This is a genomic window from Segetibacter sp. (assembly GCF_025963695.1).
Classification (GTDB): domain Bacteria; phylum Bacteroidota; class Bacteroidia; order Chitinophagales; family Chitinophagaceae; genus Segetibacter.
In genome coordinates this window covers 1-57,671 of the sequence record NZ_JAOQAH010000063.1, presented here as the reverse complement: position 1 = coordinate 57,671, position 57,671 = coordinate 1, and the positions used below count along the sequence as shown (strand labels likewise).

The 57,671-nt window shown below is 40.0% G+C and carries 51 protein-coding genes (1 of these 51 running past the window's edge); 34 read left to right on the top strand and 17 right to left on the bottom strand.

Translation table 11 applies throughout. From position 1 onward, the window contains the following. On the bottom strand, window positions 1-1,055 hold the 5' portion of the coding sequence (locus tag JWR87_RS10710) for a ThuA domain-containing protein (protein WP_297819514.1). The gene continues 2,386 nt to the left of window position 1, outside the view; the window shows 1,055 of its 3,441 coding nt (coding positions 1-1,055); it begins with the start codon at window positions 1,053-1,055; its stop codon lies beyond the left edge, outside the window. A 324-nt stretch (window positions 1,056-1,379) separates the two neighbouring features. Further along, window positions 1,380-2,135 carry a ZIP family zinc transporter gene (locus JWR87_RS10705; protein ID WP_297819511.1) on the bottom strand — a complete coding sequence of 252 codons (756 nt, stop codon included), beginning with the start codon at window positions 2,133-2,135 and terminating at the stop codon, window positions 1,380-1,382. A gap of 248 nt (window positions 2,136-2,383) precedes the next feature. Here JWR87_RS10705 and JWR87_RS10700 point away from each other — a divergent pair, with 248 nt between their 5' ends. Then, window positions 2,384-3,115, top strand: coding sequence for a DNA-formamidopyrimidine glycosylase family protein (locus tag JWR87_RS10700; RefSeq protein ID WP_297819508.1), 732 nt, complete (start codon window positions 2,384-2,386; stop codon window positions 3,113-3,115). A gap of 346 nt (window positions 3,116-3,461) precedes the next feature. Here JWR87_RS10700 and JWR87_RS10695 read toward each other — a convergent pair whose 3' ends face one another. Then, a complete protein-coding gene (locus JWR87_RS10695; protein ID WP_297819505.1) occupies window positions 3,462-3,740 on the bottom strand; it encodes a hypothetical protein in 279 nt (92 codons plus the stop codon). A gap of 361 nt (window positions 3,741-4,101) precedes the next feature. Here JWR87_RS10695 and recA point away from each other — a divergent pair, with 361 nt between their 5' ends. Beyond that, a complete protein-coding gene (gene recA / locus JWR87_RS10690; protein WP_297819502.1) occupies window positions 4,102-5,106 on the top strand; it encodes a recombinase RecA in 1,005 nt (334 codons plus the stop codon). A 69-nt stretch (window positions 5,107-5,175) separates the two neighbouring features. Here the strand turns inward: recA and JWR87_RS10685 are convergent, their stop codons facing one another. Further along, on the bottom strand, window positions 5,176-6,000 hold the full coding sequence (locus JWR87_RS10685) for a purine-nucleoside phosphorylase (RefSeq protein WP_297819499.1): 825 nt from the start codon (window positions 5,998-6,000) through the stop codon (window positions 5,176-5,178). Window positions 6,001-6,106: 106 nt separating this feature from the next. On the opposite strand from JWR87_RS10685, the gene JWR87_RS10680 reads away from it, so the two are divergent. From JWR87_RS10680 to JWR87_RS10670, 3 genes are all read left to right on the top strand, one after another. Continuing rightward, window positions 6,107-6,442 (top strand): arsenosugar biosynthesis-associated peroxidase-like protein, encoded by a 336-nt coding sequence (locus JWR87_RS10680; RefSeq protein ID WP_297819496.1) that lies wholly within the window; start codon window positions 6,107-6,109, stop codon window positions 6,440-6,442. A 203-nt stretch (window positions 6,443-6,645) separates the two neighbouring features. Further along, window positions 6,646-7,266, top strand: a complete 621-nt coding sequence (locus tag JWR87_RS10675; RefSeq protein ID WP_297819493.1) for a TIGR04282 family arsenosugar biosynthesis glycosyltransferase — start codon at window positions 6,646-6,648, stop codon at window positions 7,264-7,266. Between the two features lie 24 nt (window positions 7,267-7,290). Further along, window positions 7,291-7,761 (top strand): GNAT family N-acetyltransferase, encoded by a 471-nt coding sequence (locus JWR87_RS10670; RefSeq protein ID WP_297819491.1) that lies wholly within the window; start codon window positions 7,291-7,293, stop codon window positions 7,759-7,761. A gap of 52 nt (window positions 7,762-7,813) precedes the next feature. On the opposite strand, the gene purN is transcribed toward JWR87_RS10670, so the two are convergent. Then, window positions 7,814-8,422: a phosphoribosylglycinamide formyltransferase gene (gene purN / locus JWR87_RS10665; RefSeq protein ID WP_297819485.1), complete on the bottom strand. Its 609-nt coding sequence runs from the start codon at window positions 8,420-8,422 to the stop codon at window positions 7,814-7,816. A gap of 240 nt (window positions 8,423-8,662) precedes the next feature. Here purN and JWR87_RS10660 point away from each other — a divergent pair, with 240 nt between their 5' ends. The 14 genes from JWR87_RS10660 (at window position 8,663) to JWR87_RS10595 (ending at window position 24,960) form a co-directional block, all read left to right on the top strand. Beyond that, window positions 8,663-9,928, top strand: a complete 1,266-nt coding sequence (locus JWR87_RS10660; protein ID WP_297819483.1) for a c-type cytochrome — start codon at window positions 8,663-8,665, stop codon at window positions 9,926-9,928. 96 nt (window positions 9,929-10,024) lie between these two features. Continuing rightward, a complete protein-coding gene (locus JWR87_RS10655; RefSeq protein ID WP_297819480.1) occupies window positions 10,025-13,345 on the top strand; it encodes a TAT-variant-translocated molybdopterin oxidoreductase in 3,321 nt (1,106 codons plus the stop codon). A 118-nt stretch (window positions 13,346-13,463) separates the two neighbouring features. Continuing rightward, window positions 13,464-14,903, top strand: a complete 1,440-nt coding sequence (nrfD, locus tag JWR87_RS10650) for an NrfD/PsrC family molybdoenzyme membrane anchor subunit (RefSeq protein ID WP_297819478.1) — start codon at window positions 13,464-13,466, stop codon at window positions 14,901-14,903. Window positions 14,904-14,974: 71 nt separating this feature from the next. Further along, on the top strand, window positions 14,975-15,565 hold the full coding sequence (locus tag JWR87_RS10645) for a DUF3341 domain-containing protein (RefSeq protein WP_297819475.1): 591 nt from the start codon (window positions 14,975-14,977) through the stop codon (window positions 15,563-15,565). A gap of 24 nt (window positions 15,566-15,589) precedes the next feature. Then, window positions 15,590-16,243, top strand: a complete 654-nt coding sequence (locus tag JWR87_RS10640; RefSeq protein ID WP_297819472.1) for a cytochrome c — start codon at window positions 15,590-15,592, stop codon at window positions 16,241-16,243. Window positions 16,244-16,281: 38 nt separating this feature from the next. Further along, a complete protein-coding gene (locus JWR87_RS10635) occupies window positions 16,282-17,517 on the top strand; it encodes a quinol:cytochrome C oxidoreductase (RefSeq protein WP_297819469.1) in 1,236 nt (411 codons plus the stop codon). A gap of 46 nt (window positions 17,518-17,563) precedes the next feature. Further along, window positions 17,564-18,691, top strand: a complete 1,128-nt coding sequence (locus tag JWR87_RS10630; protein WP_297819466.1) for a cytochrome c oxidase subunit II — start codon at window positions 17,564-17,566, stop codon at window positions 18,689-18,691. Between the two features lie 51 nt (window positions 18,692-18,742). Further along, window positions 18,743-20,569 carry a cbb3-type cytochrome c oxidase subunit I gene (locus tag JWR87_RS10625; RefSeq protein WP_297819463.1) on the top strand — a complete coding sequence of 609 codons (1,827 nt, stop codon included), beginning with the start codon at window positions 18,743-18,745 and terminating at the stop codon, window positions 20,567-20,569. A 92-nt stretch (window positions 20,570-20,661) separates the two neighbouring features. Continuing rightward, window positions 20,662-21,564, top strand: a complete 903-nt coding sequence (gene cyoE / locus JWR87_RS10620) for a heme o synthase (protein ID WP_297819460.1) — start codon at window positions 20,662-20,664, stop codon at window positions 21,562-21,564. A 91-nt stretch (window positions 21,565-21,655) separates the two neighbouring features. Further along, window positions 21,656-22,240 (top strand): cytochrome c oxidase subunit 3, encoded by a 585-nt coding sequence (locus tag JWR87_RS10615; RefSeq protein ID WP_297819457.1) that lies wholly within the window; start codon window positions 21,656-21,658, stop codon window positions 22,238-22,240. A gap of 142 nt (window positions 22,241-22,382) precedes the next feature. Next, complete coding sequence (locus JWR87_RS10610; protein WP_297819454.1) at window positions 22,383-23,063, top strand: cytochrome c oxidase subunit 3; 681 nt, start codon at window positions 22,383-22,385, stop codon at window positions 23,061-23,063. Window positions 23,064-23,090: 27 nt separating this feature from the next. After that, the gene (locus JWR87_RS10605; RefSeq protein ID WP_297819451.1) at window positions 23,091-23,543 is read left to right on the top strand and encodes a cytochrome C oxidase subunit IV family protein; all 453 of its coding nucleotides are present in this window, start codon (window positions 23,091-23,093) and stop codon (window positions 23,541-23,543) included. 75 nt (window positions 23,544-23,618) lie between these two features. Then, window positions 23,619-24,353, top strand: coding sequence for an SCO family protein (locus tag JWR87_RS10600; protein WP_297819448.1), 735 nt, complete (start codon window positions 23,619-23,621; stop codon window positions 24,351-24,353). A gap of 22 nt (window positions 24,354-24,375) precedes the next feature. Then, window positions 24,376-24,960 carry a DUF420 domain-containing protein gene (locus JWR87_RS10595; RefSeq protein ID WP_297819446.1) on the top strand — a complete coding sequence of 195 codons (585 nt, stop codon included), beginning with the start codon at window positions 24,376-24,378 and terminating at the stop codon, window positions 24,958-24,960. A 206-nt stretch (window positions 24,961-25,166) separates the two neighbouring features. Here JWR87_RS10595 and JWR87_RS10590 read toward each other — a convergent pair whose 3' ends face one another. Genes JWR87_RS10590 through ligA form a run of 3 tightly spaced genes read right to left on the bottom strand, consistent with a single transcriptional unit; the run spans window position 25,167 to window position 28,348 of the window. After that, window positions 25,167-25,544 carry an MGMT family protein gene (locus JWR87_RS10590; RefSeq protein WP_297819443.1) on the bottom strand — a complete coding sequence of 126 codons (378 nt, stop codon included), beginning with the start codon at window positions 25,542-25,544 and terminating at the stop codon, window positions 25,167-25,169. 11 nt (window positions 25,545-25,555) lie between these two features. Then, window positions 25,556-26,221 (bottom strand): DUF2461 domain-containing protein, encoded by a 666-nt coding sequence (locus JWR87_RS10585; protein WP_297819441.1) that lies wholly within the window; start codon window positions 26,219-26,221, stop codon window positions 25,556-25,558. 9 nt (window positions 26,222-26,230) lie between these two features. Further along, window positions 26,231-28,348: an NAD-dependent DNA ligase LigA gene (gene ligA, locus JWR87_RS10580; protein WP_297819438.1), complete on the bottom strand. Its 2,118-nt coding sequence runs from the start codon at window positions 28,346-28,348 to the stop codon at window positions 26,231-26,233. A 395-nt stretch (window positions 28,349-28,743) separates the two neighbouring features. On the opposite strand from ligA, the gene JWR87_RS10575 reads away from it, so the two are divergent. The 8 genes from JWR87_RS10575 (at window position 28,744) to nhaA (ending at window position 35,758) form a co-directional block, all read left to right on the top strand. Next, window positions 28,744-28,992 (top strand): hypothetical protein, encoded by a 249-nt coding sequence (locus JWR87_RS10575; RefSeq protein ID WP_297819435.1) that lies wholly within the window; start codon window positions 28,744-28,746, stop codon window positions 28,990-28,992. Between the two features lie 42 nt (window positions 28,993-29,034). After that, the gene (locus JWR87_RS10570; RefSeq protein WP_297819432.1) at window positions 29,035-29,745 is read left to right on the top strand and encodes a pirin family protein; all 711 of its coding nucleotides are present in this window, start codon (window positions 29,035-29,037) and stop codon (window positions 29,743-29,745) included. A gap of 44 nt (window positions 29,746-29,789) precedes the next feature. Then, the gene (locus tag JWR87_RS10565) at window positions 29,790-30,317 is read left to right on the top strand and encodes a YceI family protein (RefSeq protein ID WP_297819429.1); all 528 of its coding nucleotides are present in this window, start codon (window positions 29,790-29,792) and stop codon (window positions 30,315-30,317) included. Window positions 30,318-30,633: 316 nt separating this feature from the next. Then, window positions 30,634-31,191 carry an NAD(P)H-dependent oxidoreductase gene (locus JWR87_RS10560; protein WP_297819426.1) on the top strand — a complete coding sequence of 186 codons (558 nt, stop codon included), beginning with the start codon at window positions 30,634-30,636 and terminating at the stop codon, window positions 31,189-31,191. Between the two features lie 50 nt (window positions 31,192-31,241). After that, window positions 31,242-33,089, top strand: coding sequence for an amidophosphoribosyltransferase (locus JWR87_RS10555; RefSeq protein WP_297819423.1), 1,848 nt, complete (start codon window positions 31,242-31,244; stop codon window positions 33,087-33,089). A gap of 74 nt (window positions 33,090-33,163) precedes the next feature. Further along, window positions 33,164-33,961 carry a DUF4422 domain-containing protein gene (locus JWR87_RS10550; protein ID WP_297819420.1) on the top strand — a complete coding sequence of 266 codons (798 nt, stop codon included), beginning with the start codon at window positions 33,164-33,166 and terminating at the stop codon, window positions 33,959-33,961. Window positions 33,962-33,963: 2 nt separating this feature from the next. Further along, on the top strand, window positions 33,964-34,455 hold the full coding sequence (locus JWR87_RS10545) for a phosphoglycerate mutase family protein (protein WP_297819418.1): 492 nt from the start codon (window positions 33,964-33,966) through the stop codon (window positions 34,453-34,455). A 139-nt stretch (window positions 34,456-34,594) separates the two neighbouring features. Next, window positions 34,595-35,758, top strand: coding sequence for a Na+/H+ antiporter NhaA (nhaA, locus tag JWR87_RS10540; protein WP_297819416.1), 1,164 nt, complete (start codon window positions 34,595-34,597; stop codon window positions 35,756-35,758). Between the two features lie 212 nt (window positions 35,759-35,970). Here the strand turns inward: nhaA and JWR87_RS10535 are convergent, their stop codons facing one another. The 6 genes from JWR87_RS10535 to JWR87_RS10510 form a co-directional block, all read right to left on the bottom strand. Beyond that, entirely contained in the window at window positions 35,971-37,119 is a 1,149-nt protein-coding gene (locus tag JWR87_RS10535; RefSeq protein ID WP_297819413.1) for a methionine aminotransferase, read from the bottom strand. A gap of 90 nt (window positions 37,120-37,209) precedes the next feature. Continuing rightward, window positions 37,210-39,303, bottom strand: a complete 2,094-nt coding sequence (locus JWR87_RS10530) for a hypothetical protein (RefSeq protein ID WP_297819410.1) — start codon at window positions 39,301-39,303, stop codon at window positions 37,210-37,212. A 215-nt stretch (window positions 39,304-39,518) separates the two neighbouring features. Then, a complete protein-coding gene (locus tag JWR87_RS10525; RefSeq protein WP_297819407.1) occupies window positions 39,519-39,698 on the bottom strand; it encodes a hypothetical protein in 180 nt (59 codons plus the stop codon). A 261-nt stretch (window positions 39,699-39,959) separates the two neighbouring features. Continuing rightward, entirely contained in the window at window positions 39,960-41,255 is a 1,296-nt protein-coding gene (locus tag JWR87_RS10520) for a TolC family protein (protein WP_297819404.1), read from the bottom strand. A 3-nt stretch (window positions 41,256-41,258) separates the two neighbouring features. Beyond that, window positions 41,259-44,534, bottom strand: coding sequence for an efflux RND transporter permease subunit (locus JWR87_RS10515; protein ID WP_297819401.1), 3,276 nt, complete (start codon window positions 44,532-44,534; stop codon window positions 41,259-41,261). A 118-nt stretch (window positions 44,535-44,652) separates the two neighbouring features. Next, the gene (locus JWR87_RS10510) at window positions 44,653-45,699 is read right to left on the bottom strand and encodes an efflux RND transporter periplasmic adaptor subunit (RefSeq protein ID WP_297819398.1); all 1,047 of its coding nucleotides are present in this window, start codon (window positions 45,697-45,699) and stop codon (window positions 44,653-44,655) included. Between the two features lie 264 nt (window positions 45,700-45,963). Between JWR87_RS10510 and JWR87_RS10505 the strand changes: the two genes are divergently transcribed. Continuing rightward, window positions 45,964-47,307, top strand: a complete 1,344-nt coding sequence (locus tag JWR87_RS10505; protein WP_297819395.1) for a M23 family metallopeptidase — start codon at window positions 45,964-45,966, stop codon at window positions 47,305-47,307. 181 nt (window positions 47,308-47,488) lie between these two features. On the opposite strand, the gene JWR87_RS10500 is transcribed toward JWR87_RS10505, so the two are convergent. Beyond that, window positions 47,489-48,535, bottom strand: coding sequence for a nucleoid-associated protein (locus JWR87_RS10500; RefSeq protein ID WP_297819392.1), 1,047 nt, complete (start codon window positions 48,533-48,535; stop codon window positions 47,489-47,491). 329 nt (window positions 48,536-48,864) lie between these two features. On the opposite strand from JWR87_RS10500, the gene JWR87_RS10495 reads away from it, so the two are divergent. Continuing rightward, window positions 48,865-49,074, top strand: coding sequence for a hypothetical protein (locus JWR87_RS10495; protein WP_297819390.1), 210 nt, complete (start codon window positions 48,865-48,867; stop codon window positions 49,072-49,074). 446 nt (window positions 49,075-49,520) lie between these two features. Here the strand turns inward: JWR87_RS10495 and mqnC are convergent, their stop codons facing one another. After that, entirely contained in the window at window positions 49,521-50,645 is a 1,125-nt protein-coding gene (gene mqnC / locus JWR87_RS10490; RefSeq protein WP_297819387.1) for a cyclic dehypoxanthinyl futalosine synthase, read from the bottom strand. Window positions 50,646-50,814: 169 nt separating this feature from the next. Here mqnC and JWR87_RS10485 point away from each other — a divergent pair, with 169 nt between their 5' ends. From JWR87_RS10485 to mgrA, 3 genes are all read left to right on the top strand, one after another. Beyond that, entirely contained in the window at window positions 50,815-52,056 is a 1,242-nt protein-coding gene (locus JWR87_RS10485) for an aspartyl protease family protein (RefSeq protein WP_297819384.1), read from the top strand. A 336-nt stretch (window positions 52,057-52,392) separates the two neighbouring features. Further along, on the top strand, window positions 52,393-53,322 hold the full coding sequence (locus JWR87_RS10480) for a sugar phosphate isomerase/epimerase family protein (protein ID WP_297819381.1): 930 nt from the start codon (window positions 52,393-52,395) through the stop codon (window positions 53,320-53,322). 87 nt (window positions 53,323-53,409) lie between these two features. Beyond that, window positions 53,410-54,405: an L-glyceraldehyde 3-phosphate reductase gene (mgrA, locus tag JWR87_RS10475; protein ID WP_297819378.1), complete on the top strand. Its 996-nt coding sequence runs from the start codon at window positions 53,410-53,412 to the stop codon at window positions 54,403-54,405. Between the two features lie 124 nt (window positions 54,406-54,529). Here the strand turns inward: mgrA and JWR87_RS10470 are convergent, their stop codons facing one another. Beyond that, window positions 54,530-54,967, bottom strand: a complete 438-nt coding sequence (locus JWR87_RS10470; protein WP_297819375.1) for a methylglyoxal synthase — start codon at window positions 54,965-54,967, stop codon at window positions 54,530-54,532. A 174-nt stretch (window positions 54,968-55,141) separates the two neighbouring features. On the opposite strand from JWR87_RS10470, the gene JWR87_RS10465 reads away from it, so the two are divergent. Both JWR87_RS10465 and JWR87_RS10460 read left to right on the top strand, forming a co-directional pair. Beyond that, complete coding sequence (locus JWR87_RS10465) at window positions 55,142-56,434, top strand: MFS transporter (protein WP_297819372.1); 1,293 nt, start codon at window positions 55,142-55,144, stop codon at window positions 56,432-56,434. Between the two features lie 110 nt (window positions 56,435-56,544). Further along, the coding region (locus JWR87_RS10460) for a VCBS repeat-containing protein (RefSeq protein ID WP_297819369.1) at window positions 56,545-57,671 on the top strand (1,127 nt) is incomplete at its 3' end.

Sequence of the window (57,671 nt, the reverse complement as noted above, 5' to 3'; positions counted from 1 at the left end):
TCCTTATTAAGCCCAAGCACGCCCTCTTCCGCATTCACGCCTGGTATGTTCGTTTTCCAGTAAACATTCAAAAATCCAACTTGTTTTACATTTTTTGTATTGTTGTCATACATCATAATCTCACCTCTCCGTTGGGCGATCAGGATGTTGAAATTTGGAAGGATAGTCATTTCTGTCGGCTCAAAGAAAACACCTTCTGCAAGCGTAGTCTTTGCAAACCTGTCTTCTTCCGGCGCATATTGCGACGTTGCTTTTGAGTAAGACAAACTCACGTTGTCTCCAATTGCATACTGAAGGCCTCCAAGCAAATGCTTTAGGTATAATGGATCTGTGTAAGACTCTTCAGTGTGGCCAAGCGCAGTGTAAAAAGCGCGTCCTCCGTCAAAATCATGGTACCAGGCCATTGGGTGGGTGCCCATTTTTTTACCACCATTATAAGTGCTCTCATCCAAAGTCATCAGCACTTTTGTATCTGGCGCTAACTTTTTAAAGCTGTAAAACTCATCAGTCCGTTTCCACTGCGTTGGCAGGTGTTTAGTAGAAATGTGACTTTGATCCACCACATTAAACACACCTTCCTGCACATTACGGGCCGTATCAAATATACCGGGATGGTCATAAAAAAAACCACCTACAAGGCGGCCGTACCATCCCCAGTCATACTCCGTGTCCGTTGCAGAATGTACCCCCACATATCCTCCACCTGCCTGGATATATCTTTCAAAAGCAACTTGCTGCCGGCTGTTTAAAACATCACCGGTAGTACTCATGAAAACGATTGTAGCGTAATTTTTTAAATTTTCCTCCTCGAATTTTGACCCATCCGTAGTTGTATCTACATCAAAATTATTTTCTGTACCCAGCTTTTTAATGGCGGCAATTCCATTAGGTATCGAGCTATGGTGCCATCCCATTGTTTTACTAAAAACCAATACTCTTGGCTTATTCGCCCTCTTACCAAATGAAATCAAAATCATTGTAATAACTAAAAAAGGTATAATTAAAGAATACCTTAACCTTGAGAATACACCAGAAGCTTGTCTTAATCTTTTCATTGCAAAACAGCGTTTTTTTAAATATAGAAGGAAAAAAACTAAAGTTAAGAGAACTTATGATGCGACTTTTAAATTTTCAAATAATTGTTATATCGTGCTGCTTTTTATGGCGACTTTCCCCTATTTGTCTGTTTTCTTTATGTTTTATACCAGCTAAGGTTCGCTATTTTACATCCTTGCGTCGCATTTCTTTCATCTTAACATCGTTGGGCAACTTCAGTTTCTATTACCAATACGCGTAAAAAAACGGACCGTTTCCATTTCAGCTGTCGACGACAAGCCCAGGGGAAGACCATCTCAAAAAATTTTTCTTGGGGCAACGTTTTAGGCCAGTTTGGTGAGTATGAAGGCGGATAGAAAACCTAAAACAGTGATAAGGCCAGCATAGTTATGTACTTCTTCAAACGCTTCAGGTATCATTGTATCAGCCAGCATCGAAAGTATTGCACCTGCAGCTACTGCAGTTGTAGCTGCAATAACTTCCTTGCCAAACCCGTCGAAAAGTACGTAGCCACAAGCTGCTGCTATACCTGATACGATCGCTATTGCAGACCAGAGCATGAAAACATATTGAGAAGATCGCCCGGCCTTTTTCATTCCGGATGCACTTGATAAACCTTCGGGAACATTGGAAAGGAAGATGGCCACTACTGCAACCATACTTACGGCCCCACCGCCTATCATGCTAACACCAATTACAATTGATTCCGGTATCCCGTCAAGTAAGGCGCCTAATGCAATGGCATTCCCGCTTCCTTCCTTTTCGCTTTCAGTTTTCTGCTGATTACCTGACCTCTTCCTATGTTTAGCACCTTTCTTTGATATGAGAATATTAGCTATTGTGTAAATCAATGAGCCCCCCACAAATCCTATAGATGTAGAGTCGAACCCACCACTTTTATAAGCTTCATCCATTAAATCAAAAGACAAGGCAGATATAAGGACTCCACTGCCAAAAGCCATAATCGCTGCAATGAGTCTTTGAGGAATTTGTAAGAAATAGCCGAAGCCTGCACCAATTACTAAAGCTGATCCTGAAAGCAGTCCCCACAATCCGGCTTTTAGCCACATTGGTAGCATATAAGGGTTTTATAGAAATGCTTCAAAAAACCATTCCAATAGAAACTATGGAAGCTTTAAATTGAAGATCGTGGGCCGATGAAATTATAAGCAATGATTCTCTGTATTTGGAATTGAAACACTTGTTCCAGTCATTAGCTAGGGCCATTATATAATGTAAAAAATAATTAGGAGCATGTTACACGCAATCGTAACAATTAAAAGGCTAATGGCTTGGGTTTTGAATACCTCAAAGCAAAGTATTTACTATGCCTGAAGGCCCTTCGATTGTGATATTAAAGGAATTGGTTCAACCTTTTAAAGGCAAAAAAATTATATCGGTTGAAGGTAATAGTAAGCAAGATATTCAAAGACTTGCCGGCCAGAAAGTAATAGATTTTACAAGCTGGGGTAAACATTTTTTGATCTGTTTTAAAGGCTTTGCAGTCCGCATACATTTTATGCTTTTTGGTTCTTATCGTATAAATGAACAAAAAGAAAGTAAGGCCAGGTTATCGCTTCAATTTAAAAAGGGTGAAATTAACTTCTACGCCTGCTCGGTTCAATTTGTGGAAGATGACATCGACTTGGTGTACAATTGGACCAGCGATGTAATGAATGATAATTGGGATGCGACGGCGGCAAAGCAAAAGTTGATTGAGCAACCTTCTATGCTGGCTTGTGACGCGTTGCTTGATCAACAAATTTTTTCGGGGGTTGGTAATATTATTAAGAACGAAGTGCTGTTTAGGATTCGGGTCCATCCGGAAAGTGAAGTAGGTAGGTTGCCGATACAACAAATGGAAGAATTAATATCCGAAGCAAGAAATTATAGCTTCGATTTTTTAGAATGGAAGAAGAATTACGTTTTGAAAAAGCATTGGCTTGCTTATACAAAAAAAACCTGCCCTCGCTGTAATATTCCACTCATCAAAAAATTAGCTGGCAAAACAAAACGACGAACGTTTTTCTGTACCAACTGTCAGGAACTTTATAAATAACTCAACAGAATCTCTATTAAAAATTGAATGAAAAGTTGGTACAAAATTTTCTATTGGTTGCTTATACACTAAAAATTGCTAATATGATAATGGGAGTCTTATTTGCCGTGGTGGTGATAATAATAGTTATCGTTTACGTTGCCAAAAATGTGAAAAAGAAAGACCAGGGAAATAGACCCGGTGCTTGAGGCAGGCTGTCTTGTTTTTTTATTCTTTGCTGGAATAGTAACAAACTAACACATCGAAACATAAATAACATATTACCATGAAACCGGGTGATGAATGGATCTATCACTCATCGTCACCCTGTTATTATTATCTCAGCCCCGGTATCTTAGTAAGATTATTACTGTTTACTCTTACTACTATCTCCACCGGCTTTATAGCTTCTGTTAGTTCCCTCAGTTGCAGAATTTACATTTTGTTTTGAAGTAGACGGGCTTGAAGATGTGTCACTCATATTTGCGCTTGCCTGGCCCTGGGGATCGTCATTCGAGTTATTTAGGTTCGTTTCGTTACCAGACTGATTAAAGGTTGTTGAGTCAGCATCGCCGGTCGCCCTGTCTTCAGGGTTTGCACAAGAAGTCACATACATTAAAAAGGCCATCACGATTAGCTTTTTCATAAAGTCTGTTTACAGGATTATAATAATTCTTAGATCTTTAAAAACTGCAATAGTTCTGCCATCCCTGGTTTACAAGCTTTATATAATACTGCTTTGATTACTTTTCTCTACAGACAACTAAATCGTGCCTATTCATCTTATTAATTAGCGGTAATTACGCCTATAGTAAAGTTTTTTAAAAATGAGACAGATGACGAAGCAAGCAATGTGGTACAAGGGAGTGACACAACAATGGTTAATATTGAACCAATGCTTGTTTAATAAAACCAAAAATATTAGTTCTATTACTAAAATAATTAGTGTTAATAACTTAATTACTATACCTTTACCTATTCAATAATTTTGACAAAAATATAGCTGCATGAGTAATTCGGATAAGTTGAAGGCCCTGAAGCTGACAATGGACAAGATTGATAAAGATTATGGGAAGGGTAGTGTAATGATGATGAATGAGAGGCCTAACGAGCCTCATGAAGTGATTTCTACAGGATCAATAGGACTGGATGTAGCACTCGGAATCGGCGGTTTACCTAAAGGAAGAATAGTAGAGATATACGGGCCAGAGAGCAGCGGTAAAACAACTATAGCTATTCATGTAATTGCAGAGGCTCAAAAGAAGGGTGGAATGTGCGCGATAATAGATGCGGAACACGCTTTTGACAGTGCTTATGCGCAAAAACTAGGTGTTGATGTAGATAATCTTTTAATCTCGCAACCTGATTATGGAGAACAGGCTTTGGAGATTGCTGATCGTTTAATTTTATCAGGTGCACTTGATGTAGTGGTAATTGACTCCGTTGCAGCATTGGTGCCAAAGAGTGAATTGGAAGGTGAAATGGGAGATAGTAAAATGGGGCTGCATGCCCGATTAATGAGCCAGGCTTTAAGAAAATTAACAGGTACTATTAATAAAACAAACACAATTTGTATTTTCATCAACCAGTTGCGTGAAAAGATTGGGGTAATGTTCGGCAATCCTGAAACTACAACCGGTGGTAATGCTTTAAAGTTTTATGCATCTGTTCGTTTAGACATCCGTCGAAGCGCTCAATTGAAGGATGGAGATGAGGCAATTGGTAACCATGTGAAAGTGAAAGTCGTTAAGAACAAAGTTGCGCCTCCCTTTCGTTCTGCTGAGTTTGACATCATCTTTGGAGAAGGCATCAGCAAAATGGGCGAAATAATAGACATGGGTGTAGAGCTTGGTATTATACAAAAAAGCGGAAGCTGGTTTAGTTATGATGGTAATAAACTTGGACAAGGCCGCGACACAGTAAAACAATTGATAACAGACAATCCTGAACTGGCTACCGAACTGGAAGCTAAAATAAGGGCTAAAATAGCTGAAGCACAAGTGGTTGCATAAACCTTGTACTTCTTGGCGATTAATAAGGTATATAAGCCGTCTCTTTATAGGGATGGCTTTTTTTGGCTGTTAACTTAATTCTGCTATGACAGCAGCAAACAACTCACTCAACTTTTTGTCCGCTTTTCCTGCAACAGCAATTATTTCCCTTATATCAACCGGCTTCAAATTATCAGGGTCGCATTCATCAGTAATTACAGATACACATGCACATGGAAGCTGAAGCTGGTTGGCAACAATTACTTCGGGTACCGTACTCATGCCCACCAGGTCAGCGCCTATAGATCGTATGTAACGATATTCTGCCCGCGTTTCCAGGTTAGGCCCAACTACAGAGGCATAAGTCCCTTCGTGTATAAATAAATTTTTCTCCCGTGCTTTTTGTAGTATTAAGTTATTTAAGTTCTTATTGTATGGCTGGCTCATATCCGGAAATCTATTGCCGAACTCGGGCAAATTCAATCCCCTTAATGGGTTCTCTGGTTGCAGGTTAATGTGATCGTCTAGCAAAACCAGGTGGCCTTTTTTAAAATTAGTATTAATTCCGCCCGCGGCATTACTTAGTAATAAATGTTTAACTCCAATTGCCTTCATCACCCTTATTGGAAAAGTGATTTGTTGCATCGAATAACCTTCATAGTAGTGAAACCTTCCCTGCATCGCCACAACTGCTACCCCGTTAATTTTTCCATATACCAGGTTGCCTTTATGAAACTCGACTGTTGACAAAGGGAAATTTGGAATGGCTTCATAAGCAAGGCTTTCCTTAATTTCAATGTGGTTCACCAGTTCAGACAACCCTGTTCCCAACACAATTCCAACAACCGGCTCTTTAAAACCACTTTCAATCAAAAAAGTTGCTGTTTCTTTTATCTGCTGCAGGTACTCGATCATCAGGTTTTATTTTTTGGATGGCAAACTAAACAAAATATTTTCCGGTATGTTTATACTCACTACTAAACATCTAAAAAAAGCGATAGTTTCATCCAAATACACAATTATGGCAAATTCGTATTACGACGCTACAGACCTTTCGAAATTTGGAAATATTACCGAATACCAGAAAACGATGGGTGATAAATTTTTCGGATGGTATGGTGAGGTTTTTAAAGACAGTGCGTTGACTGCTAAAGAAAAATCTCTAATTGCACTGGCGGTAGCACATGCAGTTCAATGTCCGTATTGTATAGATGCGTACAGTAGCGACGCTTATGAAAAAGGCTATAGTCAAGAGCAAATGATGGAAGCGGTACATGTAGCTGCAGCCATTCGCGGAGGCGCTTCATTGGTTCATGGTGTACAAATGATGAATAAGGTAAAGGAGATTGCGATGTGATTTAAAATAACGGCAAAGAAGAGTTGGTGGCCAACATTTGTTCATTGTTATTTCTGCCGTTGCGTCGCACCTTTGTACTTTTAGAGTACTATTGATCAATTAAACAATCCGGCTAAAGAAACGGTCCTCACAGACACACCGTATTTCATTTCTTTGTGCACCTTATTTCCTTCGTGTCTTAGCGGTTCGGTAAAAATATTCGAATGGAAAACGCACTAATCATATTTGTTCGCAACACAGAAAAAGGGAAAGTGAAAAGTCGTCTTGCCAAAGACCTTGGCGATGATAAAACCCTTGACATTTATAAGTTCCTCTTACGGCATACAAGAGACGTAGCCATTTCGTGTAATTGCAGTCACTTTGTTTTTTATTCATCGTATGTACACATTAACGATATTTTCGATGATGACCTTTTTACAAAATTTGTACAGGAAGGTGAAAACCTTGGGGAGAGAATGATAAATGCTTTTAAAAAGGTATTTGATTTAGGCTGTAAAAAAGTTTGTATTATCGGAAGCGATTGTTACGAGCTGCAAACCGAAATTTTAGTTGAAGCTTTTAAAAAACTGCAGATAGATGATGTAGTAATCGGACCTGCATCAGATGGAGGATATTATTTGTTGGGAGTAAAACAGCTGAATGAAGATTTACTGGCTCAGAAACAATGGGGAACATCAAGCGTGTTAGATGATACAATGGCTTCAATTAAGGAAGCCGGATTATCATATGCAGAACTTGCAGTTTTAAATGATATTGATACGATAGACGACTTGCTTCAAACAAACATCTTAACTTGGTTGAAAGAGGACACCTCCGGCCAATAATCTTTCTAAAGAAACGAATATTAAATGCTGCATATTCGAAAAATAATTTCTGACACCAACGAACTAAATATTGTAAGGGAATTATTCAAAGAGTACTCAAAAAGCCTCAATGAAAATTTATGCTTTCAAAGCTTTGATGAGGAATTAGAGAATCCTTTAAAAAAATACGGTGAGCCTAAAGGCTGCTTGCTGTTAGCGTACTTACATAACGAACCTGTTGGTTGTATTGCACTTCAACCTTTACCCGAAGAAGGAGTTTGTGAAATGAAACGTTTATACGTTCGTGATCAAATTCGGCGCCAGGGAGTGGGAGACGAATTGGTAAAAGGTGTTCTAAACGAGGCCGCAAAAAAAGGTTACAGAAAAATGGTTCTTGACACACTAGAAAGATTGCAGCCAGCTTTGAAACTATATACCAAATATGGGTTTGTAAATACTTCAGCTTACTATGAAAATCCTCTAGCTGGTGCGATATATATGGAGAAGGAGTTGTAATTCTGCTAACTTACTATCACAACTTTCAGCTTCCCTTGTCAATGTGCTCATGCTATATTTTGCTTACACATTCCTCTATTACTCTCGCAAAATTCTCATGTTCAAGTTGATGAATTTTTTCTGCTAAGGTTTCAGCAGTATCATTGGGTTCAATGTTACATTTCGCCTGGAAGATGATATCACCATTATCATAATGTTCATCAACATAATGAATAGTGATGCCGCTTTCAGTTTCACCGGCAGCAATAATAGCGTCATGCACTTTTGATCCATACATCCCTTTACCGCCATACTTTGGTAATAATGCCGGGTGGATATTAATGATTTTGTTTCTAAAATTTTGAATAAGCGTTTCGGGTATCTTCCAAAGGAAACCCGCGAGTACTATAAAGTTAATTGATGAATGTTGCAATTCTTGCAAATAACTATCGCCATTGAAAAAACGCTCTTTCTCAATTATCAAAACAGGGATTTGGGAATCTGCTGCAATTTGAATAACGCCTGCACCCTGTCTGTTACAAACAATCAGGTTAATTGATGCCTCTTTACTACCACGAAAATATTCAATAATCTTTTTCGCATTGCTTCCTGCACCTGACGCAAATATGGCTATTTGCAATAGGGAACGATTCTTTTGTTCGTGTAAAATATCTGTCGACATTATGTAAATATCACCCAATTTTTCGAGCAAGAAAAAGAGCTTAAAATCTTTAATAATTAGAACCGATTTTGCTTACAATTCAATGACAATCAAAATTTATTTTTTTTAGAAATCCTTTGAAACCCGCATGAACACTAGAAAAAATTTTTTTTACTATGTTGATAATATGTGAAGATCGTAACCTATTTTTGCACCCGTTCCCGGAGATTTTTCCACATCAAAGCACAACTTTTTGTGTATATGATTCAGCTTAGACGAGCAGTAAAAGCATTAGTAAGTTTAGTATTTATCATTTCTTGTTTATTTAGTAATAAAATTTTTGCGCAAGCCAATGGCCAGGCTTTATTTTCTGCAAATTGTGCAGCTTGTCATGCCCCTTATAAGGAGTTGACCGGCCCTGCTTTAGCGGGAGTGGAAGAGCGTTGGGGAGACAAAAAAAGGTTGTATGCCTGGATACGAAATAACCAAGCTCTTTTAAAGACAGGGGATAAGTATGCTAATGAGTTGTATTTAAAATACAACAAAACCCCGATGAACTTGTTTCCAAACCTTACAGATCCTGAAATTGATGCAATCCTTGCATATATAAAGTCTGTTCCTGATCCGAAAGCTGCTGCCCCTACAACGGATGGCCAAGGTGCAACTGCAACATCAGGAGAGGATAATTCTTTGTTATATGGTATTCTTACACTTGTACTCGCGGTAGTAGTTTTAATCTTGTTACAGGTTAATAGCAACCTGAAAAAACTATCAGATGAGAAAGAGGGACAGCCCGCTTTAGAGCCCGTACCTTTTTGGAGAAATAAAGTTTATATAGCAGTTATCGCAATTCTATTGTTCTGTGTTGGAGGTTACTTAACAGTAAAAGGTGCGATAGGGTTAGGGCGTACAAAGAACTACCAGCCTAGCCAGCCTATATACTATTCTCATAAAGTACACGCGGGTACTAACCAGATTAGTTGTTTGTATTGCCATGGTGGAGCCCAGGATAGTAAGCATGCTAATATCCCTTCTGTAAATATTTGTATGAATTGCCACATGGCTATTAATGAATACACGGGTAAGGATAAGATTTATAAAGAGGATGGAACAGAGGTCGACGGTACCGCTGAAATAAAAAAATTGTATGAATACGCCGGCTTTGATCCTAGTGTTTCCAAGGTTTGGGATCCTAATAAAGCAAAGCCAGTTGAATGGAACAAGGTTCACAGCCTGCCTGATCATGTTTATTTTAACCACTCCCAACACGTTAAAGCGGGCAAGGTTCAGTGCCAGACTTGCCATGGTGAAGTTCAAGAAATGGGTGTTGCATATCAAGCTGCTGAATTAAGTATGGGATGGTGTATCAATTGTCACCGTACTACCCAGGTACAGTTTAAAGACAACGGTTTTTATAGCATCTATCAGAAGTTTCATGACGATTTGAAGAACGGTAAGATTGATAGCACAAAAGGAATTACCGTAGAAAAAATTGGTGGAACGGAGTGTCAGAAATGTCATTATTGATTTGTCTGAAAAAGTTAGAATAATAGAATTAAGTTTAAAATAACAATAGAAAGGCTGCTGGTGACAACTGTCACTGTCAACGTCAACTAGTATATTATGGAGCAAAAAAGGTATTGGCAAAGTTTTGGAGAGCTAAATAAGTCTAACGCTTATCAATCCACTGCTAACGACGAGTTCCAGGAAGATTTGCCCTTGGTCGAAGAGGATAAAGGTGTGCTGGATGCAAGAACTCCACGGAGAGATTTTCTAAAATTTCTAGGATTTAGTACAGCTGCGGCAGCTGTTGCTGCCAGCTGTGAGATGCCGGTAAAAAAGGCAATTCCGTTTGTAAATAAGCCTGAGGATGTAATACCAGGTGTAGCTAATTTTTATGCTACAACATTTGTTCAGGACGGAGAGGTGATTCCGGCAATAGCTAAGGTTAGAGATGGCCGTCCTATAAAAATTGAAGGTAATGATCTGTCTCCTGTTACTCTTGGCGGTACATCTCCAAGAATGCAGGCTTCAGTTCTTGACTTATACGATACAAGTAGACTTAGAGTACCCTTTGCAAATGGCAAGGAAGTAAGCACGTTTGATGCGTTTGATAAAATGGTGGCAGCAGATATTGCTGGCTTGGGTGGCCGTCCGCTGGTATTGCTTACGAGCTCTATTACTTCACCTACTACAAGGCTTGTTATTTCGCAGTTTTTGGCAAAATTTCCTGGAAGCCGCCACGTTATGTACGATGCCGTTAGTTACTCAGGCATGTTACTGGCGAATGAAGCTACTTATGGCAGAAGGGCAATACCTTCTTATAATTTAGCGGCTGCTAAAGTTATCGTTGGTATAAATGCTGATTTCCTTTCTTCATGGGTTAGTCCGGTTGAATTTAATAAGCAGTATAGTCTTGGAAGAAAGTTAAATAAAAAGAAGCCGGAGATGAGTCGTCATATCCAGTTTGAAAGTTTAATGAGTATGACCGGGGCTAATGCTGATGAAAGATATCATCACAAGCCTTCTGATTCAGGTGCAATTGCCACCGCATTATATGTGGCTTTAGGTGGCGCTGCAACTGCACCTTCACTAGATCCTAAGCTTCAGCAGGCTATTCAAAAAACTGCTTCAGCATTAGCAAAAAGCAGGGGCGCGGCTGTTGTATTGGCAGGAAGCAATGATCCGAGTGTGCAAATTGTTGTTAATGGAATAAATGAATTAATTGGCGCAAACGGTACGACGATTAACTGGTCTTCTACCTACAACACTCACCAGGCTGTTGATGCAGATATTAATACATTGGTAAATGACATGAATGCCGGAGCAATAGGCGGATTAATCATTTATGAGGCAAATCCCGTTTATAATTATTTTAATAGTGACCGATTTGCTCAGGGTTTGAAGAAGGTTAAGTTTTCAGTCTCGTTTAACTCGAAGCTGGATGAGACTTCTCAATTGTGCAAATACGTTATTCCTGATCATCATTACCTTGAAAGTTGGGGTGATGCAGAGCTTCGTACAGGTAATATTTCACTGATTCAGCCTACGATAAATCCTCTATTTAAAACCCGTCAATGGCAGGATAGCTTGCTGAAGTGGAGCGGCGCGCCCACCGACTATCTTGGTTTTTACAGACAGTACTGGATAGCCCGCCTTGGAAGTGAAGCGAATTGGGATAAAGCGTTACAAGAAGGTGTTATCAACGCTGGTACAAGCATAAACACGGTCCTTACCAATATAACTTCTAATTCTCCTGATACTGCACGCAATGTTGGTGTGCCCGGTCTTGAAACAATTGCTGCGAACAGAGGTGGTGCAGCGGCGTTTAACGGAGGGGCTGTAGGAGGTGCAATAAATGCGATTGGCTCAGCGAAAAAAGGTGGAAATACAGAGCTGGTTCTATATCAGAAGGTTACTTTAGGGACGGGTCAGCAGGGCAACAATCCCTGGTTACATGAAGCACCTGATCCTATAACTAAAGCTACATGGGATAATTATGCTGTTATTTCCCCGGCAATGGCAAAAAGTTTGTTTAAAATAGATTTGGAGGACAATGGCCAGACCGACGACTACGAAGTACATCCTGAAAAGGAAGTAATGAGAGTTAGTGTAAATGGAAAAACCCTTGAACTTCCAATTATAATAGTTCCGGGTACCAATCCCAATACTGTTGGTATTGCTTTGGGTTATGGTCGTGGCACAGATGCTGCCACAACAGATGACGACGCGGATAAAAGGAAAGCATTAATTGAAAGTGCTTATACAAATATTGGTAAGGCCGGTGGGGCTGTTGGTAAAAATGCTTTTCCCTTCGTAACATTTAACGGGGTAACGAGAGATTATTTCATTCCTGCTGTGGAAGTTTCTAATGCAGGCTACCAGTATAAAGTAGCGCAAAGCCAAACTCACCAAAGTTATGAGGGCCGTACTGAAGTTATTTTAGAAACAACTTTAGCAACCCTAAGGAAGGAGCCGGAGATGTTTAGTGAGCGAAGAGAGGAGCTGCATAAAGATTACGCCCCTAAAGAAGGACAGAATTTCGAAAGAGATGCTACACTTTATCCTTTATTTCCTAAGCCCGGAATAAAGTGGGGCATGAGCATTGATTTGAATAGTTGTACAGGCTGCCAGGCATGCGTGGTAGCGTGTATGGCTGAGAATAATGTAGCTGTGGTTGGTAAGGAAGAGGTGGCAAGATATCACGATATGGCGTGGTTGAGAATTGACCGCTATTTTAGTGGAAGCCTCGACAATCCAAGTGTGGTATTTCAGCCGATGCTTTGCCAGCACTGTGACAATGCTCCTTGCGAGAACGTTTGCCCAGTGGCAGCCACTATGCATAGCAGTGAAGGAATTAACATGATGGCTTACAACCGTTGTATTGGCACGAGGTATTGTGCAAATAACTGTCCTTATAAAGTTCGTCGTTTTAACTGGTCTGATTATATGGGAGCTGATAGTTTTCCTGATAACCAGAAAGGAATTATTACGGAAGCTTCGGCTATGATGAATGATGATTTGACAAGGATGGTGTTGAACCCGGATGTTACGGTTCGAAGCCGGGGTGTGATGGAAAAATGCTCATTTTGTGTACAACGTTGCCAGGATGGTAAGCTAAAAGCTAAAAAGGAAAGCCGTCCTTTGAAATCAGGGGAGAATGGGGAGTTTGATGTGAAAAGTGCCTGTCAGCAAGCTTGTCCTACAGATGCCATTGTTTTTGGTAATGTAAATGATAAAAAAAGCGCGGTTTATCAGCATCGCGCTGATAACCATGATCGTTTGTTTTATTCTCTTGAGATGATACATACACTGCCTAATGTCAGCTACCTGGCCAAGGTTAGAAATAGTGATGCAATTGTTCATTTAGGTGAAGAGGAAGCGCAGGAGACAATAGGAGGTCAGGAAGGAAAGAAAGAGGAAAAGATGGAAGGCGTTCATTAGAGATCTGACAGTACAAGAGTGCGACGCAACAGATGTCGAATAGAGACAAGAAAGTTTGGACAATAAGAATCAATAAAATTATTTAAGATCAGCCATAGCTGGTTCTAAACCAAATCAGATGCATTTAAAGTACGAATCGCAAATTAGGGAACCTCTGGTAGACGGTAACAAAGACTATCACCAGATTACGGAAGACATTATTCGTCCTATTGAGGCAAAGCCGTCAAAATTGTGGTATATAGGATTTTCTATTTCTGTTGCTCTTTTGCTATTTGGGGTTTATAGTGTTTACAGGGATGTTACTTATGGTATTGGCCAGTGGAATTTAAATAAGACGGTTGGTTGGGGTTGGGATATTACCAACTTTGTGTGGTGGGTTGGTATTGGCCATGCGGGAACATTGATCTCCGCTATACTTCTATTATTCAGGCAAGGTTGGAGAACGGGTGTAAACAGGGCCGCTGAAGCGATGACGATTTTCGCTGTAATATGTGCGGGTCAGTTTCCTATATTTCACATGGGTCGTGTTTGGTTAGCATTCTTCATTTTTCCCTATGGAAATACACGGGGTCCGGTTTGGGTGAACTTTGACTCTCCTCTTCTGTGGGACGTGTTTGCGATATCTACTTATTTTACTGTATCGCTGTTGTTCTGGTATTCTGGTTTGTTACCTGATCTTGCAACTGTAAGGGACAGGGCTAAAACTAAGTTTCGGAAGTTGACTTACGGAATTTTAGCTTTTGGCTGGACAGGGAGTACTAAACATTGGCAAAGACATGAGGCACTGTCATTAGTACTTGCAGGTTTGAGCACGCCGCTTGTACTCTCAGTACATACCATTGTATCATTTGACTTTGCCACATCGGTAATACCGGGCTGGCATACGACTATCTTCCCTCCTTACTTTGTAGCGGGTGCAATTTTCTCGGGATTTGCCATGGTGCAAACTTTGCTGATTGTTGTGCGGAAAGTGTTGAATCTACAGGAATATATCACTCTTGGTCATATTGAAGCGATGAATAAAGTAATCGTTTTGACGGGTTCTATTGTGGGCTGTGCTTATTTAACCGAATTATTTATGGCCTGGTATAGCCAGAATGAATATGAAGCTTACGCATTCTTCTATAGCCGCGCAAATATTTTTAGTCCATACGGTTGGAGTTACTGGGGAATGATGTTTTGTAATGTTGTTTCACCACAGGTTTTTTGGTTCAAGAAGTTGCGGAGAAATGTTGTGTTCACGTTCTTTATGAGTGTTATTGTTAACATTGGAATGTGGTTCGAGAGGTTTGTAATCATTGTTACTTCTTTGTACCGCGATTACCTTCCAAGTAGCTGGAGCTATTATTACAGCCCAACGATATGGGAAATCGGCTTCTATTTAGGTACTTTCGGCTTATTCTTTACCTGTTTCTTTCTTTTCGCAAAATACTTTCCTACAATTGCTGTTGCTGAAATCAAATATGTTTTGAAGACTTCGGGCGAGAATTATAAGGAGAAGATGGATAAAGTAGAGGATCAAAAGGTGGAGGAGTTTGCGCACGATTATGCACATTAGAAGTAGTGGCGTGGTGCTACCTGGAAGTTATATTACATTTTAAGAAAGCTAACAGCTAAAAGCTAAAAAGTATGGCACTAAAAAGATATGTTGTTGGATGTTTTGATGACGAGGAAGTTTTATTTCCGGCGGTGAAAAAGGTAAGAAACGCTGGCTATAAAATTCAGGACGTGTACACTCCTTTTCCGGTTCATGGTTTAGATCATGCTTTAGGGATGAGAGAAACCAGTCTTCATACTGCCGGATTTATTTACGGTATTTTAGGAACTACTACCGCCCTTGCTGGAATGGGTTGGGTGTTTACGAAAGACTGGCCAATGAATATTGGCGGAAAGCCAAATTTTCCTTTGCCTGCATTTATTCCAATTGTTTTTGAATTAACGGTGTTATTTGCTGCGGTAGGTATGGTTATGACTTTTTGTTACCTATGCCAGTTAGCACCATTTGTACGTAAACACCATTTTCATCCCAGGGCTACAGATGATCTTTTTGTGATGGCAATAGAATGTACTGACAGAACAAATGTGGAAGATCTAAAAGGTTTTTTGCAAAGTGCAGGGGCTAAAGAGGTGAGTTACCAGGTCGCTGAGTCGGGTTGGTGGTTTGGAAGGTACGATGTGGAGCCAAAATTATACAGGGAAGAAAATCCGGTAATTGGATAACGGAATAATAAGAACAAACAAAAGATGAAGAAATTAGCAATTATATCTGTCTTTACCCTTACAGGAGTTTTGGTTATGAGTTGCGGGGATAACAGCAAGCCCGGACTTGATTATATGCCGGACATGAAACAAAGTCGTGCTTATGAGACTTATGACGATCATTCGAACTTATCTTCAAAAGGGGTAACTTTTAATAATAGGCCTGTGTCAGGTACGGTTAGTAGGGGTGAAGAACTTCCCTATCACTTAAACAATGATAGTACTGGTTATGCACAAAGTGCCGGCTATGCCAATCCGTTACCGAGGTTGAACGATACGGAAATGGTGGAGGCGGAGAGATTGTACCTAATCAATTGTGCTATTTGCCATGGAACGACACTTAACGGTAATGGCCCATTGTACAATGATGGAAAAGGCCCTTACGCTGCTAAACCCGCTATGCTGGTTGGAGATGCAAAGTACGAAGCGCTAAGTGAGGGAACACTTTATCACGTGATGACTTACGGGAAAAACCTGATGGGAAGTTATGCGTCACAGTTAAATAGGAAACAGCGCTGGATGGTGGCACAATATATAAAATCGAAGCAAGGCTCCGCTGAGTCTTCAGATGCTGCTGCTGGCACTGACAGTACTGCTAGCGCCGCAGTCGCAGGATCAACGATGACAACAGCACAATAATAACCAGACGAAACAAACTGCAATCAAAATAAATTAAGATGGCATCTATTAGCGAGCAATTTGAAGTATCGGGGAAAATGAAAACCTGGTCAATGGGATTGATGGGTGTGGGTATTCTTGCCTTTATTATTGGTTTTATTACCAAGGGACTAAGTAGTGATGAACATCAGCAAGCAATTTTCTGGGGTACTTTGTTATACAACAGCATCTTCTTTTTACTTATTTGTAATGCCAGTATGTTCTTTATATGCGTTACAACGCTCGCTCATGGAGGGTGGCAAGTGACTTTTAGAAGAGTTCCAGAGGCAATTTCTGCGGTTGTACCTATTTTCGGCCTGATAGCTATTTTTATTCTTTTCTTTATTGTATTTGGTTTAAATCATGGCGATCATAATTTAATCTATCATTGGCGTATTCCTGGAGATGATCAAATTATTCTTAAGAAGACAGGGTTCTTAAATCCTCCTTTTTTCGTGATCTGGACACTGTTGTCAATAGGGCTGTGGAGTTACCTGGGAATGAGAATGAGGAAACTATCTGAGGAAAGTGACCAGGCGGAAATGAATCAGGAACAGGGAAATAAATGGATTCACCGAAATACTGTTATAGGGTCCCTATTTTTAGTTTGGTTTGGATTAACTGTTGGTTCAACCACGCCATGGCTTTGGTTAATGAGCATCGACACTCACTGGTATAGCACAATGTACAGCTGGTACACTTTTGCAAGTTCTTTTGTAGCGGGAATGGCTTTAATAGCGTTATTTATTATTTATCTGAAGAACAGGGGATATTTGGAATATACGAACGACGAACACCTGCACGACATTGGTAAGTTTATGTTTGCTTTTTCCATTTTTTGGACATATTTATGGTTTAGTCAGTATATGCTGATATGGTACTCCAACCAGCCTGAGGAAACGACTTACTTTCAACCTCGTACTAAGGATGGGGTTTGGAAAGGAGTTTATTATCTAAATCTTGTGATTAATTTCCTTTGTCCGTTGCTAATTTTGATGACCAAAAATTCAAAGAGAAATTATACTGTGGTGGCTTTTATGGCAGTTTTAATCATTTTCGGCCACTGGATGGATTTTAATCAAATGGTTATGGCAAGCGTTTCCAGAGACCACGTCACCTTCGGATGGCTTGACTTCGGGATAGCTGCACTTTTTGTAGGCATGATGATTTTCTTTGTAGGAAAAGCCCTGTCGAGAGTACCTTTGATCCCGAAAAATCACCCGTTCCTCAAGGAGAGTATAATTCATCACACTTAACGACCGAGAAGACTTATTTATAGAAAGAAAAATATTAGAAGCAGCTATGTCAACATTTTTTATAATCGCCGTGCTCGTTTTATTGTTTGTAGTTATCTTCCAGATAGCTAAAGCAAGTGAGTATGTGGCTATACTTAAAGGGGAAGAGAAGGCAAGAAAACACGACAATAAGATCAATGGATTTTTAATGATCGCTTTCTTAGTACTCGGGTTAATAGGAGTTTATTATTGCCATGAAATTTTAAAAGGCAGAGTTCTTTCGGAAAGCGCATCAATAGAGGGGGAGAAGGTAGATGAGATGCTGAATATAACCCTTGCAGTAACCGGAATAGTATTCATCATCACGCAAGTACTTTTATTTTGGTTTGCTTATAAATACCAGGAAAGTGAAAAAAGAAAAGTTTTCTTTTTTCCACATAATAATACCATGGAAGTTGTTTGGACTGTGGTTCCAGCTATTGTTCTTTCTATACTGGTTGTTATTGGCTTGCGTAACTGGTTTATTTTTACTGGTGATGCACCTAAAGAGTCTTTAATAGTAGAAGTAACGGGAAGGCAGTTTGGTTGGATTTTCAGGTATCCGGGTAAGGATAATCAGTTTGGTAAAAGGTATTTCAGGAATATTGATCCTTCAAACAACAACCTTGGTCTCGTTTGGGCCGACAATAAGGAGCTGAATCAGAAGGCTGACCCTGCTACTTTTGATGATATTGTCAACGATAACACAATGTATGTTATAAAGGGCAGGCCTGTTAAACTTATCATTGGTTCCAGGGATGTTATTCACGATGTTGGCTTAGTTCACTTTCGTTTAAAAATGGATGCAGTTCCCGGTATACCAACTACTTTATGGTTTACTCCAAAGTATACAACTGCCGAGATGAAGACGAAAACCGGTAATTCAAATTTCCAGTACGAGATAAGTTGTAACCAGATGTGCGGAAATGGACATTATTCAATGAAAGGAATTATAGAGGTGCTGGAAGAAGACGAGTACTACGCGTGGATTGCAAAACAAAAACCATACTATTATGGTGCTTTTCCGGAGAAAGACCCGTCCGCGGCGCCACCAACTCCAGGAGGAGTCCCGTCGTCATCCCCTGACAGTGCTGCAAGCATAACTACCGCATCAGTAATCCAAGCGGGCGGAGGCCAAAATAATAAATTGAAATAAGGGAAGGAAATAATATTGTACCTGAAAGGGTGATTGAAAAAAATAAATGGTATGAGTAACGAACAGATACATGCAGCTCCGGCACAGGGCGCATCACACGGTAGTCATGATCACGGTCATGCGGAGGGAGGTCATCACCACCACGAAACATTTATAACAAAATACATTTTCAGCCAGGATCATAAAATGATCGCCAAGCAGTTTCTTGTTACTGGTATGGCGTGGGCGGTGCTAGGTGGGTTAATGTCGGTTCTTTTCCGTATTCAACTTGCTTATCCTGACCAAAATTTTCCGATACTAGAAACTTTACTCGGCCATTGGGCTAAAGGGGGGAAAATTACAGCTGAGTCCTATTATGCGTTAGTAACTATTCATGGAACCGTGATGGTGTTTTTCGTATTAACTGCGGGATTGAGTGGTACTTTTTCGAACTTCCTCATACCCTTGCAAGTGGGTGCACGAGACATGGCTTCGCCATTTATGAACATGCTGAGCTATTGGTTCTTCTTTACCTCGGCAATAATTATGTTGTCTTCTTTATTTGTAGAAACAGGTCCTTTCAGTGGCGGTTGGACAGCTTATCCGCCGTTAAGTGCACTCGGTTCTACGTCTCCAGGATCTAAAACCGGTATGGATCTTTGGTTGATAAGTATGGCTTTGTTTGTGGTCTCCCAATTATTGGGGGGCTTGAATTACATCGCTACGGTTTTGAACATGCGAACCAAGGGAATGAGCATGACGAGACTTCCGCTAACAATTTGGGCGTTTTTCTTTACCGCGGTATTAGGGGTACTGTCATTCCCTGTTTTATTGTCGGGATTTATTCTGCTGATATTTGACCGTAATTTCGGGACTAGCTTTTATCTCAGTGATATTTTTGTTAACGGAATAGGGGCGCTTCCAAATGAAGGGGGAAGCCCGATCCTATACCAACACTTATTTTGGTTTCTTGGTCATCCGGAGGTTTATATAATCATTCTTCCAGGTATGGGTATTGTATCAGAGGTGATGAGTACCAATTCGCGTAAGCCTATATTTGGTTATATGGCAATGATTGGGTCGTTGTTTGCTATTGCGATTTTATCTTTTCTTGTATGGGCGCACCATATGTTTGTGTCGGGTTTGAATCCTTTCCTTGGATCATTTTTTGTCTTGTTGACACTACTAATTGCGGTCCCTTCGGCGATAAAGGTTTTCAATTGGTTAACTACTTTATGGAGGGGAAATATTCGCTTCACACCAGGAATGCTGTATTCAATAGGCTTTGTGAGTATGTTTATTTCAGGAGGATTAACAGGTATTTGGTTAGGTAACTCGGCCTTAGATATTCACTTACATGATACCTACTTTATCATTGCGCACTTTCACTTAGTTATGGGCGTTGCAGGTATATTTGGAATGTACGCGGGGATTTATCACTGGTACCCGAAAATGTTCGGTCGTTATATGAATAATACCCTGGCTTACATTCACTTTTGGGTTACGTTTGCCGGTGCTTATCTTATTTTCTGGCCTATGCACTACGAAGGTTTGGCAGGGATGCCTCGCCGTTACTACGATTATACAAACTGGGAGAGCTTTAAGATGTTTGAAGGTTTAAATGTGTTTATAAGCATTGTTGCAATTATCGTATTTGCTGTTCAGTTATTGTTCTTGTTCAATTTCTTTTATTCTATGTACAAGGGAAGGAAAGTTACCTCGCAAAACCCGTGGGGGTCAACTACTTTAGAATGGACTACACCTATTAATCCAGGACACGGTAATTGGCCTGGTGAAATTCCTGAGGTACATCGTTGGGCATACGATTACGGTAAGGATGGTAAAGATTTTATTGCTCAGACAACACCAGTTGGTGCAGGGGAAACTACGAATCATTAATAACGTTTCTGCCTGTTTTGGTCGGCAGAAAAAATAATATAATGCCCTGAGTTATCAGGGCATTGCTTTTAAAAAGGAAAGATCGGATGGAGATGATGAGTACAACAGAAAATATATCGACGAGCTTTAAAGTAGCTGCTAAAGTGAAAGATTACTTTCAGTTGATCAAGTTTACTTTAAGCTTTACGGTGGTGTTTTCTTGTGTAATCTGTTATTTATTGGCGCCTGAAATTACTTATAACCTAAAAATGGTTGTATTGTTATTTGTTGCCGGCATGTTGGTAACGGGAAGTGCGAACGCAATAAACCAGGCTGTTGAGAAAGATACAGATGCGATGATGAAGAGAACCGGGAAAAGGCCAGTTGCTGACGGAAGAATGAGCCAGCAGGAAGCCTATACTTTTGCTTTGGTCGCTGGCGTTGTAGGGGTTTTATTAATGTGGCAATTTTTTAATCTTACTTCTGCGCTGTTATCAGCCTTCAGTCTTTTTTTATATGCATACATATATACACCTTTAAAGAAGGTAAATTCTATAGCGGTTCTGGTTGGGGCTTTTCCTGGTGCTTTGCCTTGCCTGATTGGATGGGTGGCAGGAACAGGCGAGTTCAGTGTAGGCGGCTGGATCTTATTTGGAATGCAATTTCTGTGGCAGTTTCCGCATTTTTGGGCCATTGCATGGGTCGCACATAACGATTATAGCAAAGCCGGTTTTAAGTTGTTGCCTTCAGACAAAGGTCCTACTAAGTTTACAGCGTTACAGTCAGTGGTGTATGCTTTAATAATGATTCCTGTTGGAATATTGCCTTATTATTTTAATATCAGTGGTTCCTTAAGTTTGTGGATCGTGCTAATCTGTAACTTATGTATGGTGGCGCAATGCATAAGGCTATATATAGAAATGGATGTGAAAGCAGCAAGAAGGGTAATGTTTAGCAGTTACATATACCTGCCGATTGTTTTGTTAGCATTGTTGCTTGACAAAGTAAACAGCTAATGGCTGCTAATGATAACATGTACAAGAGTGCGACGCAACATGGTAGAATTAAGACAAACTGCTTGTTACAGAAAAATATAAAAACTTAGAGATGATGGCAACCGTGAGTGATCAACAACGTAAGAAAATACACCCGCACAAATTCTCTTTGTGGGTGGCCATGGCAAGTATTTTAATGATGTTTGCAGGTTTTACCAGTGCATATATCGTAAAACGAAATGATGGAAATAATTGGCTGGAGTTTACTTTGCCGCCCGTGTTCTGGTATTCGACAGTGGTAATATTATTGAGCAGCCTTACAATTTCTCTTGCTACAAAAGCTTTTAAAGACCGTAATATGGCAAGATATAGAGCCTTGGTTACAGTGACTGCTGTATTAGGTGTTGTATTTACGATTTTGCAATGGACAGGATTTGAATATCTACAAAGTCATGGAGTGAAGTTAATTGGAAGCAATAGTAATGCGGCTGGTTCTTTTTTGGGTGTAATTACCGGCGTGCATATGTTACACGTTTTGGGTGGCGTTGTAGTATTGATGGTTTTATTTGTACGGGCTTACAGCAGCAGGAAGAAAAATTACAGTAGTGTGCCAATTGAAGTGGCTAGTACTTACTGGCATTTTGTGGATGCGATATGGATTTACCTGTTTATATTTTTTAATATTGTAAGCGGTTAAAGACTTGCGGCCAGATGGGTCGGTAATTAATCAGATTCAAAGGTTTAGCAGGCCTTTTTCTTATAATAAAAAATCTTTTTCTTTTTTTAATGTTGGTTTCAACATCGGAAATAAATTTGCATACCAAACTTAAACAGAACGCATGGAAACAACAACAGCCGGATTGGACACAAAATGGTGGAATGGAGGTAAAAGCCCTTTCAACGTAGAGTATGGGAAATTGATGATGTGGTATTTTTTAATGAGCGATAGTTTTACATTTGGCGCTTTCCTTATCGCATACGGTACCGTACGTTTTTCCAGCAATGGATGGCCTGACCCTAACGCTGTTTTTAAGTCTTACCCTGGTGCAAGCGAAACTACAAATGCACCTCTTGTGTTTGTAAGTATTATGACTTTTATCCTGATTGTCAGTTCTGTTACCATGGTACTTGCAGTACATGCTGGACATGAAAGAAATAAGAAGAAAGTTGCTACTAATTTAATCTGGACTATAATTGGGGGGCTGGCGTTTTTAGGCTGCCAGGCCTGGGAGTGGAACCATTTGCATCACGAGGGTGCATGGTGGGGAAGTAATCCTTTTGCAAATTCAGATGGGACTGAGTCAACCGACAATTTCACTAATTTCTTTTTTACCATAACCGGTTTCCACGGATTTCATGTGCTTTCTGGTGTTGTTATTAATATCGTTATGTTGGTAATGACTCTACTTGGCACTTTCGAAAAAAAGGGACATTATCTTATGATAGAAAAGGCTGGGCTGTACTGGCACTTTGTTGACCTTGTATGGGTATTTGTGTTTACTTGCTTTTATCTACTTTAAAATCTATAAATAAATTAATCGAGGGATATGGAACATTCATCAACAGTAGCAGGAAACCCGGTTCATGATAATCATGGTGGAACTAAAGAAATCTGGAGAACGTTTTGGATACTACTTGGACTTACAATCGTGGAGTTAGTTTTGGGATACATCATGATTGGCGTAGAAAGTACCGGAGGCAGGCTGGGTCTAAAGGGGGCGATTATTATACTAATGCTGGCAAAAGCTTTTTATATAGTGGCGTACTTTATGCACTTAAAAGGTGAGATCAGAAATCTGGTGATGACTATTTTGGTGCCATTGTCTCTGTTACTTTGGGCTATAATTGCTTTCCTTTACGAAGGACATTCTTACAGAAATAACCGTAATACCTACGATGCTTATACACGTGAAAGAAGTAATATTCAATCAACGGATAAAAAGGCCGACGAAAAAGGGATGCACGAAAAGAAGAGAACCGGGGCAGAAACGATGGAGTAAGTGTTAGAATTAAAAAAATAATTAACCTGAATAAACCATCGCTCATCCCGCGATGGTTTTTTTATAAAAAAAATCATGAATAAAAAAGCAGTTGTTGCATTATGTATTGCAACGTTCATACCGATAGCCAGCTACCTAATACTTAAACAGACAGGGGAAGATGCTGTAGTAATGCCGAGAAAGTATTTGATGGACTCGGTGGTAACAAAAACAGTTGACGGTAAAACTACAACCGACACAGTATGGCACAAAACCGAAAATATTAGTTTGGTTAACCAACTGGGTGATAGCGTTAGTTTGTACGACATTGAAAACCGGGTGATTGTTGCTGATTTCTTTTTTACGAGGTGTCCTTACATATGTCCTCAAATGACGAAGAACATGGCAAAATTACAACAGTCATTTTCGCACAACAACAAGAACGGAAGAAAGGTTATAGACTCTTCCATTGTTAGGTTCATCTCGTTTTCCATTGACCCCGAGCGCGACTCTGTACCGTCTCTCAGAAGGTATGCGGACAAGTTTGGGGTAGATCACGACAATTGGTGGCTACTCACTGGAAAAAAGAAAACCATCTATGATTTTGCATTGAATGAGTTGAAAGTGGGCATAACCGATGGAGAAGGAATTGATACCTCGTTTTTACACACCGAAAAATTGGTGCTGCTGGATAAAGACTTTATAGTTAGAGGGTATTATAACGGCCTTGATACAACGGCTTTGTCTAAGCTTGCAAAAGATATCGGCCTGTTAATGCTCGAAAAAGATAAAAAGAAGAAGTTCAACATTTTTGAACCGTCCGCATTATAGGTGAACTTGAAAAATAAAAAACATGTTAGAAGCTATAATCGCTAAAAACGATAAAAAAGCATATTGGTTAATAGGCATCTTTTCTGTGGTTGTTTTTGGCGCTGTCGTTGCTTTAGGCAGTTTTAAATTAAATATCAACGCTGGTTTTGATGTACACATTTTTGCTAAAATTAATGCAGCCATAAATTGCTGCGTTGCTGTATTGCTTGTAACCGCGCTGGTGGCTATTAAGAATAGCAAATACAAGCTGCACCGAAACCTCATGCTGGGAGCCATGTTTTTGTCGGTGTTTTTTTTAGTTTCTTATATCGCTCACCACCTGTTAGCGGGAGAAGCAAAGTTTGGTGATCTTAATCACGACGGAGTGTTAGACGTAGAAGAGAAGTTGCGGGTAGGTAGTTCAAGAATTTTTTACCTGTTACTATTGGCTACTCACATTGTGCTTGCTGCCATTATACTTCCGTTTATTTTATTTACAGCTTATAGGGCGCTCACTTCTGAGTGGCCAGCCCATAAGAAGTTAGCAAAGTACACGTGGCCGTTGTGGCTATATGTTGCTGTTACCGGACCTATTGTTTATTATTTAATCAGTCCTTATTATACCTGATGAAATGTTTGACGTAAATTTTGGTTGAGCCAGCGGTGTATCTCTTTTATGCGTCGGTTGCGTCGCACTCTTGTACACACTGAACATAATTGGGGGTGATGAGAAAACATAAACCGGATCAATGTAAAGAGAGAGTACAGGTGAGTGACACGACGATGTTTATTAAAGATAAAATGCTTGCTCAAAAACGGTCTTCCCTAAAAAAGTTATCCCAGTTCTGCAATCGGATCCCAAAAAACTTCTTTAAAGTTGATAATTTTATCCTCCTCAATTTGTATTCCTTCATTTACCAATAGTTCCTCCATTAGTGTCGGCGTTCCAAAATGCGCTTTTCCACTCAGCATTCCATTGCGGTTTACAACCCTTTGGGCAGGTACTTTTGGTTGTACTATAAAACTTGCATTCATTGCCCAGCCAACCATTCTTGCAGATGATTTTGTTCCCAGGTAAGTTGCTATTGCACCATAAGTGGTCACGCGCCCTTTTGGTATTTGCCTGACAACATCCCACACATTCTGAAAAAAAGAATAGTGCTTGCTGTCGTCGGCAATTGCAAGGTTATTTGAGCCATTGCTTTTTTTCATGATCGATATCCTTATTCCAGAGACCGGTTTATAAATTTTATCAAAGGCATAAGTGCAGTAAATGCAGCCAACACTTTTTTCAGTAAAGCGGTTGATACCAGTTCATCATCCGTAAGTGTTTGAATCGCTACCACGCTTTTTAATTTCAATATTTCTATGGCAGGATTTTCTTTATCATATCCTTTTGGTTCCCGGCTTAGCTTAAACGCTCCTTCTTCTAAAGCACCATATATTTTTGTAAACGCAGGTTCACTTATTATGGATGAAAACTCTTCCCAGCCGTAATCAATTTCCTGTCTTATTTTTTTTAATTGTGCAGCTTCCGGCATCCAAATGCCTCCACCCGCCATGCTTTTGTTGCCAGGCTGAATGTGTAAATAATAGCCTGCAAAACCCGATTTTTTGCCACCTCTGTCAAAACTTGCGCCCATGTGGTGCTTGTAGGGAGTTTTGTCTTTACTAAACCTTACATCGCGGTATTGCCGAAAGATGCAATTCTTCGCTTCTAAAGGAGCTATGTCCGGATCGACTTTTCCAAAAGATAAAATGATGTTTTTAACCAACGTTTCGAAGTCTGCCTTTGCCTCCTCAAACTGACGACGGTTCTCGTCAAACCAGGGCTTATTGTTATTTTTTGTAAGATCTTCTATGTAGGCTAGTGTCGCAGATTGCAGCATTCTAAAGTTTTAAGCTGTTACATTTTGTTCCAAAAGTGCTATAAAATCATCTTCACTAATTACTTTAACCGTATGGATTTTCTTTGCTTTTTCAAGCTTGCTTCCTGCGTCTTCTCCTACCACTAAATAGTTTAATTTGCTACTTACGCTTCCAAGCAGTTTGCCTCCGTGTTGCTCTACCATTTCCTCTGCCTCGCTACGTTTTAACTTATTCAGCGTTCCTGTAAATAAAAACGTTTGACCGCTTAATCCACCTTCTTCAACAACCGCATTTTTTTTGTTGCTCATTTCAATACCCAATGTTTGCAATTGGTGAAGCATCTCGATGTTTTGCTCATTCCGAAAAAAAGTATGAACACTTTTTGCCACTTTTACTCCAATGTCTTCAAGTGTTTGTAGCTTCTCTTCGGAGAAGTTTTTAAGATCTAATAGATGATTAATGGAGTTAGCTAAAACCTTCGCAGTGGTTTCGCCAACATACCGTATTCCCAATGCAAAGATTAAACGGTTAAGCGGTTGCTGTTTAGATTCGCCGATAGCCATCTGTAGGTTATCAACCGACTTTTTACCAAATCCTGCCATTTTTCCGATTGCGGCAAAGTCGAGTGTATAAATGCCTGGAATGTCTTTTAATAACCCCAGCTCATAAAATTTTCTAACGTTAGCTTCCCCAAAGCTTTTAATGTCCATTGCATCTTTACTTACAAAATGTATCATTCTTTCAATCACTTGTGCCGGGCATTCTATGTTCACGCATCGCCAGGCAGCCTCACCTTCTTCTTTATACAATTCGCTATTACAAACAGGACAAGTTTTAGGAAATAAAATCTCGGTTTCAGTACCATCTCTAACTTCTGCCAGAGATTTTACAATGTATGGAATGACATCCCCTGCACGTTCCACCAGAACCGTATCGCCTATTTTTAAATCCTTTTCTTTTATTACATCTTCATTAAACAGCGATATGGATCCTACAGTTACGCCGCTGATAAAGACGGGATCAATTTTGGCAACGGGGGTAATAGAGCCTGTTCTGCCCACCTGGAACTCAACATTTCGAAGCTTGCTGGTTGCTTGCCTGGCTTTAAACTTATAAGCAATTGCCCACCTTGGGTGGTGTGTAGTCATTCCCATCTGCTCCTGCAGATGAAGATCATCAACCTTAATTACCATTCCGTCTATTTCATACGGCAGGTTATCTCTTTCCGCTTCAAATTCATTGCAATAATCTATCACAGCCTGTATGCCTTTGAGCACTTTCATCTCTTTTAAAGGACTTCTAAAACCGACGTTCCAAAGCATCTGCAAAATTCCTGAATGCTTTTGCAGCATCGCTTCTTTACCCGGATCGACGGGCTTATTAGTGCGGGTATAATAACTGACGTTATATAAAAATGCTTCGAGTTTCCTTCGTCCAACTTCATTAGGATCTTTCATTCGTAAGCTGCCCGAGGCCGCGTTACGTGGGTTTGCAAGTGGTGGAATGTTTAGCTCAGCCAACTGATCGTTATATTGCTTAAAAGCTTTTTTCGACATCATCATTTCACCCCTGATCTCAATTTGTTGTACCCCAAATGTAGAGAACGATGCAGCAAGAGGAATTGAACGGATTTGTTTAATATTAGTAGTTATATCGTCTCCTTCCATGCCATTGCCCCTGGTTGCGCCCCTGGTTAAGTGGTCGTTTTCATAAATCAGCGATATGCTTGCCCCATCAAATTTCGGCTCAACACAATATTCCAGTTCATCTTTTTTTGCCACTTCTCTTGCTTTCCTGTCCCAATCTATCAGGTCCTCTGCGTTGTAGCTATTTTCCAAACTTAGCATTGGTACGAGGTGGCGAACAGTTTTAAACGATGCATTGAGGCTATTGCCAACTCGCTGTGTGGGAGAGCCTGTAGTTATTAGTTCGGGATTTGCTTTTTCTAATTTTTCAAGTAGCTTATACAATTGGTCGTAGTCAGCGTCAGCAATAAGTGGGTCATTTAAGATGTAGTACCTGTATTCATGAAACTGAAGCGCCTTTCTCAATTCCTCCACAATTTCAAAAGCCTTTTCTGTGTGATTTCCCTCGGCTAATTGCTTTGTAAGTTTTTGAAGCTCTATTATTTGTTCCTGTGAATACATAAAGTAAAATTATCAATAAAATTGGGCTAAAGTTAGGCACAAAAAGAGCTAGGTAAGAAATAGGAAACGGGCTGGTTCTATTAGCTTTTTAAAATCCAAACTAATCATGTAGCAGGCAAGTAGCACAAGAAAGAGGGTTTGACGGCAATAAGAAAATAATTGGAGAAATAGGTAGCTACATACATTTGCGATGTGAGATTAGAAGATGCAATAAAAACTGAAAAGTTTACGTCGCAGAAACAAAAGGCGGGATTAAATATTTAGTACACAGCTTGGTGGCTGAAAACTTTTATTAGCCAGGAACTAAGGGAGTTTGGATTGACGCATGAGCAGTACAATGTGTTACGCATTTTAAAAGGAACACATTCGGAAAAAATGTGTGTTAGGGATATTGGATGCAGAATGATAGAAACTCAAACATACCGAGAATAATAGACCGCCTTGTTGCTAAAAATTGGGTGGATAGGTCAACATCAGATGTGGATAAGAGAGAAACAGTCATAACGGTTACAGCTGATGGCATGAATGTTTTGGAAAATGCTAATCAAAAAGTGGACGTTTTGATTAATAATACTGTACGTATGAGCGACGATGAAGCACTTCAATTAAATACTCTTTTACAAAACCTGAGAGAGCAGGAGTAAAAAATTACATCAATACATGTATATACGCCTAAATAAGAAGTTATGAAAACAATACTTCATGCTGCGGATCGTAGAGGTCACGTAAGTTTTGGATGGTTGGACAGCCATCACTCTTTCAGCTTTGGTAATTATTACGATCCTGAAAAAGTACACTTTGGAATGTTAAGAGTGTTGAATGATGATGTCATTTCAGGTGGCTCAGGTTTTGGAACACATTCTCATGATAATATGGAGATTATTTCTATTCCTTTGGAAGGGGCTATAGAACATAAAGACAGTATGGGTACTCAGGCTGTAATTAATGAGAATGATGTGCAGATTATGAGTGCGGGAACGGGGATCAAACACTCTGAATACAATCACCATAAAGATAGAGAAGCCAATTTTTTACAGATCTGGATAATGCCTAAAGAACAAAACATCAAGCCCAGATACGACCAAAGAACCTTCTCTACTACAGAACGGATTAATCAATTTCAAACTGTAGTAGCTCCGGATAATGATAAAGCAGTATGGATTAACCAGGATGCATGGGTTTCTCTTGGTAGTTTGAAAGGAGGTTTTTCTACCTCATACACTATAAAAAAATCGGGCAATGGGGTATATGCTTTTGTTTTAAATGGAAGTGTAACTTTAAATGAACAAACCCTTTTTAAAAGAGATGCCATGGGCATATGGGAGGTAGATAAGATTGAAATAGAAGCAACTACGGATTCGGAATTATTATTGATTGATGTACCAATGGTAGCTTAACGCAGTAGAGAAACAATTATTAAAAATTAAAAAAACAAGCAACAATGGCAACGTACAAAATTGATCCTGATCACTCAGATGTGATGTTCAAGGTAAAGCACCTGATGATTTCAACAGTAACAGGCATTTTCAAAAAATTTGACGCAACACTGGAAGTAAACGAACAGGATTTGAGTGATGCAAAAGTAACTTTTGAAGCTGATGTTGATAGTGTAGATACAAAAAATGAGCAACGCGACACGCATCTTAAAAGCGATGACTTTTTTAATGCAGAACAATATCCGAAGTTGACTTTTAAGTCTACAAGCATAAAAAATTCGGGAGACAATGAGTTTATACTCACCGGTGATTTTACCATTCGTGATGTTACAAAAAGCATAGATTTAAAAGTAGAGTACAACGGCAGCACAAAAGATCCGTGGGGACAGGAGAGAATGGGATTTGAAGTGTCGGGTAAAATAAATCGCAAGGAATATGGTCTTAAATGGAGTGCAGTAACAGAAGCAGGTGGACTGGTAGTAGCAGATGATGTTAAGCTGGCAATGAATGTTGAAATGGTTAAGCAGGCATAAATGTAAAAAGTGATTAAGTATAAAGCAGACGACGTAAACGGGCAGTTCTGCTTTTAATTGGTTTCTCATTTTGCTTCTCCAATTATCAAAACCGGGCAATTAGGGTCTTAATAGTTGGAGAAGTATTGTCTTTTAAATAAAACCAAAACAAGAAAGCAGATTTGTTGTTATACAGGCGCAATGCACCGATAGCACCTTTTTTTGGAGTTAATATTATTAGAGTGTTGTATAATTGGTGATAGACGCGTAAAAAGTACAAGTGAGTGACACAACAATGTTGACGGAAGTTCAACTGTAGGTCGCAAAAAAAATAGCAATGAATATTGAGATCGTTTCGGGAAGTCCGCGGAAAGGAAGTACAACGTTTAGACTGGCTGTTTTCTTGCAAAAGGCTCTACAGCAAAAGACTTCTTACAGTGTTAATATACTCGATGTTCGCGAATGGAATTTTCCAACACTTCAGGAACAGGTATACTCTTCAGTTGAAAATACCCCGGAACATTATAAGCCGCTGGCAAAACGAATGTTTGATGCACATGCTTTTATAATCGTAACCCCCGAATACAACGGCAGTTACACCCCTTCGATGAAAAACCTGTTTGACCATTTTCCAAAACAATTTCATAAAGCTTTTGGTATAGTAACAGCGTCTACCGGGTCGATGGGAGGAATGAGAGCCAGCCAGCAGTTGCAGTTATTAATAGGGGCACTGTTTGGAATTCCGAGCCCATATATGCTGATTACTCCCCAGGTAGACAAGAAATTTGACGCAGCAGGCAACCTAGTTGATGAGTCATTTTATAACTCTGTACATACTTTTATAACTGAATTTCTTTGGCTTGCCGATCGCATTTGTAGTGTAAAGCCTAATTAAGTAAATATTTTGTTTCGGAGTTGTACCTTCGTTGTTCCTTTAATACTACCATGAGTGATGACATAAAACATGAATGCGGTCTTGCATTCATACGTTTACGAAAGCCTTTCTCGTATTATCTTCAGAAATACGGCACTGTTCTTTACGGCCTTAATAAGTTGTACCTGCTAATGGAAAAGCAACACAACCGCGGGCAGGACGGGGCAGGAATGGCAGCGGTAAAACTAAATGTAGAACCGGGCTATCCCTTTATGCATAGGATTAGGAGTGTGGCTCCCCAATCAATTGCCGATCTTTTTGCAACGATCGGGAAAGAAGTTGCCGAGCTTGAAAAGTTTCAGCCTACCATAAAACAACATCCCGGACTATTAAAAGGTCACCTTCCTTTTCTGGGCGAACTTCTACTAGGTCATTTACGGTATGGAACACAGGGAAAGAATAATGCCGACTTTTGCCATCCCTTTATTCGCCGAGAGGTGATACCAGCCCGCAACCTGGCGCTTGCAGGCAACTTTAACCTCGTAAATACAGAAGAATTATATAAGCACATCGGCTTCGACCCTGGAACGTTTTCTAAACAGAGTGACCTTGCTGCCATGCTTGAGGTGATTCACCATTTTCTTGTAAAAGCCGATACTGAAAACCCGGATAAACTAGACCTTGCGTCTGTTTTAAGAGAGTCTGCTTCACTTTTCGATGGCGGCTATACCATTGGAGGGTTGATTGGTAATGGTGATAGTTTTGTTTTGAGAGATGCGAACGGTATTCGCCCCGCTTATTACTATATAGATGATGAAGTTATTGTTGCGGGAAGTGAAAGAGCAGCGATCAGAACCGCTTTTAATGTAGGTGAGAATGAAGTGCATGAATTACCTCCCGGTAATGCACTAATGGTTAAGGCGCATGGAGAATACAAAGTAGAACAGGTGCTGGATGTAAAAGAAAGACGCGCCTGCAGTTTTGAGAGAATTTATTTCTCGCGGGGCAGTGATGAAAAAATTTATCGGGAAAGAATAGCCCTGGGGCATCACTTAAGCAAAGCGGTATTGGAAGCCGTAAGCTATAACTTAAAAGACACCATTTTTTCTTACATTCCTAATACGGCTGAAATTGCGTACTACGGCATGTGCAAGGGAATGGAAGATTACCTGAACCAAATAAAGGTGCAGCGTATTTTAAGTTGGGGAAATGAGGTAACCGAAGAAAAGCTGGCAACGATGATTAATCGTAAAATACGCCAGGAAAAAATCGCCATAAAAGATGTGAAGCTTCGAACCTTTATAACAGAAGATGCTAACCGGAACGAAATGGTTCAGCACGTATACGACATTACTTATGGAACGGTTCGTAAAGGAGAAGATACTTTAGTTGTTATAGACGACTCTATAGTACGTGGTACCACACTTAAAGAAAGTATTGTAAAAATGCTTTCAAGGTTAGGTCCTAGAAAAATTATAGTTGTTTCCTCCGCCCCGCAAATTCGCTATCCTGATTGTTACGGCATTGATATGAGTAAGCTAGGCGATTTTATTGCATTTAGAGCAGCCGTAGAATTGTTGAAGGAAACCGGCCAGGAAATGTTGTTACAGGATTTATATCAAAAGTGCCTCCAATTGCAACAATGCAACGAGTTACATCTGGAAAATGTGGTAAGGCAGGTATACAAGCCTTTCACTACCGAGGAAATCTCTGGAAAAATTGCCCAACTTATCACCCCTGATGATATTAACTTCCCGGTTGAAGTTATCTACCAGACTATTGAGGATTTGCATGCAAGTTGTCCTACAAATACCGGCGACTGGTACTTTACGGGCAACTATCCCACACCGGGAGGAAATAAGGTGGTAAATAAGGCTTTTATAAATTATATCGAGGGCAGCAATTCAAGGGGGTACTAAACCGGGTTGCCTGAGGTTATTCTATATAAGTAGAAGAGGTATTTCGACTAGATACGGTAAAACATGTTTTATTAATGAGTAGAAACATAGCAGGCGGACATTTGCCGTTTACTTTATTTAGTACGTATCATAAAGCATTTCCTGTTCCTGAGGTACCTTTCGTTCGACCCATACATGCAGGCAAAGCCACCTCACCCCTCGATCTTAACATAGAAACAGATAATACCGGTGATAATATTTCACACCTCAACCCATATTTTTCTGAACTCACTGTCATCTACTATATCTGGAAAAATTATTCTTCACAACAGTTGCCATATTGGGGCCTCTGTCATTACCGCAGGTATTTTTCACTGCATTCGGGCTGGTTCCCTTTTCGAAAAGTGTATTTTTTAGACAATCCTGATAAAGCCTTTAAAAAAATTTTCACCCCACGACTTCTCAGTACGATAGGGGCAGAATTGGAAAAAGGCAAGGTTATTTTACCTATCCCCTACCGCTTTATAAAGCTAAAAAGGTGGAGCGTTAAGAAGCAGTATATAAAAGATCATGGCGCAGAGTCATGGGTTGCAACTGAGAAAGCCGTAGCAAACCTTTACCCCGATTACGTGGAGAGCTTGAAGCATGTATTGGATGGAATGACCTGTTCGTGGTATAATATGCTTATTGCTAGCTGGAACTTTTGGGATGGTTATCTTACATGGCTATTCGCAATTCTTTTCGAGGTAAAAAAGAACCTCCAAAATGATGATGACGAGGCTGTTCTCAGAATATTTGGAAACCTGTCTGAGAGATTATTAAACGTTTATGTGTATCATTGGGAAAAAAGAGGGCAAAAGGTTTGTTACCTTCCCATTGCTCATATTTCCTGATTATGAAATCAATCCTTCTCATACGCCACGCTAAAAGTAGTTGGGATTTTAATGTTAAAGACTTTGATCGCCCCCTTAATCATCGTGGAGAAACAGACGCGCCGGCAATGGCCAAAAGGCTTTTAAAAAAAGACATTAAAATTGATGCTTTTGTAAGCAGTCCTGCAAAAAGAGCGATTAGTACAGCTGCTTATTTTGCAGATGTATATGATAAAAAGAAAAAGAACATTATTGTTATTCCGGCACTATATGAAGCTGGGGTAATTGATTTTTTTAATGCAATAGACGGCCTTGATGGCGATCTGAAAAATGTAGCCCTGTTTTCTCATAACCCCGGCATCACAGCTTTTGCAAATAGACTTACGTCCACTATTATCGACAATATGCCCACCTGTGCTGTTTTTGCTGTAAAGGCAGATATAAAAAAGTGGGTAGATTTTGAAGCGGCAACGAAAGAGTTCTGGTTCTTTGATTATCCCAAAGCCGATCAATAATTGTCTGTTCTTTTTTTTGGGCTCATGCATCAGTCTTCCATAGCGTCATTGTTGTGTCACTCACTTCTTCTTTCAGTTAATAATTTTACTGTATATCCAATGTATTTAATTGCAACAGCTGTAAAAGAACATTCAATTGATGAGTAACAAGTTCTTCGACCTCTTTAAAGGGTTTTTTGATAGTGAAAAAGTAGGTGGTGTGCTACTGCTTTTTTGTACTGTTATATCTCTTTCAATAGCCAATTCACCTATTGGAGAAAGTTATGTTCAGTTGATGCACACCAGAGTGGATCTCTCCTTCGCCAACGCATCTCTCAATTACAGTATTGAGCAATGGGTGAACGATGGCCTTATGGCAATCTTTTTTCTTATGGTGGGGCTTGAGGTGGAAAGGGAAATTTATGTGGGAGAACTCTCTGATATCAAAAAAGCGATTTTACCCGTTGCTGCAGCCGTCGGCGGTATGGTTGTTCCTTCCCTTATACATTTTATATTAAATAAAGGCACTCCATCCCAAGCTGGTTTTGCCATACCAATGGCCACTGATATAGCATTTGCTTTAGGTGTGCTTGCACTAGCTGGTAATAAAATTCCTACGTCTGTAAAAGTTTTCCTAGCAGCGTTAGCTATTATAGATGATATCGGGGCTATTGTTGTAATTGCTTTTTTTTATACAAAAACAATTTTTTTTATGTACCTGCTTGTTGCGCTGGCAATTTTTTGCCTGCTCTTAACTTTTAATAGAATGCGGGTAACCAATTTGGTATTTTATCTATTGCCAGGTTTATTGATGTGGTATTGTTTTTTACAATCAGGGGTTCACGCAACTTTATCGGGTGTTTTACTTGCCTTCGCAGTACCCTTTAATAAAAAGGATGAAAAGAATGTGTCGTTGCGATTACAACACTTCTTACACCGGCCGGTTGCTTTTATTATTATTCCCGTTTTTGCATTGGTTAATACGGCCATCATCTTGCCTCGTAACTTTATTGAAAGCATTGTAAATACAAACTCTGCCGGCATTATTTTGGGCTTGTTTGTAGGAAAAGTAGCAGGAATTGTTTCATTTCCGTATTTGCTTATTAAAGCAGGAAAAGCAACATTACAGGAAGGCATCAGTTTACAGTCATTGACAGGAATTGGATTTTTGGGTGGAATAGGGTTTACGATGTCTATGTTTATCAGTAACCTGGCGTTCGACAATCATGATTTGATGATTACTTCTAAATTAAGTATTTTGATCGGGTCTGCCCTATCTGCTGTTACTGGTTTACTTATAGTAAAGAGAAGTGTAAAAACTTAAACGTTCCTTAAAAGCCCTACATACTTTATAGCGAATTTAAGTCCGTTTAATTGAAGTTTAATAGTGCGCACGTCCGAAGTCTTCTACATTTGTAATGCAATTAAAAAACACAACCTTCCTTTTCTTCCTAACCTTACGGACGTTTCTTAAAACCTTTCATCTGATGACAGGTTTTTTTTATTTGTATCGCATCCTAACCTAAATACATCAGCTTAACCTTTATATCGCACAAGCTTTTCAACAGCCTTATCTAATGTTTCTTCTTTTTTGCAGAAACAAAACCTAATTACTTTATTGTCCGTTCCTGCCTGGTAAAATGCAGAAACAGGTATGGGCGTTACCCCATATTCTTTAGTTAATATAACAGCTAAATCTTTGTCACTTAATTCACTTACACCCTCGTAGCTATAACATTGAAAGTAGCTGCCATAACTTGGCAATGGCTTGAAGATAGTAGCGGTCATTAACTGCTCGAAATAGTCTCTCTTCTTTTGTACAAACGACCCCAGGTTGATATAGGAATCCTTATTTAGCAAATAGCCTGCAAGACCAACCTGCGATGGGGTGTGAACAGAAAAGCAATTAAATTGATGAACCTTTCTAAATTCTTTCATTAAGGAGGGAGATGAAATGCAATAACCAATTTTCCAACCGGTACTATGAAATGTTTTGCCAAAAGAAAAGCAAACAAAAGCCCGTTCCAGCAAGTCGGGAAAGCGTAAGATACTTTGGTGCTGTAAACCGTCAAAGATCAGGTGTTCGTACACCTCGTCGCTTAAGATAAAAATATTGGTGCCTTTTACTATTTCTCTTAATTGCTCAATATCAGCATAAGTAATTACACTGCCCGTGGGATTATGAGGGGAGTTGATCATGATCATCTTTGTCTTCTCATTGATCTTACTTTTCACAATATCCCACGGTATTGAATAGCCGGGAAACTCAAGTGGAATTAATACCGGAACAGCTCCATTTATTTCAATATTTGGGATGTAACTGTCATAGGCAGGTTCAAAAACAATGACTTCATCACCAGGCTCAAGAACAGTAGTTAGGGCTGTATAAATAGCATAGGTGCCGCCCGGGGTTATTGTTATATCTGTTATTGGATTTACCTCTACCTGGTATAGGTCTAACACTTTTTCTGATAATCGTTCAAGCAAGACAGGTAAACCAGCCATTGGTGCATATTGGTTTAGGCCATCTTTCATTGCTTTTGCTACAAGTTCGGCAAGGTCCTGGCTCATGTCAAAATCGGGGAAGCCTTGTCCAAGATTAACCGAATTGTATTGTGTGGCCAAATGGCTCATTGTTGTAAAAACAGTGGTTCCAACATTCGGCAGCTTACTATTAATCTTCACTTTTGGCTTTTGCCAAAAGTAGGATAAAAAAAGTGAGACTGCCACTTCCCAGTGACAGCCTCGTCCTATAATCCGTACCCATAAAAACCTTTAAACTTTGACGCGATATAAAGAATTCAGACCAGAAATATATAAGTCATAATTGCCTGCAACTACATTTGGAACGACTAACATTCCTGACGGTTTGCTTCTTTCATTGCTATCCTGGTCTTCCAATTCGGAAACTATTGTAGTCGTTGCCTTAACGTTGGAGCGATCGGCTACGTTAAAATTGTATTTAATGATTCTGTAGTTAAATACAGACGAATTCATGTAGTTGATGTACACTGAATTGTCTGGTCCGAGAGTCATTGAATAGATCTTTTTGTGTAATACCTCTTTCCATATGATCTGTCCTGTTACAAGATCGAATATAAACACTGTATCTCCGCAGAAGCCCACGAGTAAATCGTCAGTCAAAACACTAAGAGGAGAATACAAATCATCCCATAAGGGTATATCCCACGATTTGACAACACTATTTGTAACCGGATTGTACTTATACAACCTTTGGATCTTACCATTTTTAGGTACAGCTCCGATTAGCGCATAATTACTATCTTTTGTTAAGCACATCGATTGAAACTCGTAACGGGAGAATTCGGGCAAGTAAAGGTTACGGACTGCACCATTCTTATAGCTACCCATACTGAGTTCACGCCCGCCGGAAACCGTTATACGGTCGTTGTTACCGGCACCTGCTACATAACCGCTTTTGGTATACTTAATAGCCAGCAAGCTCATGGAGCCATTTGTACCGGAAGCATCTGCATCCTGAAAAAAGGCACTTTGCCTTGGGTTAGAGGATGGAGTGGCAAAGCCGCTGCTCGTATTTGTAAATCCAGCCAGGTTTACCGTCCAATCCTGTACAGGCGAGTATTGCAACAACGCCCCTTTAGGATAACCGGCCATAAATATTTTACCTGCGTCAGTACTTGAAGAAGGTGGCATTAACATGGTTAGAATACCCATGCTGGTACAGCCTAATTTTCTAAAACCTTCACTTTGTGCGTAAGACCCCAACAATCCCTGCTTGTAGCAGACGAGGTATAATTTATTATTAGAGTACAACATGGGACCTGTGGTAGGATAAACATCTTCCTGCAAATTGTTAACGGTGATAGTACCCGTTTGACCGTTATTTAGTTTGTACACAACTTTTTTGTCAACGTCATTCCAAAACACCTGCGGTACAGTAGCATCTGTTTCTGAATATGGAACATAAATAACCCGGTCGGTCATAGGCCTGTCATACTCTTTAAGAGCTGTAGAAGTGAAGCCCGACAGTCGAAAGTGTGTGGCCACGGAATGCGCATAAGGAGCATCGGTATGGCTGGCAATATCTATAGAAATGCTACTGCCGCCGTTGCTTTTTAAAGTTCTTTTTTCACCTGTTTCCCTGTCGATTGCATATAAGAACCAATTGTTTTTTCCGCAAACAGCATAAGTATACTTGCTGTCTCCTGAAACGCTGGTTACGTAGCGGGAGGTGTTATCGAGTGTAAGAGCGTCAACAGAAAAGCGTTTATAATCGTATCTGAAAGTTTTTACGTCGCCTTCATCACCAAAAGATCCACCATACAGCGCTCCATCGGTACCCAGGTTTAAGGTATAGATGTCGAGGGCAGATTTTCCTTTTTTAAATGGTTTGCCAAGATCTATTGCTGTTTGAGTAAAAGGATCGTATTGAATAAGATGGCCGCCACCGGTTGGAGAACCTTGCGTTGCTACATAGTACTTTTTATCCATCCCAAAAATGCCCATTATGATCCTTCCAAAAGAATAATCTGCAGGATTACCGTCGGTGCCCTTGACCGCAATAATCTTTGACGAATTTGTTTGCATATTAACAGCTACAAAACGAAAAGCATTAATAGGAGTAAGGCCATCCATCTTGCCATTGTCTATCATTAAAAGACAGTAGCCGGAGGTTTGATTCGGCAGATAAGTAAAAAGCGGAGCATTGCCGGCGTTGAGTGGGTGAATTTTCCAGGTGATGTTTGTACCGGAGAAAACGTGTCCAAGATTTTGAATAGAGGATTGGTTTTCTTCCGGTACAACTTTACCCGGAGTTGCTAATTGATCAACTTTTCTGCAAGAGCAAAACAGTAGAATTGCTAATGCAAAATGCGTTAGGTTTTTCATGAGAAAATTGGATATTGGATAGTAGGATATTGGACTTTAAAACCGCGTTACCGAAGCAACACTATTTAAACGCGGCTTACTACAGGAGATTGTAGGAAAAATTTGGTTAGCACAATTCGGGCACGGTATGAGCCGATTGGAGTTGACGCGACAAATAAAACGGGAGAATAACCGGTTGTATGAAGTATTGAAATAGGGTAAAGATTATGTGCAAACTACACGTCGTCTGTACTTGATATTTCGCGTAGGTCTTCCTGAGGCTGGTGCTGCGGAAATAGGTCGTCGTATTTTTTAATTTCAGCCTCTTTAATTTTTGAGTTTTTGTCGCTGGCTATTTGATTAGCATCTACCATCGCATCTTTGTCGTCTGTTGACTTTGGGCTCTCATTAGGCATAGTAATTCTTTTAATAGAAATAAAACAAATTGCAAGCCGCACTGGTTTGGTAGAAGATCATTGACTAAATTTTATAGCTAATGGCTGGGGAAAACAAACCTTTTTAAATCAAGAACCATATTATAGTCAATTCGGTTTCTTAAAAAGGTGGTTGAAAAACTTCGAGACATGAAGAGCCGCTATGAAAAGATAAAGTATAAGTGAGTGACACAACCGGAGTTGATTAAAGAAAGATAGTTGGCTAAAAATGAAACATCATAATTAAATTCCTAACTGGCTTGCTAAACGCTTTAATTCAATTTCTGCAAGTTTGGCCGAGTAGGATAAGTTTGTAAGTCTATAACCCGCTTCAACAAAACTTCGTTGTGCTTCCCGAACTTCTATAATTGTGGCAGCTGAAAGCTCGTAACGTTGAAGTGTGAGCTTAAGGAGGGCTGCAGCAATGCGGTTGTTTTCCTTTTCAACCTGTAGCCTTTGCAGCGTGTTTTGATATGCCTGCCACGACTTTACTGCTGATGTTTCGAGGGTATTTAATAAAATTTCCCTTGACACACCGGCATTTTTTGTCGAGATGTCTGCAACTCTTTGTTGCCTTTTTGTGAATCCGCCATTAAAAATAGGTACACCTAAGGTGAAGCCTACGTAAGGCCCCAGGTTTTGGTTTAGTAAGGTAAAACCTGCACTACTTTGACTACGTGTATAATTAAACCCGGTATTTAACGCAATAGCAGGATAACGCTGCGCTCCTATTTCTCGGGCAAGAAATTCGTTTATCCTGATTTGTTGTTGTGCCGATAATATCTCAGGATTTTTTTGAAGGTTTTCCCTGATGTTATTGTAGTTTATAGTGCTGTCAACAATTATAGTATCCCTTATTACAAAAACACTATCCGGCCGCTGCGTCATTAAAAACATAAGGTCTGCTTTGGCTTGCATGATCACCAGCTCCTGGCTCTGCAATTCCTGTTGACTTGCGGTTAAATCTAATTGAGCCTGGTAAGTATCAGCATTATTTGCAAGGCCTACGCTCTGGCGCACATCTATAATTTTCTTTCTTTGCAGGGTAGCTTCAATTGATTGTCTTAAAGTCTCGATGTAACTGTTTTGCCTTACCACATCGTAGTACTTTATCATTACATCGGAAATGATGTTTTGTATTTGAGTAGTTACAAGCTGTTCGCTTTGTTTTTGTATTGCCTCAAGTCTACTTTTTGCTGCGTGTACCCTTAATCCGTTATATAATACAAAACTACCCCCGAGACCACCGTTGAATGAACTATTGAAATTGCCATTTCGTTTAGTGGTAGTGCCGTTACTAAGGTTTTGAGTTAAATTGGTAAGAGACTGATTGTTGGTAATACTAGTTTCAACTGTTGGCAAACCGCCGGCAACACTGATGTGATTATTAATTTCGCTTGCAGCTATATTGTTCCTGGCAATTTCAATATCAAGACTATTTTTTAGTGCAATATTTATTGCCTCTTGTAATGTTAGCGTTTGTGCCTGAAGCTGTGTAATTGCACAAAGAAGAAATGCCGTAAATACTATTCGCTTCATTTTTTAATTTGTTGACATCGGTGAAGGTCTTAGCTCTTCACTTTTTATTCCATTTCCGGAGTGTAATAATTTTTCTTCCTGAAGTTTCTCCTGCCTGTGAACTTCATCATATTCGAGGTTTGCATCTTTTTTATGCTTGCCAGACATAAAAGTGTAAACAGCCGGAATAACAAACAATGTCAAAATAAGTGAAAACATTATTCCACCTACGATTACAATTCCCAGTGGAATGCGGCTGCTGGCGGCGGCACCTATACTAAGTGCAATAGGTAAAGCACCAAGTGCGGTAGCAAGGCTCGTCATTAAAATAGGTCGCAGCCGTTGTGCTGCCGCCTCCAATACTGCCTGAACTTTAGGTATACCTTGTTCACGTTTCTGGTTTGCAAACTCAACGATTAAAATACCATTTTTAGTTACTAACCCGATTAACATGATCATACCTATCTGGGAGAAAATGTTTAGGGTTTGGTTGAATGCCCAAAGACTTAATAGGGCACCACACAGCGCAAGCGGCACCGTTATCATTATAATAAAAGGATCAGTAAAGCTTCCGAATTGTGCAGCAAGCACAAGATAGATCAGTAACAATGCAAGGCCGAACGCAAAGGCAGTGTTAGAAGAACTTTCGGCATAATCTCTTGAAGGTCCGCTTAGTGAAGTCTGAAAGGTTTCATCCAGCAGTTTTGTACCGATACGCTGCATTGCCTTTACACCATCGCCAATCGTTTTTCCCTCGGCAAGCGAAGCCGACATTGTTGCAGCTTTAAAACGATTATAGTGATATAGTGTAGGAGGATTACTTGTTTCAATCATACTTACCACCGAACTTAAAGGAACTTTCTCGCCGGTGGCAGTAGAAACATAAATATTATTGATATCAACGGGCTCATTCCTGTTAGACAGTTCTACCTGCGAAATTACCTGGTACTGGCGGCCGTTCATGGTAAAGTAACCGGCTCTTCTTCCGCTAAAAGCACTTTGCACGGCACCTCCGACATCAGTAATAGAAAGTCCCAATGCTTTTGCCTTTATTCGATCTATCTGCAACTGAAGCTCCGGCTTATTAAATTTCAAGTTAACATCCACGTTGCTAAACGTAGGGTCTTTCCTTGCTTCTTCCAGAAATTTCGGGATGACATCTTTTATTTTATCAAAGTTTAGATTCTGTATTATGAATTGAACCGGCAGTGATCCCCGTCCACCGCCAACAGATATTGTCTGCTCCTCAATAGGAAAAATTCTAACATTATTGAACCTTCTTAGTTTTCCCTGCAAATCCTTTGCTATATCCGACTGGCTTCTATTTCTGTTATCCGGATCAACTAAGGCTAGCCGCAGGTTGCCCGAGTTTACACCTCCCGAACCTCTGAAACCACCCGGTATCGACCCAAACACAAAATCTCTTTCAGGTACGGAGTCGTAGAGGTAGTTTACAACGTCAAAGCCTACTTTGGTCATGTAATCATAACTGGCACCTTCGGGACCTGTTATGTTTAACCGAACATTGCTTTTATCTTCAAGAGGCGCAATTTCATTTGGAATGCCGCTACCAATTAAATAAATAATCCCTCCACATACCGCAACAAGTACCCAAGCCATCCAACGTACTTTTATAAACCTTGTTAACAGATTCTTATAGCCATTCTCCATTTTTTGGAAAAAGGGTTCTGTTCTTTCATAAAACTTGCCATGCCCGCTGTTCTTTTTGGTCATGTAAACATTTAGCACAGGAGTAATAGTGAGCGATACCAGCGCCGATACCAATACGGCGCCCGCTACCACCACACCAAATTCCCTGAATAACCTTCCAACAAATCCCTCAAGGAAAATAACAGGCAGGAATACAACAGCAAGCGTAACCGAGGTTGAAATAACTGCAAAGAAAATTTCGCGGCTACCTAGCAGGGCCGCCTTTCTTATCGACATTCCTTCTTCAAGTTTTCTAAAAATGTTCTCTGTAACCACAATTCCATCGTCAACCACTAAACCTGTAGCCAACACAATTGCAAGTAGCGTTAATACATTTATAGAAAAACCTGCTATATACATGATAAAGAAACAGGATACCAGCGAGATGGGTATATCTATTAACGGGCGAATGGCTATTAACCAATTTCTAAAGAAGAAAAAGATAACCAGAATAACCAGGCAAAGTGAAATAATCAGCGTTTCCTTAACCTCTTCCAGCGAGCGGCGAACGTTGCGGGTAGTATCTACAAGCACGTTCAATTCAACATCTGCCTTTTCCGTTTTTCTTATATCTTCCAGTCTTTTATTAAACTCATCCGAAATGTTTATATAGTTAGCCCCAGGTTGAGGGGTGATAGCCATACCAACGGCATTAACCCCGTTATATCTCCAACTTTGTTCTTCATTTTCAGGACCCAATTCCACTTTTGCAACATCACTTAACCTTATAATGCCTGCCGAGTCCTGCCGGACTATAAGGTCACTAAAATCTTTTTCAGTTGTTAGTCTTCCCAACGTTCTAATAATAAGTTCGGTGTTATTACCGGTAATTTTTCCGGCTGGCAGCTCTACGTTTTCCCTGTTTAAGGCATCTTGTACTTCAGTAAAAGAAACATTAAATGCAGAAAGTTTATCAGGTTGAAACCAAATACGCATTGCCGGCCTTTTTTGCCCAAAAATGTTTACCCCGCTTACTTCATTTATGGTTTGAAACCTTTCGAGCAGCACATTTTCTGCGTAATCGCTTAGTTCAAGCAGCCCTTTGGTGCGGCTTTGTACGGCAAGCAAAATAATAAATTCACTATTCGCATCTGCCTTACTTACTACCGGCGGTGCGTCCAAATCTTGAGGTAAACTTCTAACTGCCTGGCTTACTTTGTCACGAACATCATTTGCCGCCTCTTCCAATGATACGCTCAGGTCAAACTCCACCGTTATATTGCTCGATCCCGCACTGCTTGATGAAGTGATACTTTTTATGCCGGGTATTCCATTTACTGCCTTTTCAAGTGGCTCTGTAATCTGGGTTTCAATAATATCCGAATTCGCCCCCTGGTACGAGGTTCCAACGTTTACAATTGGCGGATCAATGGCCGGGTATTCCCGTACACTTAAAAAGCTAAAACCAACCAGTCCAAATAATATGATCAGCAGGTTTATTACTGTTGCCAGCACAGGTCGCCTTAGTGATAATTCTGAAATATTCATTTGAGTACTGCTTTCTTCTTTTTTTTTAGAATTCTTTATGTAGTCATCACTATTCTCTTCCTCAACGTTGTTGCGTCGCACTCTTGTACCTTTTCTCTTCACTCATCATGTAATTGACCGATGCTTTTACGGTAATGCCGCTACTAAAAACAGGGCGCCAGAATAAAATTGCAGGAGTTGCAATCAGCATCCATGCCTCTCAACCCATCAAATCCTAATTCTACTTAATAATATCTTCCAGTTTTTTTACGCTTCGCACTTTAACTGCTGCATTAGGCCGTGCAAACAACACTCCACTTATTACAACACTGTCTCCTGCATTCAAACCTTTTGTAACCTGCACTGCTCCTACCTGCCGTACGCCTGTTTCTATGTCAACAAACTTTGCTTTGCCGTTTTTCACAATAACTGCCTGCTTAGCCCGTGCTTCTGGTATAATGGCGTTTGCCGGTATCATCATTCCACTTTCTTTACCAGCATCTACATATACTTTTACAAAACTTCCCGGGTTAACATTTGTTGCGTCTACCAGCCTGGCTCTTACTATTACATTTCGGGTCGTAGTGCTGATTTGAGGTTCAATTGCTATAATCGTCGCCCTTCTCTTTCCAACGGGTGCACCCATTTCTACCACTACTGAATTGCCTCTCTTTAATAAATTTGCATAGTTTTCGGGAAGCGTGAAATCGATCCTTATTTTTCCCATTTGTTGTAATGTAGCAAGAACGGTTGTAGGGCTTACAATAGCTCCGTTGCTAACCTGGCGTAAACCAACAACACCTGAAAATGGAGAACGCACAACTGTCTTTGCAAGGTTGGCTTGTATTATACCTATATCTGCCCTTAAACTGTTTACCTGGTTCAATGCAACATCGTAATCGGCCCTGTTAATGCCCTGTATATCTAAAAGTTTTTTAAATCGCGCTACTGTAATTTCCGCAAGTTGTAATTGAACGTTTACCTTATTTAATTGTGCTCTTAAGTCGGCATCGTTAATTTTTGCAACCACGCTTCCTTTTGCTATACGTGACCCTTCTGCCACATTTAAGTACGTTAACCGGCCACTGATTTCTGGCCTTATTTCTACAAACTCTCCGGCTACTACCGTTCCGTTAGCTTCAACAGTATTAGGAATAGTTTGAGAGCTGGCAATAATCACATCAACTGTTGGAGGAGGAGCAGCAATTTTTTTAATTTCTTCTGTTTTACCCTTGCACGAAAAAGCCAATATATTTAAAAGCACAATTGAGAGAAAAGCATACTTCATTTGATAAGGTAAAATGTTTTATAGAGCAATAAAGATAAAGCAGAAATAACAGGGTAATTGCCGAAAGAATAAAAAGATTGAACTCTTAAATAGGACAGCGGACTTTATCGGTAAAAGTTTGTTTTAATAAGGTGAAACCACTTTGATGATAAGTAATGCTATCCAAAAAAACAATTATAACATAGAATACGTTGGAGAGTAAATCTTAACCAGTGTTATGATTAACAGAAGCTCTAATGGCTTGGATTTTGAAACATGACCAACATGAATAACGAACGATATTGTGCAGACTCTGTTTTTGTATTTGTTTCGCTCATCTTGCTTTTGGCCTCATGTACAAATTCCGGTTCACCTGGTTTGTTTAGAAAAAAAAGCCCACATGACAGCTATGGCGACAAGCTGAAAAATGCCGGGCTTTCGGGAAGTGCTTTGGGGATAAAATGGTTTACTGCTGCCGAGCACAGTCTCACATCGCCGCTGTCGGTAAATCTTCCTTACAGTGAAACAGGATATTTTGCTGCAGAAGAACCAAAGGCTGTTGGTATAATCTTCCAGGCAAAACGAGGTGAAAAACTAACAATAAGTTTAACTAAGAAACCTACGACTGCCTTTGCAATATATCTTGATCTTTGGCTTCCGGCTAGTACTAACGATGAGAAGCCAAAGTTGTTACTGTCTGCTGATAGTGCAACTTCCAAACTTCAGTACGAGGTAGACAAGGAGGGAAGTTATATTTTAAGGTTACAACCTGAGTTATTAAAGGCCGGAGAGTATACCCTTTCTATCAGTACCGGGCCGACCCTAGCTTTTCCCGTCACACCTGAAGTAAAAAGTAACATAGGAAGTTTTTGGGGAGCAGGGAGAGACGCTGGTTCACGTAAGCATGAGGGGATAGATATTTTTGCGCCGCGGGGAACGCCGCTTGTCGCAGCAGCTAACGGAGTGGTAACACGAGCGGGAGAGAACCCGCTTGGTGGCAAAGTAATTTTTTTGAGACCTGCCCGGAAGGATTATACTTTGTACTACGCCCATCTTGATAAGCAAATTGCAGCGGCAGGGCAAACGGTTACCATTGGAGATACCATAGGTTTAGTGGGAAATACAGGAAACGCACGAACGACACAGCCGCATTTACATTTTGGAATTTATACTTATCAAGGGGCTATTGATCCGCTGCCTTTTGTAAACAGGGTAATAAAAACACCAGAGAGCATAAGTGCGTCATTAAGTAATTTGGGCAAATGGGTAAGGAATAATAGAAGGGCTAAACTTTTAAGTGAACCGGCAAGCAATACAGACGAGGTAACTACGCTTGAACCAAATACACTTTTAAAAGTGGAAGCCGCAACGGCAGGATGGTATAAAGCCTTGTCGCCCCGGGGAGAAGCTGGATTTATCGCCAGCACTGTGGTGACCGCTGCTGCAACGCCCATTAATAAATTTATTCTAAAAACGCCTAAACCTTTATTAGATCAACCTGATGAGTTGGCTGCGAGAAAAACAACACTACCTGCAGGTAAGCAGGTAAACATTCTTGCTATGTATAAAGATTTCTATTTTGTAAGGCATGATAAGGAGGAAGGATGGGTTTTAAAAAGTTCTTTATAGCCTTCAGCGCTCAATTTTAAATCGCTGGCTGAAGTTAAATTAGACTTTATAAATAAGCTTGTTGAAGAAAGTAAAAAAGTATAAGTGTGCGACGCAACAACAGTTTATAGAAGCTATTGAGCCGGTACCAAAAAAATTTTCTTAAGACTGGTAGATTGCCTGGTAGTGCCTGAAAAAGCAATTAGCTCTCTTCATCGTAAAACAGTTTATAAAAATGCTTTCCGGTTAGTTCATCGTATCCTTTTTCCATCAGGTCTTTTCGGCCATGAATGTAAATGTGGAAATTTTTATCAAGCTTCAAAACCGCTTTGAAGATTTTTGCCTGCCTTTTTACTGCTGAAAGATTTATGTCAAATTCGTCTTCGATCTCAAAATTCTTGACCGACTCGTATGTTTTCTTATACTCCTTAAAGGTGTCAACAACATCGGTATGATGAATAACCTCTTCTGCAAATTCATCAAGGCTAAACTGATCTTTGGTTTTAAAGTAGTCCATCGACCGGTTTAGTAAGTCTATTTGATCACTCTTTGAGATGTCAAACTTCTCGGCGTATTCGTTGGTAATAAATTGCTTGCACAACCCAAGGTATTTATCGGTGTTGTGATAACTGTCGGCGTAAGGTTGTACCTGCAAAAAATCCGAAATCCAATATTGCGCGTCATTTTTCTTATTAGTAGAGTCAACCACACAGACGGTATAACCTTCTTCTTTATTGTTTCTAAAAACCAGGCAACCCTTATCTAGTTTATTTATATTAATACCTTCTTCAGATATTACCTCAAGGCTCTGCCCGTGTGTAAATACTTTTAAAAAATTTTCTTTATTTTCTGACTTAAAGATGCCAATGGCCTGCTTGTACTCGGTACCAAAAGGTACCTGGTCAAAAACAGCAATATACAATTCACCCTCTTTAACCTTTACGTGAGTGCTTTTGCTGTAAAGAAAAGACGCAAGCAAAGCTGAAGTGGAAACAAATGCGGCCGGATCTTCAAAAATCTTGGTAACGTAGGTGAAAACCTCATTTAAGTTCAGGTCACTTAAATGGGTAAAATGATAATGCTCGTCTTCGTTAAAGGAGGAAAGAAAATACCTTGTGAGCATTCCCTTAACAAGTTCGTCATTAAGGGTTAAAGGGTTTTCGGACAGCTTCAGGCTTTCACTTCTTGTCGGATTTCCTATTTTATGAACAATAACGTCTTTTAGTTGTACACTTTCTACACCGGTCATTGAGCGAAGATAGGGGTACGTGATTTTTTTAGAGTCGAAAACCGAAACTTAATAATATTTCGTACACAGTGAGTCATTCGCTTGTTACTGGTTGAGGAGGATGAGGTACACCCGTAGTTGGCCTAAAGCAAGGCATAAAAAAGTAAGAAATTTTTAAACCTGGGATTATTTGAGAAGTCACAGAAACGTTAAGATTACGTAATGAAAATTAAGATGAAATTAAATAAGAGCATTTATGGAAATGTTATTGGTTTCAGTCTTAGTTTTATAAAAGAAAAATCAGAACTAACAGCATCTCCGCTTATTTCCCCGTTGTAAATAGAATTTCTATGCGTGCTACTTATTCTTTTCCCGAGATTAAATCACTGGTAAGATCGTTGGATTATTCCTCAGTAAATATTCTGGAAGAGTTAATTGAAGAAGAAAAGGATTGCTTTTCGATACCAGAGTTACGAGCTATTAACCGATTTATACGTGTGAAAAACAGGCAGTTGGTAGGAAACGAAGTAAAGTCAGAGTTTTTGTTGTCCTTCAATTAATGCCACCCTTTTTTCTTTTGAAAAGAGGTAAACAAGCATTAGGGGTTTCCTTCCCTAATGCTTGTTCTACAAAATCTTTTATTATATTTATCGTATCCGAACACGAACGCTTGCTCTAAAACTGGGCAGTTATGCTAGACTTTATCATTTTCTTACTACTTAAGTACACCTACGTACTTGCTGCCGTCTTATTCTTAGTTAAGATCTTTCTATTCTTAAAAAATAAAAATAAGAATTGGACCATGTCCCAATTTCTATTTTTTAATCCTACCAATATACAATTCACTCCAAACGCTGAGAGAGCAAAACTGAAAAGGGTACAAAACCAATTAAGTATTGCAATAATCGTGTTGTTAGCTATTCAAATCGGAGCAGCAGTTTTATTTTAATTTCGTCTTTGCGGATGGATAAGACCTGGCGTTGTGTAAGATTAGGAGGTACGCTACCTAATAGTTTATTACCTGTTCCTCCATTAGCACAGGCATCTCGCGAAATTGATATTGCTGGTTGCGTAACTGCGGCTCGAACCCCGCTTCAAGTATTGCTTCCTGTATACCTTTGCTTGTAAACCTATGTGGCGCTCCGGCAGCGCTGACAACGTTTTCTTCAATCATAATACTACCAAAGTCGTTTGCACCTGCATTAAGGCAAATTTGCGCCACTTGTTTTCCAACCGTTAGCCAGCTTGCCTGGATGTTTTTAACGTTTGGTAACATAATACGACTTATGGCTATCATTCTAATATACTCATCGGCAGTCGTTAAATTCTGAACACCTCTTATACGGGCAAGTAACGTGTCAACATCTTGAAACGTCCAAGGAATAAAGGCTATAAATCCTTTTGCATAATTTGGTTTTCTAGCCTGTACCTCGCGCAGTTTTACCAGGTGCTCCATTCTTTCTTCTACAGTTTCTACATGTCCAAACATCATTGTAGCACTGGTGGTAATATCCAGTTGATGTGCTTCTGCCATTATATCAAGCCACTCCTGCGACCCACACTTTCCTTTGCTAATTAAACGACGTACACGATCAACTAATATTTCAGCCCCGGGGCCGGGAAGACTATCCATTCCCGCATCTTTTAAAGCCGTCAACACTTCCCGATGTGTGCTTTTTTCAAGTTTGGTGATGTGGGCCACTTCGGGAGGACCTAAAGCATGTAGCTTGAGGTCGGGAAACATTTCTTTAAGCTTGCGGAATAAATCGACATAGTATTGTAAGCCCAAGTCGGGATGGTGGCCGCCTTGTAGCAGCAATTGCTCTCCGCCGTAGCGAAAAGTTTCTTCTATCTTTCTACGGTAAGTTTCTGTATCGGTTATGTATGCCTGTTCGTGGCCGGGTATTCGATAAAAATTACAGAATTTACAGTTTGCAATACAAACGTTGGTTGTATTCATATTGCGATCTATAATCCAGGTTACTTTTCCATGTGGAACTTGTTTTCTTCTTAGCTGATCACCAATATTCATTAACTCTGCAGTAGGTGCATTTTCAAAAAGAAAAACACCTTCCTGAACACTTAAGAATTCAAAATTTAAAGCTTTTTCATATAGGTCCGCTAATACCATAATTACGTTTTAAAATGGGCCCAAAAATACAACAAGGCTTTCTACCTGCCTTAACTTGTTTCATACCAGGTTCTTAAATTACAGCTAATTAAATTGAGTTCTGATAAAGGAAACAAGGATAAGTTTTGTAATTTGGATTTGGCTGACCAGAAATTAAATGATAAAGTGTGTGACACAACGACTGTTAAATAGAAAAACAACTGCTTGCTACTTACAATTTTTACTGGTCCTTTCCTTTACACTTGCCATTACCTGCCGTAGTTTTGGGCAGGAGGAAGTTACTCCCAAAGCTACATTCGTCACCAGGTTTCCTTTTACCACTCTTTCCGGCGGAATAATAATAGTTAAGGCACTACTAGATGAACACCCCGATACGTTAAATTTTATTCTCGATACAGGTAGTGGTGGCATCTCGTTGGACTCAGCAATAGTTGAATATTTGCAGCTAGCCAAAGTGCCTTCAGAAAGAATTCTTCGAGGCATAGCAATGATGAGGAAAATAATTTATGTTCCTAACAGGACTTTGCGTTTGCCGAAACTTGATGTTGAACACCTCGATTTTCATATCAACGATTATACTTTACTAACAAGTGTGTACGGGGTTAGAGTTGATGGGATAATAGGATACAGCTTTTTCAGCAGGTTTATTGTAAAAGTCGATTATGACCATAATATCCTTGAAGTCTATAACCACGGCAAGATTAAATACCCGAAAGGCGGTCTTATTTTAAAACCCACAATTACTGGTATTCCTGTATTTGATGCAACAATTACTGATGGGGTTACTGTAGCCAGTCGGTTTTATTTTGACTCGGGTGCAGGCCTATGCTTGTTGATGTCGGATAATTTTTCAAACGATAGCAGTATTTTAATAAAAGGAAAAAAAGTATTGTTTACGCAGGCTGAAGGCATTGGAGGTAAAAAGCCAATGAAATTAACTACAGTAAAAGAAATTAAAATCGGCCCCTATAAATTTAAAAAAGTGCCTACCCATATTTTTGTTGACGATTATAATGTGACTTCTTATCCACTACTTGGCGGTCTTATTGGTAACGATTTGCTTCGCCGCTTTAACCTTGTAATCAATTATGCCGACAAGGAAATTCATCTAAAGCCTAATACTCATTTCCGCGAGTCATTTGATTATTCCTATACCGGGCTAGGGATGTACGACGTTAACGGACAAGTAATAATTGAAGACGTAATGGAAGGATCGCCGGCAGCTAAAGCAGGGCTACAGCCCGGAGATGTTTTAGCGGGGATTAATACAATGCTTGCGGGCAATATTCAGAATTATAAAAATATGCTACAGGAGGTGGGAGCAAAACTGAAGCTGCTAATTATGAGAAATGGAGAACTGTTTGTCATTAATCTTAAGGTACGAAGCTTTTTAGATAAGGATATTCAATAGCAGTGAGCGGCGCTCGTTTACTTGCATGCTATAACCGAATTTTTATGTAGCCAACAGTTAGGTTATAAGTCGGCATAGTTGTGTCACTCCCTTGTACTCTTTTATCTATATGCAGCTTTTATTAATTTAAATTTTGTCTTTAAAACCCCCATTGATGCCAGGCTTTTTGTACCAGATGGAATTTTTTGAAATGATGCCGAACTATTATCGAAGCACGGTTAAGGGAAAAGTAATAGTATTGTAAACAAATCTAGTTGTCATCAGATAGATTGATCCGATGCTACCGAAAAATACAAATAGTCCTTTTTTATAACCACAACTACTTTCTACATTGCCATGATGAACAGACGTGATCTCCTTAAGTCATTAAGTGCTACAGCAGCCTTACCATTTTTGCCTGACGTAACCCACGCCCAACCTCCTAAAAAAGCTTCAACCTCGTTTGTTTATTGCGTCAACATGGCGACCATCAGAGGGCACAAGCTTGGATTTGTAAAGGAGTTGGAAGTTGTATCAAAAGCAGGTTTTAGGGCAGCGGAGATCTGGATCGATTCACTTCAGGCATATTTAAAAGAAGGTGGAACACCCAAAGACGCTAAAAAACGATTGGACGATCTAGGAATAAAGGTTGAGAACACAATAGGCTTTGCGCCATGGATTATAGACGACGAAACAAAGCGCAAAGAAGGGCTTGAGCAAATGAAACGCGAAATGGATTTGCTTGCCCAAATCGGTTGTAAAAGAGTTGCCGCCCCCCCTGTTGGTGCAACTAATGAGCCAGTACTTAACTTGAAAACTGTGGCGGAACGCTACAGAACTTTATTAGAGCTTGGCGATAAAACCGGCGTGATACCGCATTTAGAGATGTGGGGATTTTCTAAAAATCTAAGCCGGGTAAGCGAGGTCGCATATGTTGCACTGGAGTCGGGTCATCCCTCTGCTAAGGTTTTGCTTGATGTTTTTCATTTATATAAGGGGGGGTCAAGCCTTGACACTTTGCAATTAATCAGCCCCACATCGCTGGAGATTTTTCATATGAACGACTATACAGCTAATCTTACACCAGCAACCATTACTGATGCAGACAGAATATATCCGGGAGATGGTGTGGCGCCAATTCGAAGAATTTTACAAACGCTGGGAAAAAGAGAGAAACCATTAGTTTTATCGGTTGAGGTTTTCAATAAAAACTACTACGCCCAGGATGCTTTAGTTGTAGCAAAAACTGCTTTGGCAAAATTGAAAGCGGTAACAGCAGGTATTTAGGTTGGTGCAGTTAGGGTATCGGTATCAATTTTTATTCTTACATGCTGTCTTTCTTCAAATAAAATTATTTATAAACTTTTTGCGATTATGACTTATGTACCCAATAATGCTCGTTACCAATCGATGGAATATCGTCGATGTGGTCGGAGTGGCGTGAAGCTTTCCGCTGTTTCTCTTGGCTTATGGCACAACTTCGGCCATATAGATCCGCTTGAAAATTGTCGTGCAATTCTAAAAACAGCGTTTGATGCAGGTATCACTCATTTTGATCTTGCAAATAATTACGGTCAGCCGGCGGGCTCTGCGGAAGAGAACTTCGGTAAAATTTTACGTGAAGACTTTAGAGGGTATAGAAAAGAAATGATTATTTCAACCAAAGCAGGATGGACAATGTGGGAAGGCCCGTACGGTGACTGGGGTTCAAAAAAGTATTTGGTAGAAAGCCTGAATGAAAGTCTGAAAAGGTTGGGGACTGATTATGTAGATATCTATTATCATCACCGTCCAGACCCTGAAACGCCGCTTGAGGAAACTATGTCTGCACTTGATCTGATAGTAAGACAAGGCAAGGCGTTGTATGTTGGTATTTCAAGCTATCAACCTGAAGAAACACAAAGGGCGTGTGCGATTTTGAAAGAATTAGGAACTCCTTGCTTAATTCATCAACCAAAATATTCCATGTTCGATCGCTGGATAGAAAATGGATTATTAGATGTACTTGAAGCGGAAGGTGTGGGGTGTATTCCTTTTTCGCCATTAGCGCAGGGGTTGCTGACGAATAAATATTTGAATGGCATTCCGGAAAATTCACGAGCTGCAAGACATCTTGGAAATGGCGCAATGGAAGAAGACCAGATAACAGATGCCAACATTGCAAAGGTGAAACTACTCAATGAACTTGCTCAGGAGCGTGGACAAAGTCTTGCACAAATGGCTTTAGCCTGGGTAATAAAAGACCCGCGGATTACAACTGTATTAATTGGGGTAAGCAAGCCCGAGCAGGTTACTGACTCCATTCGCTGTCTTGAAAATTATTCGTTCTCGGGCGAAGAACTTGATCGGATAGAAAGTATCCTAAAATAATTATTATTTGCCGCTGTTATTGTTGATATAATAGCGGCAAACTTTAGATACGTAATCTTTGCAACTTTGCTCCTTTAATTTCTTTGCGTGCAAATTTTTAAAGTAAGCGAGGTTGGATTAATGGTTAAAATTTTGAATAATCCGGAACTGCTATTTTATAAGCTTCTTTCATACATGCAGAATGTAATATAAAGTCTGCCGTTGTGCGGTTAGACGCAAGCAAAATATTCCACGCTACAGCAAGTCTTTGTAAGGCTTTTACATCGCTGTCATGCGCCTGCGCTTCCAGGGGATCCCAAAAGAACACAAGGAAATCCAGTTTACCTTCAGCCACTAAGGAGCCAATTTGTTGATCTCCACCTAATGGGCCACTTAATAATTTCATTATAGGCAACCCCAATTTTTCTTCCAGCAATTTTCCTGTACTTCCTGTTGCTATAAGGCGGTGGTTTTTCAGCAGCTCCTTATTTTCAAGTGCCCATTCAACCAACTCGTCTTTTTTCTTATCATGCGCCACCAGTGCTATATGTTTCCGGATAGGTAGAGTACGTGTTTCTGACATGTTCTATCTGCGTTTGTAATCTTTGTGTTTACAAAACAACTGCCATATAGCAAAAGAGACTTATTTGATCATATTTGAGAAAATGACGAAAATATGGAACAAGTGAAATTGCAGCAGGGTATAGTTTTTATCCGCCAGCCTTGCCAGTATTTATAAAATCAATAATTTTAGAAGATGCTGCCAAAAGTGCCTTACCGTTACCGCGTCTTAGCATTACTCTGCTCGTTAACCACGCTAACCTACCTCGATCGTATTTGCATTTCTATTGTAGGTGTGAGAATAAAAACGGAGTTCGGTTTAAGTAATACACAATTTGGATGGGTGCTCGCATCTTTTTCATTGGCTTATGCGTTGTTTGAAATTCCTTCAGGCGTACTGGGTGACCGCATTGGACCTAAGGCCCTTTTTATTCGCATCGTCTTATTCTGGTCTTTGTTTACTGCTTTAACAGGTTTTGCTACAGGATTGATGTCTCTGATTTTCATTCGTTTTCTTTTTGGTGTGGGCGAATCTGGAACTTACCCGAATTGCATGATCGTTATTTCAAGATGGTTTCCCGTGCAGGAGATCGGCCGATCCCTAACCTGGGTAGGCATAGGATCTCAAATCGGTTCTGCGATTGCGCCTTTGATCATTATTCCCATCGCTGTTGCTTATGGTTGGCGTGCCTCGTTTTATGTCAATGCAGTAATTGGCGTTTTGTGGGTTTTGATTTGTTATCTCTGGTTTAAGAATTTTCCGTCGCAGATGAAAAATATTTCCACTAAAGAGGTTGAGTACATTGAAAACAACAGACGTTTTAGTACGAGTCATCACCACATCTCGTGGAAGATTATCCTGAGAAATAGGAATCTTTGGGCGTTGATGCTTATGTATTTTTGTTGCCAATGGGCTAACTATTTCTTTGTTGCCTGGATGCCTGTTTACCTGGTTGAGGGAAGACACTTTACTGAAAATGTGATGAAAGAAATCGTTTTCACTTTGTTCATTGTTGGTATTGTAGGTTTCTTAATTGGCGGATATGTTGGCGATTTGTTGGTCAAACGAAAAGGCCTTCGGTTTGGGAGACGATTTGTTGGAATGACTGGCCTTGGCATTTGCGGGTTACTTATTTTTTTAGCTGCTATCTTACCTCAAAATAATATTGTGGCTTTTTGTCTTATTGCTGCAAACGGTTTCTTTTCATTTGGTGTAATGGTTTCTTACGCGGTTTGTACAGACATTGGCAGAAACAATGCAGGAACTGTTACAGGCGCCATGAATTTCTTCGGACAGATGGGGGCTTTTTTCCTTGCAATTATTTTCGGAAAAATGGTGGATGTATTTCACAATTTCGATTACCCGCTGTTTGTGGTTGCCTTTGTAATGCTAACCGGGGCACTGCTTTGGCTGGGCATTGATCCCTTGAAACAGGTGAGCTTGCCGAAAGATATTGAAGAAGAATCAATGAAGCCGGTTATCGTATAGCAATGATTATTTGTTCTTATATCCAAAAACTATCCTTGATTTTTTTGTAGTAAATTATACTCTCGATTTTAATTGACAACTCAATATTCATTCACTTACAATAAGACGTTATGCTTGCTTTCTTCCTCTTTCTTCAATTGGCTTTTGCCGGCTCCGCACCTGCGCCAAAGTTTGAAGCCCAAACAATTGATAATAATATTTCAATAGGCTACGGTCTTGCTTTGGGTGATGTGGACGGTGATGGGAAGCCGGATATTCTACTGGCGGATAAGAAACAATTTGTATGGTATCGCAATGGGGACTGGAAGCGATTTGTAATGATTGAAAACCTGACGGAGCAAGACAATGTGTGTATTGCTGCACGAGATATAGATGGCGATGGCAAAGTAGAGGTTGCCGTAGGTGCACAATGGAACCCTGGTGAAACTTCAGATACCACTAAGTCTGGCTCCGTGCATTATCTTGTCCGTCCAACAGATCCGACACAACGTTGGGAAGCTGTGAAACTTCATCATGAACCAACCATTCATCGTATGCGATGGATGAAAGCGGCAGATGGAAATTTTTATTTAGTAGTAGTTCCGTTGCACGGACGAGGTAACAAAAATGGTGAGGGCGAAGGGGTAAAGATTATGGGTTACAGATTCCCAGCTAACCCACATACAGCATGGCAAACAGTAATTATAGACAATGCAATGCATATGACGCATAATGTTGCGATAGCGGATGAAGGGTCTTCAAAACAAAATAGCATTTATATCGCCGGTAAGGAAGGAGTGAGACTTGTTCAAAGTTTTGCTGCTAAAGCTGGCGGAAAAAACGCTGAAAAGATTGCAGGCATAGAACTCGGAGCCGGAGAAATTAGAATTGGCAATTTTGGAAAAGAAAAGTTCGTGGCAACAATAGAACCTATGCACGGGATAGCTGTTGCGGTTTACATGGGAGAACAAAATCCCACACGAAAAGTGCTGGATGATCAATTAAAGGAAGGTCATGCATTAGCTACAGCCGATCTGCTTGGCACTGGAACTGACCAGGTAATTGCCGGGTGGAGAAGCCCAAATGCCGAGAATAAAGTTGGGATCAAGTTGTATGTACCGAAGGACAAAAGGGGTAATCAATGGGATTCATACTGGATAGATGACAATGGTATGGCAACAGAGGATTTGCAGGTGATTGATTTGAATGGAGATGGTAAAAAAGACATCATAGCCTCGGGACGTGCTACTAAGAATCT

Excerpts from the sequence above, each read along its gene's own strand:
- JWR87_RS10705 (WP_297819511.1), bottom strand. The coding sequence starts at position 2,135 with ATGCTACCAATGTGGCTAAAAGCCGGATTGTGGGGACTGCTTTCAGGA.
- JWR87_RS10700 (WP_297819508.1), top strand. The coding sequence starts at position 2,384 with ATGCCTGAAGGCCCTTCGATTGTGATATTAAAGGAATTGGTTCAACCT.
- JWR87_RS10695 (WP_297819505.1), bottom strand. The coding sequence starts at position 3,740 with ATGAAAAAGCTAATCGTGATGGCCTTTTTAATGTATGTGACTTCTTGT.
- recA (WP_297819502.1), top strand. The coding sequence starts at position 4,102 with ATGAGTAATTCGGATAAGTTGAAGGCCCTGAAGCTGACAATGGACAAG.
- JWR87_RS10685 (WP_297819499.1), bottom strand. The coding sequence starts at position 6,000 with ATGATCGAGTACCTGCAGCAGATAAAAGAAACAGCAACTTTTTTGATT.
- JWR87_RS10680 (WP_297819496.1), top strand. The coding sequence starts at position 6,107 with ATGGCAAATTCGTATTACGACGCTACAGACCTTTCGAAATTTGGAAAT.
- JWR87_RS10675 (WP_297819493.1), top strand. The coding sequence starts at position 6,646 with ATGGAAAACGCACTAATCATATTTGTTCGCAACACAGAAAAAGGGAAA.
- JWR87_RS10670 (WP_297819491.1), top strand. The coding sequence starts at position 7,291 with ATGCTGCATATTCGAAAAATAATTTCTGACACCAACGAACTAAATATT.
- purN (WP_297819485.1), bottom strand. The coding sequence starts at position 8,422 with ATGTCGACAGATATTTTACACGAACAAAAGAATCGTTCCCTATTGCAA.
- JWR87_RS10660 (WP_297819483.1), top strand. The coding sequence starts at position 8,663 with ATGATTCAGCTTAGACGAGCAGTAAAAGCATTAGTAAGTTTAGTATTT.
- JWR87_RS10655 (WP_297819480.1), top strand. The coding sequence starts at position 10,025 with ATGGAGCAAAAAAGGTATTGGCAAAGTTTTGGAGAGCTAAATAAGTCT.
- nrfD (WP_297819478.1), top strand. The coding sequence starts at position 13,464 with ATGCATTTAAAGTACGAATCGCAAATTAGGGAACCTCTGGTAGACGGT.
- JWR87_RS10645 (WP_297819475.1), top strand. The coding sequence starts at position 14,975 with ATGGCACTAAAAAGATATGTTGTTGGATGTTTTGATGACGAGGAAGTT.
- JWR87_RS10640 (WP_297819472.1), top strand. The coding sequence starts at position 15,590 with ATGAAGAAATTAGCAATTATATCTGTCTTTACCCTTACAGGAGTTTTG.
- JWR87_RS10635 (WP_297819469.1), top strand. The coding sequence starts at position 16,282 with ATGGCATCTATTAGCGAGCAATTTGAAGTATCGGGGAAAATGAAAACC.
- JWR87_RS10630 (WP_297819466.1), top strand. The coding sequence starts at position 17,564 with ATGTCAACATTTTTTATAATCGCCGTGCTCGTTTTATTGTTTGTAGTT.
- JWR87_RS10625 (WP_297819463.1), top strand. The coding sequence starts at position 18,743 with ATGAGTAACGAACAGATACATGCAGCTCCGGCACAGGGCGCATCACAC.
- cyoE (WP_297819460.1), top strand. The coding sequence starts at position 20,662 with ATGATGAGTACAACAGAAAATATATCGACGAGCTTTAAAGTAGCTGCT.
- JWR87_RS10615 (WP_297819457.1), top strand. The coding sequence starts at position 21,656 with ATGATGGCAACCGTGAGTGATCAACAACGTAAGAAAATACACCCGCAC.
- JWR87_RS10610 (WP_297819454.1), top strand. The coding sequence starts at position 22,383 with ATGGAAACAACAACAGCCGGATTGGACACAAAATGGTGGAATGGAGGT.
- JWR87_RS10605 (WP_297819451.1), top strand. The coding sequence starts at position 23,091 with ATGGAACATTCATCAACAGTAGCAGGAAACCCGGTTCATGATAATCAT.
- JWR87_RS10600 (WP_297819448.1), top strand. The coding sequence starts at position 23,619 with ATGAATAAAAAAGCAGTTGTTGCATTATGTATTGCAACGTTCATACCG.
- JWR87_RS10595 (WP_297819446.1), top strand. The coding sequence starts at position 24,376 with ATGTTAGAAGCTATAATCGCTAAAAACGATAAAAAAGCATATTGGTTA.
- JWR87_RS10590 (WP_297819443.1), bottom strand. The coding sequence starts at position 25,544 with ATGAAAAAAAGCAATGGCTCAAATAACCTTGCAATTGCCGACGACAGC.
- JWR87_RS10585 (WP_297819441.1), bottom strand. The coding sequence starts at position 26,221 with ATGCTGCAATCTGCGACACTAGCCTACATAGAAGATCTTACAAAAAAT.
- ligA (WP_297819438.1), bottom strand. The coding sequence starts at position 28,348 with ATGTATTCACAGGAACAAATAATAGAGCTTCAAAAACTTACAAAGCAA.
- JWR87_RS10575 (WP_297819435.1), top strand. The coding sequence starts at position 28,744 with ATGCAGAATGATAGAAACTCAAACATACCGAGAATAATAGACCGCCTT.
- JWR87_RS10570 (WP_297819432.1), top strand. The coding sequence starts at position 29,035 with ATGAAAACAATACTTCATGCTGCGGATCGTAGAGGTCACGTAAGTTTT.
- JWR87_RS10565 (WP_297819429.1), top strand. The coding sequence starts at position 29,790 with ATGGCAACGTACAAAATTGATCCTGATCACTCAGATGTGATGTTCAAG.
- JWR87_RS10560 (WP_297819426.1), top strand. The coding sequence starts at position 30,634 with ATGAATATTGAGATCGTTTCGGGAAGTCCGCGGAAAGGAAGTACAACG.
- JWR87_RS10555 (WP_297819423.1), top strand. The coding sequence starts at position 31,242 with ATGAGTGATGACATAAAACATGAATGCGGTCTTGCATTCATACGTTTA.
- JWR87_RS10550 (WP_297819420.1), top strand. The coding sequence starts at position 33,164 with ATGAGTAGAAACATAGCAGGCGGACATTTGCCGTTTACTTTATTTAGT.
- JWR87_RS10545 (WP_297819418.1), top strand. The coding sequence starts at position 33,964 with ATGAAATCAATCCTTCTCATACGCCACGCTAAAAGTAGTTGGGATTTT.
- nhaA (WP_297819416.1), top strand. The coding sequence starts at position 34,595 with ATGAGTAACAAGTTCTTCGACCTCTTTAAAGGGTTTTTTGATAGTGAA.
- JWR87_RS10530 (WP_297819410.1), bottom strand. The coding sequence starts at position 39,303 with ATGAAAAACCTAACGCATTTTGCATTAGCAATTCTACTGTTTTGCTCT.
- JWR87_RS10525 (WP_297819407.1), bottom strand. The coding sequence starts at position 39,698 with ATGCCTAATGAGAGCCCAAAGTCAACAGACGACAAAGATGCGATGGTA.
- JWR87_RS10520 (WP_297819404.1), bottom strand. The coding sequence starts at position 41,255 with ATGAAGCGAATAGTATTTACGGCATTTCTTCTTTGTGCAATTACACAG.
- JWR87_RS10510 (WP_297819398.1), bottom strand. The coding sequence starts at position 45,699 with ATGAAGTATGCTTTTCTCTCAATTGTGCTTTTAAATATATTGGCTTTT.
- JWR87_RS10505 (WP_297819395.1), top strand. The coding sequence starts at position 45,964 with ATGAATAACGAACGATATTGTGCAGACTCTGTTTTTGTATTTGTTTCG.
- JWR87_RS10500 (WP_297819392.1), bottom strand. The coding sequence starts at position 48,535 with ATGACCGGTGTAGAAAGTGTACAACTAAAAGACGTTATTGTTCATAAA.
- JWR87_RS10495 (WP_297819390.1), top strand. The coding sequence starts at position 48,865 with ATGCGTGCTACTTATTCTTTTCCCGAGATTAAATCACTGGTAAGATCG.
- mqnC (WP_297819387.1), bottom strand. The coding sequence starts at position 50,645 with ATGGTATTAGCGGACCTATATGAAAAAGCTTTAAATTTTGAATTCTTA.
- JWR87_RS10480 (WP_297819381.1), top strand. The coding sequence starts at position 52,393 with ATGATGAACAGACGTGATCTCCTTAAGTCATTAAGTGCTACAGCAGCC.
- mgrA (WP_297819378.1), top strand. The coding sequence starts at position 53,410 with ATGACTTATGTACCCAATAATGCTCGTTACCAATCGATGGAATATCGT.
- JWR87_RS10470 (WP_297819375.1), bottom strand. The coding sequence starts at position 54,967 with ATGTCAGAAACACGTACTCTACCTATCCGGAAACATATAGCACTGGTG.
- JWR87_RS10465 (WP_297819372.1), top strand. The coding sequence starts at position 55,142 with ATGCTGCCAAAAGTGCCTTACCGTTACCGCGTCTTAGCATTACTCTGC.